At 66.2% G+C, this 56,518-nt stretch carries 53 protein-coding genes and 1 tRNA gene (1 of these 54 cut by a window edge); 29 read left to right on the top strand and 25 right to left on the bottom strand.

The window, feature by feature from the left end; all coding sequences use genetic code 11:
* The 3 genes in view from DWA33_RS04405 to chrA are tightly spaced (at most 31 nt apart) and all read left to right on the top strand, a layout consistent with a single transcriptional unit that may run on beyond the window.
* Positions 1-1,101, top strand: the 3' portion of a protein-coding gene (locus DWA33_RS04405; protein ID WP_114356887.1) for an amino acid permease. It extends 381 nt beyond the left edge of the window; the window shows 1,101 of its 1,482 coding nt (coding positions 382-1,482); its start codon lies off the left edge, out of view; the stop codon is at positions 1,099-1,101.
* A 31-nt stretch (positions 1,102-1,132) separates the two neighbouring features.
* Positions 1,133-2,023: an SDR family oxidoreductase gene (locus DWA33_RS04400; RefSeq protein WP_114356886.1), complete on the top strand. Its 891-nt coding sequence runs from the start codon at positions 1,133-1,135 to the stop codon at positions 2,021-2,023.
* Positions 2,020-3,240 (top strand): chromate efflux transporter, encoded by a 1,221-nt coding sequence (gene chrA, locus DWA33_RS04395; RefSeq protein WP_114356885.1) that lies wholly within the window; start codon positions 2,020-2,022, stop codon positions 3,238-3,240. Before DWA33_RS04400 ends, chrA begins: the two co-directional genes overlap by 4 nt.
* 30 nt (positions 3,241-3,270) lie before the next feature.
* Here chrA and DWA33_RS04390 read toward each other — a convergent pair whose 3' ends face one another.
* From DWA33_RS04390 to DWA33_RS04375, 4 genes are all read right to left on the bottom strand, one after another.
* Positions 3,271-5,265 carry a BCCT family transporter gene (locus DWA33_RS04390; RefSeq protein WP_114356884.1) on the bottom strand — a complete coding sequence of 665 codons (1,995 nt, stop codon included), beginning with the start codon at positions 5,263-5,265 and terminating at the stop codon, positions 3,271-3,273.
* Between the two features lie 225 nt (positions 5,266-5,490).
* Positions 5,491-7,824: a Tex family protein gene (locus DWA33_RS04385; protein WP_114356883.1), complete on the bottom strand. Its 2,334-nt coding sequence runs from the start codon at positions 7,822-7,824 to the stop codon at positions 5,491-5,493.
* Positions 7,825-8,017: 193 nt separating this feature from the next.
* Complete coding sequence (locus DWA33_RS04380; RefSeq protein WP_114356882.1) at positions 8,018-10,753, bottom strand: ATP-binding protein; 2,736 nt, start codon at positions 10,751-10,753, stop codon at positions 8,018-8,020.
* Between the two features lie 95 nt (positions 10,754-10,848).
* Positions 10,849-11,277 carry a DUF1330 domain-containing protein gene (locus tag DWA33_RS04375; protein WP_114356881.1) on the bottom strand — a complete coding sequence of 143 codons (429 nt, stop codon included), beginning with the start codon at positions 11,275-11,277 and terminating at the stop codon, positions 10,849-10,851.
* Between the two features lie 91 nt (positions 11,278-11,368).
* Here DWA33_RS04375 and DWA33_RS04370 point away from each other — a divergent pair, with 91 nt between their 5' ends.
* From DWA33_RS04370 to DWA33_RS04360, 3 genes are all read left to right on the top strand, one after another.
* A complete protein-coding gene (locus DWA33_RS04370; protein WP_114356880.1) occupies positions 11,369-11,731 on the top strand; it encodes a DUF1304 domain-containing protein in 363 nt (120 codons plus the stop codon).
* A 142-nt stretch (positions 11,732-11,873) separates the two neighbouring features.
* Entirely contained in the window at positions 11,874-13,094 is a 1,221-nt protein-coding gene (locus DWA33_RS04365) for an ABC transporter substrate-binding protein (RefSeq protein ID WP_114356879.1), read from the top strand.
* A gap of 137 nt (positions 13,095-13,231) precedes the next feature.
* Positions 13,232-13,474, top strand: coding sequence for a hypothetical protein (locus DWA33_RS04360; protein WP_244601198.1), 243 nt, complete (start codon positions 13,232-13,234; stop codon positions 13,472-13,474).
* An 81-nt stretch (positions 13,475-13,555) separates the two neighbouring features.
* Here the strand turns inward: DWA33_RS04360 and DWA33_RS04355 are convergent, their stop codons facing one another.
* Positions 13,556-13,807 carry a hypothetical protein gene (locus tag DWA33_RS04355; RefSeq protein ID WP_114356878.1) on the bottom strand — a complete coding sequence of 84 codons (252 nt, stop codon included), beginning with the start codon at positions 13,805-13,807 and terminating at the stop codon, positions 13,556-13,558.
* Positions 13,808-13,988: 181 nt separating this feature from the next.
* On the opposite strand from DWA33_RS04355, the gene DWA33_RS04350 reads away from it, so the two are divergent.
* Positions 13,989-16,196, top strand: coding sequence for a transglycosylase domain-containing protein (locus tag DWA33_RS04350; protein ID WP_114357057.1), 2,208 nt, complete (start codon positions 13,989-13,991; stop codon positions 16,194-16,196).
* Between the two features lie 149 nt (positions 16,197-16,345).
* Here DWA33_RS04350 and DWA33_RS04345 read toward each other — a convergent pair whose 3' ends face one another.
* The 4 genes from DWA33_RS04345 to DWA33_RS04330 all read right to left on the bottom strand — a co-directional run bounded on the left by DWA33_RS04345 (position 16,346) and on the right by DWA33_RS04330 (position 20,523).
* A complete protein-coding gene (locus DWA33_RS04345) occupies positions 16,346-17,179 on the bottom strand; it encodes a M48 family metallopeptidase (RefSeq protein ID WP_114356877.1) in 834 nt (277 codons plus the stop codon).
* Positions 17,180-17,434: 255 nt separating this feature from the next.
* Entirely contained in the window at positions 17,435-18,763 is a 1,329-nt protein-coding gene (locus DWA33_RS04340; protein ID WP_114356876.1) for a polyhydroxyalkanoate depolymerase, read from the bottom strand.
* A 138-nt stretch (positions 18,764-18,901) separates the two neighbouring features.
* Positions 18,902-19,732: an ABC transporter permease gene (locus tag DWA33_RS04335; RefSeq protein ID WP_114356875.1), complete on the bottom strand. Its 831-nt coding sequence runs from the start codon at positions 19,730-19,732 to the stop codon at positions 18,902-18,904.
* On the bottom strand, positions 19,729-20,523 hold the full coding sequence (locus DWA33_RS04330; protein ID WP_114356874.1) for an ABC transporter ATP-binding protein: 795 nt from the start codon (positions 20,521-20,523) through the stop codon (positions 19,729-19,731). The genes DWA33_RS04335 and DWA33_RS04330 overlap by 4 nt, the downstream gene beginning before the upstream one ends.
* Before the next feature lie 109 nt (positions 20,524-20,632).
* Here DWA33_RS04330 and DWA33_RS04325 point away from each other — a divergent pair, with 109 nt between their 5' ends.
* Together DWA33_RS04325 and DWA33_RS04320 are read left to right on the top strand one after the other, a co-directional pair.
* Positions 20,633-21,955, top strand: a complete 1,323-nt coding sequence (locus DWA33_RS04325; protein WP_114356873.1) for an ActS/PrrB/RegB family redox-sensitive histidine kinase — start codon at positions 20,633-20,635, stop codon at positions 21,953-21,955.
* A 91-nt stretch (positions 21,956-22,046) separates the two neighbouring features.
* Positions 22,047-22,601, top strand: coding sequence for an ActR/PrrA/RegA family redox response regulator transcription factor (locus DWA33_RS04320; RefSeq protein WP_114356872.1), 555 nt, complete (start codon positions 22,047-22,049; stop codon positions 22,599-22,601).
* 135 nt (positions 22,602-22,736) lie between these two features.
* Here DWA33_RS04320 and DWA33_RS04315 read toward each other — a convergent pair whose 3' ends face one another.
* Positions 22,737-23,219, bottom strand: coding sequence for an MmcB family DNA repair protein (locus DWA33_RS04315; RefSeq protein ID WP_114356871.1), 483 nt, complete (start codon positions 23,217-23,219; stop codon positions 22,737-22,739).
* Positions 23,220-23,369: 150 nt separating this feature from the next.
* Here DWA33_RS04315 and DWA33_RS04310 point away from each other — a divergent pair, with 150 nt between their 5' ends.
* The 3 genes from DWA33_RS04310 (at position 23,370) to DWA33_RS04300 (ending at position 26,479) form a co-directional block, all read left to right on the top strand.
* Positions 23,370-24,488 (top strand): vWA domain-containing protein, encoded by a 1,119-nt coding sequence (locus tag DWA33_RS04310; RefSeq protein ID WP_114356870.1) that lies wholly within the window; start codon positions 23,370-23,372, stop codon positions 24,486-24,488.
* 127 nt (positions 24,489-24,615) lie between these two features.
* Entirely contained in the window at positions 24,616-25,281 is a 666-nt protein-coding gene (locus DWA33_RS04305; protein ID WP_114356869.1) for an MBL fold metallo-hydrolase, read from the top strand.
* 220 nt (positions 25,282-25,501) lie between these two features.
* On the top strand, positions 25,502-26,479 hold the full coding sequence (locus DWA33_RS04300; RefSeq protein WP_114356868.1) for an AraC family transcriptional regulator: 978 nt from the start codon (positions 25,502-25,504) through the stop codon (positions 26,477-26,479).
* Positions 26,480-26,542: 63 nt separating this feature from the next.
* Here the strand turns inward: DWA33_RS04300 and DWA33_RS04295 are convergent, their stop codons facing one another.
* From DWA33_RS04295 to DWA33_RS04285, 3 genes are all read right to left on the bottom strand, one after another.
* Positions 26,543-26,962, bottom strand: a complete 420-nt coding sequence (locus tag DWA33_RS04295; RefSeq protein WP_114356867.1) for a DUF1236 domain-containing protein — start codon at positions 26,960-26,962, stop codon at positions 26,543-26,545.
* Between the two features lie 133 nt (positions 26,963-27,095).
* On the bottom strand, positions 27,096-28,292 hold the full coding sequence (locus DWA33_RS04290; RefSeq protein WP_114356866.1) for an extracellular catalytic domain type 1 short-chain-length polyhydroxyalkanoate depolymerase: 1,197 nt from the start codon (positions 28,290-28,292) through the stop codon (positions 27,096-27,098).
* A 284-nt stretch (positions 28,293-28,576) separates the two neighbouring features.
* The gene (locus DWA33_RS04285; RefSeq protein WP_114356865.1) at positions 28,577-28,885 is read right to left on the bottom strand and encodes a YARHG domain-containing protein; all 309 of its coding nucleotides are present in this window, start codon (positions 28,883-28,885) and stop codon (positions 28,577-28,579) included.
* A 225-nt stretch (positions 28,886-29,110) separates the two neighbouring features.
* Here DWA33_RS04285 and DWA33_RS04280 point away from each other — a divergent pair, with 225 nt between their 5' ends.
* Positions 29,111-29,572 (top strand): DUF2269 family protein, encoded by a 462-nt coding sequence (locus DWA33_RS04280; RefSeq protein WP_114356864.1) that lies wholly within the window; start codon positions 29,111-29,113, stop codon positions 29,570-29,572.
* An 18-nt stretch (positions 29,573-29,590) separates the two neighbouring features.
* Here the strand turns inward: DWA33_RS04280 and DWA33_RS04275 are convergent, their stop codons facing one another.
* Positions 29,591-30,703 (bottom strand): FUSC family protein, encoded by a 1,113-nt coding sequence (locus DWA33_RS04275; RefSeq protein WP_114356863.1) that lies wholly within the window; start codon positions 30,701-30,703, stop codon positions 29,591-29,593.
* 170 nt (positions 30,704-30,873) lie between these two features.
* Between DWA33_RS04275 and DWA33_RS04270 the strand changes: the two genes are divergently transcribed.
* From DWA33_RS04270 to DWA33_RS04250, 5 genes are all read left to right on the top strand, one after another.
* The gene (locus tag DWA33_RS04270) at positions 30,874-32,238 is read left to right on the top strand and encodes an MmgE/PrpD family protein (RefSeq protein WP_114356862.1); all 1,365 of its coding nucleotides are present in this window, start codon (positions 30,874-30,876) and stop codon (positions 32,236-32,238) included.
* A gap of 79 nt (positions 32,239-32,317) precedes the next feature.
* Entirely contained in the window at positions 32,318-32,923 is a 606-nt protein-coding gene (locus DWA33_RS04265) for a PAS domain-containing protein (RefSeq protein WP_114356861.1), read from the top strand.
* Between the two features lie 174 nt (positions 32,924-33,097).
* Complete coding sequence (locus DWA33_RS04260) at positions 33,098-34,516, top strand: malonyl-CoA decarboxylase (protein WP_114356860.1); 1,419 nt, start codon at positions 33,098-33,100, stop codon at positions 34,514-34,516.
* Between the two features lie 150 nt (positions 34,517-34,666).
* Entirely contained in the window at positions 34,667-35,584 is a 918-nt protein-coding gene (locus DWA33_RS04255) for a pirin family protein (RefSeq protein WP_114356859.1), read from the top strand.
* Positions 35,585-35,654: 70 nt separating this feature from the next.
* Positions 35,655-36,572, top strand: a complete 918-nt coding sequence (locus DWA33_RS04250; protein WP_114356858.1) for a phosphoribosylaminoimidazolesuccinocarboxamide synthase — start codon at positions 35,655-35,657, stop codon at positions 36,570-36,572.
* Between the two features lie 69 nt (positions 36,573-36,641).
* On the opposite strand, the gene cysK is transcribed toward DWA33_RS04250, so the two are convergent.
* On the bottom strand, positions 36,642-37,640 hold the full coding sequence (gene cysK / locus DWA33_RS04245) for a cysteine synthase A (RefSeq protein WP_114356857.1): 999 nt from the start codon (positions 37,638-37,640) through the stop codon (positions 36,642-36,644).
* A 277-nt stretch (positions 37,641-37,917) separates the two neighbouring features.
* Here cysK and DWA33_RS04240 point away from each other — a divergent pair, with 277 nt between their 5' ends.
* Positions 37,918-38,475: an HNH endonuclease gene (locus DWA33_RS04240; protein ID WP_114357056.1), complete on the top strand. Its 558-nt coding sequence runs from the start codon at positions 37,918-37,920 to the stop codon at positions 38,473-38,475.
* 107 nt (positions 38,476-38,582) lie between these two features.
* Here the strand turns inward: DWA33_RS04240 and DWA33_RS04235 are convergent, their stop codons facing one another.
* From DWA33_RS04235 to DWA33_RS04225, 3 genes are read right to left on the bottom strand one after another with little or no spacing between them, the layout of a single operon-like run.
* A complete protein-coding gene (locus DWA33_RS04235; protein ID WP_114356856.1) occupies positions 38,583-39,095 on the bottom strand; it encodes an ureidoglycolate lyase in 513 nt (170 codons plus the stop codon).
* Entirely contained in the window at positions 39,092-39,931 is an 840-nt protein-coding gene (locus DWA33_RS04230) for a bifunctional allantoicase/(S)-ureidoglycine aminohydrolase (RefSeq protein WP_114356855.1), read from the bottom strand. The genes DWA33_RS04235 and DWA33_RS04230 overlap by 4 nt, the downstream gene beginning before the upstream one ends.
* Before the next feature lie 39 nt (positions 39,932-39,970).
* Complete coding sequence (locus tag DWA33_RS04225) at positions 39,971-41,278, bottom strand: dicarboxylate/amino acid:cation symporter (RefSeq protein ID WP_114356854.1); 1,308 nt, start codon at positions 41,276-41,278, stop codon at positions 39,971-39,973.
* Between the two features lie 104 nt (positions 41,279-41,382).
* Here DWA33_RS04225 and DWA33_RS04220 point away from each other — a divergent pair, with 104 nt between their 5' ends.
* From DWA33_RS04220 to DWA33_RS04205, 4 genes are all read left to right on the top strand, one after another.
* Positions 41,383-42,267: a LysR family transcriptional regulator gene (locus DWA33_RS04220; RefSeq protein WP_114356853.1), complete on the top strand. Its 885-nt coding sequence runs from the start codon at positions 41,383-41,385 to the stop codon at positions 42,265-42,267.
* On the top strand, positions 42,264-42,872 hold the full coding sequence (locus DWA33_RS04215; RefSeq protein ID WP_114356852.1) for a class I SAM-dependent methyltransferase: 609 nt from the start codon (positions 42,264-42,266) through the stop codon (positions 42,870-42,872). Before DWA33_RS04220 ends, DWA33_RS04215 begins: the two co-directional genes overlap by 4 nt.
* 593 nt (positions 42,873-43,465) lie before the next feature.
* Positions 43,466-44,053 carry a sigma-70 family RNA polymerase sigma factor gene (locus tag DWA33_RS04210; protein WP_114356851.1) on the top strand — a complete coding sequence of 196 codons (588 nt, stop codon included), beginning with the start codon at positions 43,466-43,468 and terminating at the stop codon, positions 44,051-44,053.
* Entirely contained in the window at positions 44,050-44,712 is a 663-nt protein-coding gene (locus DWA33_RS04205) for a ChrR family anti-sigma-E factor (RefSeq protein ID WP_114356850.1), read from the top strand. The genes DWA33_RS04210 and DWA33_RS04205 overlap by 4 nt, the downstream gene beginning before the upstream one ends.
* 1 nt (position 44,713) lies before the next feature.
* Here DWA33_RS04205 and DWA33_RS04200 read toward each other — a convergent pair whose 3' ends face one another.
* On the bottom strand, positions 44,714-45,850 hold the full coding sequence (locus DWA33_RS04200; RefSeq protein WP_114356849.1) for an AI-2E family transporter: 1,137 nt from the start codon (positions 45,848-45,850) through the stop codon (positions 44,714-44,716).
* A gap of 380 nt (positions 45,851-46,230) precedes the next feature.
* Here DWA33_RS04200 and DWA33_RS04195 point away from each other — a divergent pair, with 380 nt between their 5' ends.
* Together DWA33_RS04195 and DWA33_RS04190 are read left to right on the top strand one after the other, a co-directional pair.
* Positions 46,231-47,925 carry a methyl-accepting chemotaxis protein gene (locus DWA33_RS04195; RefSeq protein WP_114356848.1) on the top strand — a complete coding sequence of 565 codons (1,695 nt, stop codon included), beginning with the start codon at positions 46,231-46,233 and terminating at the stop codon, positions 47,923-47,925.
* 171 nt (positions 47,926-48,096) lie between these two features.
* Complete coding sequence (locus tag DWA33_RS04190) at positions 48,097-49,173, top strand: carboxylesterase family protein (protein ID WP_114356847.1); 1,077 nt, start codon at positions 48,097-48,099, stop codon at positions 49,171-49,173.
* A gap of 3 nt (positions 49,174-49,176) precedes the next feature.
* Here the strand turns inward: DWA33_RS04190 and DWA33_RS04185 are convergent, their stop codons facing one another.
* The 4 genes from DWA33_RS04185 to DWA33_RS04170 form a co-directional block, all read right to left on the bottom strand.
* Positions 49,177-49,650 (bottom strand): hypothetical protein, encoded by a 474-nt coding sequence (locus DWA33_RS04185; RefSeq protein WP_244601196.1) that lies wholly within the window; start codon positions 49,648-49,650, stop codon positions 49,177-49,179.
* A gap of 85 nt (positions 49,651-49,735) precedes the next feature.
* Positions 49,736-50,458: an LrgB family protein gene (locus DWA33_RS04180; RefSeq protein ID WP_011156113.1), complete on the bottom strand. Its 723-nt coding sequence runs from the start codon at positions 50,456-50,458 to the stop codon at positions 49,736-49,738.
* Complete coding sequence (locus tag DWA33_RS04175) at positions 50,455-50,838, bottom strand: CidA/LrgA family protein (protein WP_114356846.1); 384 nt, start codon at positions 50,836-50,838, stop codon at positions 50,455-50,457. Before DWA33_RS04175 ends, DWA33_RS04180 begins: the two co-directional genes overlap by 4 nt.
* 161 nt (positions 50,839-50,999) lie before the next feature.
* Entirely contained in the window at positions 51,000-51,533 is a 534-nt protein-coding gene (locus tag DWA33_RS04170; RefSeq protein WP_114356845.1) for a hypothetical protein, read from the bottom strand.
* Between the two features lie 162 nt (positions 51,534-51,695).
* On the opposite strand from DWA33_RS04170, the gene DWA33_RS04165 reads away from it, so the two are divergent.
* Positions 51,696-52,775, top strand: a complete 1,080-nt coding sequence (locus DWA33_RS04165; RefSeq protein WP_167443120.1) for an AbrB family transcriptional regulator — start codon at positions 51,696-51,698, stop codon at positions 52,773-52,775.
* A gap of 3 nt (positions 52,776-52,778) precedes the next feature.
* Here the strand turns inward: DWA33_RS04165 and DWA33_RS04160 are convergent, their stop codons facing one another.
* Positions 52,779-53,327, bottom strand: a complete 549-nt coding sequence (locus DWA33_RS04160) for a disulfide bond formation protein B (protein WP_114356844.1) — start codon at positions 53,325-53,327, stop codon at positions 52,779-52,781.
* A 164-nt stretch (positions 53,328-53,491) separates the two neighbouring features.
* Between DWA33_RS04160 and DWA33_RS04155 the strand changes: the two genes are divergently transcribed.
* Positions 53,492-53,576: transfer RNA gene (locus tag DWA33_RS04155), tRNA-Leu, on the top strand.
* A gap of 182 nt (positions 53,577-53,758) precedes the next feature.
* Positions 53,759-54,907: an alpha/beta hydrolase family protein gene (locus DWA33_RS04150; protein ID WP_244601195.1), complete on the top strand. Its 1,149-nt coding sequence runs from the start codon at positions 53,759-53,761 to the stop codon at positions 54,905-54,907.
* Here DWA33_RS04150 and DWA33_RS04145 read toward each other — a convergent pair.
* Complete coding sequence (locus DWA33_RS04145; RefSeq protein ID WP_244601194.1) at positions 54,902-55,441, bottom strand: MarR family winged helix-turn-helix transcriptional regulator; 540 nt, start codon at positions 55,439-55,441, stop codon at positions 54,902-54,904. The two genes, DWA33_RS04150 and DWA33_RS04145, sit on opposite strands and share 6 nt — an antisense overlap.
* 582 nt (positions 55,442-56,023) lie before the next feature.
* Here DWA33_RS04145 and DWA33_RS04140 point away from each other — a divergent pair.
* On the top strand, positions 56,024-56,518 hold a 495-nt coding region (locus DWA33_RS04140; protein ID WP_147270219.1), incomplete at its 3' end, for a porin.

Below are 56,518 nucleotides of genomic sequence, written 5' to 3'. Positions count from 1 at the left end.
ACCACGGTGGCGATCGGCTGGTCCGGCTACTTCGTCAGCCTGCTCGGCAATTTCGGCATTCATCTGCCGAGCCAGCTCGCCTCCGCCCCGCTCGCCTACGACGCCGCGACCCGGGCCTGGTCGACCACCGGGGCTTTTCTCAATCTGCCGGCGATGGCGATCATCGTGGCGATCTCGGCGCTGCTGGTGATCGGCATCCAGGAATCGGCGCGGTTCAACAATGTCATCGTCGCCGTGAAGCTGACGGTGATCGCGCTGTTTCTGATCTTCGCCGCCCCGATGGTGACGCCGGCCAATTGGGTGACGGCCGCCAATCCGGACGGCGCGTTCATTCCGCCGGCGCAGGAGACCGGCATCTTCGGCTGGTCGGGCGTGCTGCGCGGCGCCGCGGTTGTGTTCTTTGCCTTCATCGGCTTCGACGCGGTGTCGACGGCCGCGCAGGAGGCCAAGAACCCGCAGCGCGACATGCCGGTCGGCATCCTCGGCTCGCTGGCGATCTGCACCATTCTGTACGTCGCGGTGGCGTTCGTGCTGACCGGGATCGTGCCGTACGACCGGCTCAACGTGCCCGATCCGATCGCGGTCGGGATCGACGCCGCCGGGATCGGCTGGCTGTCCTCGATCGTCAAGATCGGCGTCGTCACCGGGCTGACCTCGGTGATCCTGGTGCTGATGCTCGGCCAGACCCGCGTGCTGCGCGCGATGGCGCATGACGGCCTGATGCCGAAAGGCGCCGCCGCCACCCATCCACGCTTCCGCACGCCGCACGTCGCCACCATCGGCACCGGCATCATCGTCGCCGGCCTCGCCGGGGTGCTGCCGATCGGGCTGGTCGGCGAACTGGTCAGCATCGGCACGCTGTTCGCATTCGCGGTGGTCTGCGTCGGCGTGCTGGCGCTGCGGATCAAGCATCCGGAGCAGCACCGGCCATTCCGGGCGCCGGCGATCTGGCTGGTGGCGCCGGCCGGCGCGATCGTGTCGTTCGTCCTGATGCTCGGCCTGCCGCTCGATACCTGGATCCGGCTGGCGGTGTGGCTGGCGATCGGCCTTGCGATCTATTTCCTGTATGGCCGTCATCACAGCAGGCCCGCGGGGCGCTAGACTGCGGCTACCACGGCCAGGAGCGCACCCGATGAGTACGAGCCCCGAGCACAAACGCACCGCGCTGGTCACCGGCGCCAATTCCGGCCTCGGCAAGGCGGTCGCACAGGCGCTGGCGGCGGACGGCCTGCGCATCGGCCTGGTGGCGCGCGACCGCGGCCGCGGCGAAGCGGCGCTGGCGGATATTCGTGCCGCCACCGGCAATGACGACCTGCATCTGTTCGTCGCCGACCTCGCCGATCAGGACTCGGTCCGCGCGCTGGCGCAGGCTGTGCGTGATCGCTTCGATCGTCTGCACCTGCTGATCAACAATGCCGGCACGGCATTCGCCGAACGCCGGCTGAGCCCGCAAGGCATCGAATGCGCGCTCGCGACCAATCACCTCGGCCCGTTCCTGCTCACCAACCTGCTGCTCGACCTGATCAAAGCCAGCGCGCCGGCGCGGATCGTCAATGTCGGCACCCGCATCGACGCGGCGATCGATTTCGACGACCTCAATTGGGAGCGGAGGCCCTACGGCATGATGAAGGGCTACGCCCAGTCCAAGCTCGGCAATCTGCACTTCACCTTCGAGCTGGCGCGCCGGCTGCAAGGCAGCGGCGTCACCGTCAACTGCGTGTTTCCCGGCGTGTTCAGATCCAATCTCGGCGGCACCGATGGCGCCCAGGGGCTGTTCTGGAAGCTGCTGGCCAGGCTCGGCGGCTGGGCGATCCCGAAGCCGGAGAGCGCCGCCCGGCGCGTGCTGTATCTCGCCAACGCGCCGGAGCTGGAAGGCGTCAGCGGCGAGTATTATGCCGATCGCAAGACGATTGCCGCTCCGGCGCAGGCGCGCGATACGGAAGCCAACAGGCGGCTGTGGGAGATCAGTGAGAGGATGACGGGGCTGGTTCTTCCGCACGCCGCCGACGACGGGGTCCGATGACCGCGCAATCCGACCTCTCGACCATCGAGCAACCGCACAGCGGCACGCCGGGCGAAGTCCTGCGGGTGTTTTTCAAGCTCGGGCTGACCTGCTTCGGCGGCCCGATCGCGCATCTCGGCTATTTCCGCGACGAGTTCGTGGTGCGGCGGCGCTGGACCGACGAACAGGCCTATGCGGATCTGGTCGGGCTGTGCCAGTTTCTGCCCGGCCCCGCCAGCAGCCAGGTCGGCTTCGCGATCGGCCTGATGCGTGCAGGCACGCTCGGCGCGCTCGCCGCCTGGGCCGGGTTCACGCTGCCGTCGGCGGCGGCCCTGGTGCTGTTCGCCTATGGGGCCGCAGCGCTGGACGGCCCGATCGGAACCGGCCTGCTGCACGGGCTGAAGCTGACCGCGGTGGCGATCGTCGCGCAGGCGGTGTGGGGGATGTCGCGGCAGCTCTGCCCGGATCGCGAGCGTACCACGATCGCGGTGGCGGCGGCGCTGATCGTGCTGCTCAGCGGGGTACCGGCTGCGCAGCTTGGTGCGATCGCAATCGGCGCGATCGCCGGCCTCGTGTGGTGCCGCAGCGGTGCGGCGCCGCGCTTCGGCGAGGTCGGCGCGCGGGTGTCGCGAACAGTCGGCATCGCTGCCCTGTTCGGCTTCGCAACGCTGCTGGTCGGCCTGCCGCTGCTCGCGCAACTGGCCGGGTCGCCGATCGTCGCGACGTTCGATGCGTTCTATCGCTCCGGCGCGCTGGTGTTCGGTGGCGGCCATGTGGTGCTGCCGCTGCTGCGCGACGCCTTTGTCGGGCCGGGATGGATCAGCGACGACGCGTTTCTCGCCGGCTATGGCGCCGCCCAGGCCGTGCCGGGACCGCTGTTCAGCTTCGCCGCTTACCTGGGAGCGATCGCTGCGCCCTCCCAGGGGCTGACAGGCGCAGTGATTGGGCTGGTCGGCATCTTCCTGCCGGGCTTCCTGATCCTGCTCGGCGTGCTGCCGTTCTGGCATGGGCTGCGACACTATCCGGCCGCGCAGGCGATGATGCGCGGCGTCAACGCCACCGTGGTCGGCCTGCTCGGCGCCGCGCTGTACGATCCGGTGTGGACCAGCACGATCCACGGCACGGCCGACGTCGCGATCGCGCTGACCGGCTTTGCGCTGCTGACGATCTGGCGCGCCCCGCCGCTGCTGATCGTCGCGTTCAGCGCGGCAGCCGGAATCGCCGCTGCATTGCTGTGACGGAGCTGGCGCCGGGCGTCTGACGCCCTGCTATCCAGACTGGGGCTTATGTTCCGGCGCGCCGACGGCGAGCGAGGCGGCCGGCGAGGTCACCAGCTGCAGATAGCGATCGAACTGCGCCAGCACGTCGGCGATCACCTGGTCACGCGTCATTCCCATCACGTCGTAGCCACGGCTGCCGTCGCTGAAGAAGGTGCGGGCCTCGTAGCGGAATCCCGAATGGGTCGCCTCGGCCGGCGAGAATGCCGGCAGGCGATATGCGACCGGACGCACCCCGTAGACGAAATCGCGCACGCCCTCGGCCGGCACGTTCAGCGACACCGAATGATCCGTTTCTGAGCGGGTCACGATCGAGCGGCGGCCCTGATGCTCGAGCTCGCGGCGGACCTCGTCGAGCGCCGGCGTGACCACCACTTTGATGTGCTCGCCGACTTCGGCCTCGGTCGGCGCGTTCAGGATCAGGCCGAGCCGGCGCTGCCACGACAGGCCGGCGGCCGGATAGGCCTGCGGCGCCGCCGCCCCCTGCCGCACGCGGCGCTGGGCGACGTCGGCGGCCATGCCTTTGAACAACGCCCACACCAGCACCAGCATGATCAGCGAGAACGGCAGCGCGGTGGCGATGGTGGCCGATTGCAGCGCCGCGAGGCCGCCGGTCAGCAGCAGCACGGCGGCGATCAGCCCTTCCAGGGCGCACCAGAACACGCGCTGGGCTGTGGTGGTGTCGGTGGCACCGCCCGCCGCCAGCGTGTCGACCACCAGCGATCCGGAATCGGCGGAGGTGACGAAGAACACCGCCACCAGCATCACCGCGATGCTCGATGTCAGCATCGGAAACGGCAGATATTGAAAGAAATGGAACAGCGCGGTCGACAGGTCGCTGGCGACCGCCCGATGCAGCGCGCCCTGCGCCACCGTGGTGTCGATCCACAGCGCGGTGTTGCCGAACACCGTCATCCAGAAGAACGTGAAGCCGGCCGGCACGAACAGCACCGCGATCACGAATTCGCGCACGGTGCGCCCGCGAGAGATCCGGGCGATGAACATCCCGACGAACGGCGACCATGAGATCCACCACGCCCAGTAGAACAGCGTCCAGGCGTCGATCCAGGGCCGTGGTTCGTAGGCGTAGATGTTGAACGTGCGCAGCACGATGGTGTCGAGATAGAAGCCGATGTTCTGCACGAAGTCGCGCAGCAACTGCGCGGTCGGGCCGACCGCCAGCACGAAGCTCATCAGCAGAACCGCGAGCGCGAGGTTGAGCTCGCTGAGCCGGCGCACGCCGTTGTCGAGACCGGTGACCACCGAGACGGTGGCGACCGCGGTGATCGCCGCGATCAGCCCGATCTGCACCGCTGCGTCGTTGGGCACGCCGAGCAGATAGGTCAATCCGGCATTGATCTGCAGCACGCCGAGGCCGAGCGAGGTCGCGATTCCGAACAGCGTGCCGCAGATCGCGAAGATGTCGACGGCGTGGCCGATCGGTCCGTCGATCCGGCTGCCGAGCAGCGGATACAGGCCGGAGCGAACGGTGAGCGGCAGATTGTAGCGATAGCCGAAATACGCCAGCGACAACCCGACAACCGCATAGATCGCCCAGGCGTGTAGTCCCCAATGGAAGAAGGTGATGCTCATCGCCTGGCGCTGCGCCGCGATGCTGAGCGGCGCGGCCTCGGGCGGCGCGGCGAAGTGCTTCATCGGCTCGCCGACCGCGAAGTACATCAGCCCGATGCCCATGCCGGCGGCGAACAGCATCGCCACCCACGACAGATAGCGGAAGTCCGGCGTCGAATCGTCGGGCCCGAGCTTGAGGTCTCCGAACCGGCTCGCCGCGAACAGCACCACCGAGGCGATGAAGATGCCGACCGCCAGCAGATACAGCCAACCGAACGTTTCCAGGATCCAGCTCTGCACCGCCGCGAAGATCGCCTCGGCCTGGTTCGGAAACACGACGCCGATTGCCAGGAACAGCGCCGTGATGGCGACCGATCCGAAGAACACCGGGGGATTGATGACGAAGCGCGGCATCGTGTCTCCTCAACCTCCCGGGCCATCGGACCGGTTCTCGCCGGCAGGAGCTCAGGTTGCGGAGAAAGCCAGCCGGATGCAATCGCCGGCTGACCCGCCGGTTCCATGCTTGGACAGCCGTGGGAGGCCTGATCCGCCGAGACGCCCAGTTATGATTGTCTACGCGATACGCGGAGTCAGCGCCTTCGAGATCGATCCGCTCGCTTCATCGATCGATCAAGCACGCTACCGCCCCTTGCTGCGACCCTTCTCGGCCGCCTTGGCCAGCGCCGCCGCGAACGCGCCGCCGCCGCTCGGGGCTTCCTGCTTCGGCTTGTAGCGGTCGACCAGCTTGGCGCTGGCACCGCCGCCACCGCCGCTGCGGCGTTCGCCGGGAGCTGGGATCGGATCGGACATCCGCAGCGTCAGGCCGATGCGGTTGCGCGGCACGTCGACCTCGAGCACCTTGACCTTCACCACCTGGCCCGGCTTGACCACTTCGCGCGGATCGTTGATGCGCCGCTCCGACATCGCCGAGATGTGGATCAGGCCGTCCTGATGCACGCCGATGTCGGCGAAGGCGCCGAACGCCGCCACGTTGGTGATCGTCGCTTCCAGGATCATGCCGGGCTTGAGGTCGGTGATCTTCTCGACGCCCTCCTGGAAAGTCGCGGTCTTGAACTCGGGACGCGGGTCGCGGCCGGGCTTTTCCAGCTCCTTCAGGATGTCGCTGACGGTCGGAATACCGAACTTCTCGTCCGCGAAGGCCTGCGGCTTCAGCCCCTGCAGCACCTTGGTCTGGCCGATCAGCGCCTTGATGTCGCTCTTGGTCGCGGCCAGGATCTTCTTGACGATCGGATAGGACTCCGGATGCACGCCGGAGGCGTCGAGCGGATTTTCGCCGTCGCGGATTCGCAAGAACCCGGCGCATTGTTCGAACGCCTTCGGCCCCAGCCGCGGCACTTCCTTGAGCTTGTCGCGGCTCGGGAACGGGCCGTTGGCGTCGCGGTGCGCCACGATGTTGGTCGCCAGCGTCTCGCCGATACCCGACACCCGAGCCAGCAGCGGCGCCGAGGCGGTGTTGAGATCGACGCCGACCGCGTTCACGCAGTCTTCGACCGTGGCATCCAGCGCACGCGCCAGCGCGTGCTGATTGAGATCGTGCTGATACTGGCCGACGCCGATCGACTGCGGCGGCACCTTGACCAGTTCGCCGAGCGGATCCTGCAGACGCCGCGCAATCGACACCGCGCCGCGAATCGAGACGTCGAGATCGGGGAATTCCTTGGAGGCGAATTCCGAGGCCGAATACACCGACGCGCCGGCTTCCGACACGATCGCCTTGGTCAGCTTCAGATCGGGCTTGGCCTTCATCAGATCAGCCACCAGCTTCTCGGTCTCACGCGACGCAGTGCCGTTGCCGATCGCCACCAGCTCGATGCGATGCTTCACGCACAGCTGCGCCAGCGTCAGCATGCTCTCGTTCCATTTGCGCGCCGGCTCGTGCGGATAGATCGTGGCGTGGTCGACCAGCTTGCCGGTGCGGTCGATCACCGCGACCTTGACACCGGTGCGGAAGCCGGGATCGAGCCCCAGCGTGGCGCGGCCGCCCGCCGGCGCGGCGAGCAACAGATCGCGTAAGTTCGCCGCGAACACCCGCACCGCCTCGGTCTCGGCCTGCTGCCACAGCCGCATCCGCATATCGAGCGCCAGCGCGGTCTTGATTCGCGTCCGCCATGCCCAGCGCACGGCGTCGGACAGGAAGCCGTCCGCGGGGCGGCCTTTGCGGGAGATCCCGAAGGTGGCGGCGATACGGTTTTCGTACTGCGTCGGCTCCTTCGACTCCGGATCTTCGCCGTCGCCGAAATCGAGGCTGAGCACCTCTTCCTTCTCGCCACGCAGCAGCGCCAGGATGCGGTGCGACGGCAGCTTCTGGTAGGGCTCGGAGAAGTCGAAGTAATCGGCGAATTTGGCGCCCGCGGCATTCTTGCCCTCGCGCACGCTCGCCTTCAGAGCGCCGCGACTCCACATCGCTTCACGAAGCGAGCCGGTGAGATCGGCGTGTTCGGAGAAGCGCTCGACCAGGATGGCGCGGGCACCTTCGAGTGCGGCCTTGATGTCGGCTACCGGGTGCTCGCCCTCGGCCTTCACATAGGCGGCCGCCTCGGCCTGCGGATCCTTGTCGGGGTTCTGCAGCAGCAGGTCGGCGAGCGGCTCCAGGCCCGCCTCGCGCGCGATCTGCGCCTTGGTGCGGCGCTTCTCCTTGAACGGCAGATAGATGTCTTCGAGACGCGCCTTGCTGTCGGCCTTCAGCAGCGCCGCTTCCAGCTCCGGCGTCAGCTTGCCCTGCTGCTTGATGCTGTCGATGATCGCGGTGCGCCGCGCCTCCATTTCGCGCAAGTAGCGCAACCGCTCTTCGAGCGTGCGAAGCTGCGCGTCGTCGAGCATGCCGGTCGCCTCCTTGCGGTAGCGGGCGATGAACGGCACGGTCGATCCGCCGTCGAGCAGGTCGATGGCGGCCTGGACCTGCTGTTCACGGACGGCGAGTTCGGATGCGATGACGGACGCGATGTTCGGCACTGGGAGTCTCTTTGGCAGATTCGGTCAGGCGGGGGACTCGGCCACGGCGGCGCGGCGAATCGAAGGCAACCTACGCGATCTTGCAGCCGAGATGCAGGGCGTGTGACCGGCCGGTGCACGACGTGTGCATAACCCGAATCGGGCTGCAGCCGGCGAAATCGATTTGCCGTGTTCCCTGTTGAAAACGCCCGGCCTATTTGGCCGGGACGCCGGCTTCGGTGTCGAGCACCAGGCGCAGCATCCGCGCCAGATCAGCCCGGCGATACGGCTTTGGGAGCAACTGCACCTCGGCATCGATCCGGCCGTGGCGCAGCATCGCGGTCTCGGTGTAGCCGGAGGTGAACAGCACCTTCAGGTCCGGCTTGTACTTGCGAAGCTCCTCTGCGAGCTGCGGACCGTTCATGCCGCCGGGCAGCATCACGTCGGTGAACAGCAGATCGAACCTGACGCCGTCGTACACCATCGACATCGCCTCACCCGCCGAAGCCGCGGAATGCGCCCGATAGCCCAGCGCCTTCAGATGCGTCATCACGTAGCTGCGCACCAGCGCGTCGTCCTCCACCACCAGCACCGATTCGCGCCCGCCTTTCGCCAGTGGCGGCGCGGCCGGCTCCAGCGTGCCGTCACCGACCGCGGCGCAGGGCAAGTACAGCCGGATCGTGGTGCCGTGGCCCTCCTCGCTGTACAGCTCGATGTGGCCGCCCGACTGCTTGATGAATCCGTACACCATGCTGAGGCCGAGGCCGGTGCCTTCGCCGACCGCCTTGGTGGTGAAGAACGGCTCGAACACCCGGTCGCGGATCGACGCCGGGATGCCGCAGCCGTTGTCGCTCACCGCCAGCATCACGTAGCGCCCGGCCGCGACCTCATCGTGCTGTTCGGCATAGGCCTGATCGAGATCGACATTGCCGGTTTCCAGCAACAATTTGCCGTTGCCGCGCATCGCGTCGCGCGCATTGACCGCAAGGTTGATCAACGCGCTGCCGAGCTGCGACGGATCGGCCAGCGCCGGCCGTAGATCGGGTGAGGGCTCGACCTCGATTTCGATCCCGGCTCCGAGCGTCGGCCGCAACAGCTTCACGGTGTCGAGCAACAGGGCGTTGACGTCGATGCTGCGCGGCTGCAACGGCTGCTTCCGCGAGAACGACAGCAGCCCGTGCGTGAGATCGGACGCGCGGGTCACCGCCTGATCGATCATCGCGGCGACGTCCTTCAACTCCGGGCGGTCCACAACGCCGTCCGCGATGATTTCAATGCCTCCGGTGATCACCGTGAGGATATTGTTGAGGTCGTGGGCGACGCCGCCGGTGAGCTGGCCGATCGCCTGCATCTTCTGCGCCTGGCGGAGCTGGCGCTCGGATTCCTTGAAAGCGGTGACGTTGCGGTACACGATCACGGCGCCGCCGAACGAACCATCGGGGTTCTCGATCCGTCGTGAACTGGCGGCGAGTTGCACCACCGGATCGTCGCCGTGGCGGATGCCGAGTTCGACGTTGTCGAAGCTCTCGCCGCGGCGGGCGCGCGCCGCCGGGCTGTCGTAGTCCGGCATCGGCGTCACGCCGTCGGCGAGAAAGCGCTTGTACTTCTTCTTCCATCGCTCCGAGCCGATCTCCTCGGCGGTGCCGAACAGCGCGACGCAGGTCGGGTTGGCGAACACCCGCTTGCCGGCCGCGTCGAGCACCGCGACCGCGTCCGCCATGCTGGCGATGGTCTTGTCGAGCAGTTCCGACTTGCTGCGCAGCGCCGCGTTGGCCGCGTCGATTCTGGCGACGGTCTCGGCGAAGGCGCCGGCGAGGATACGGCTCTCGCCCTGCAGCCCGGGCGGCACCACCAGCCGGCCGGTGCGAGAGAACGCCGTCACCGCCCGGGTGAGCAGCGCGATCGGCTTGGCCAGCGAGCGCGACAGCAGCGCCGCCAGCAGCACCGCGCCGAGCAGCGCGGCGAGGCCGACGATCAGGCCGGGCGTTCGCAGCGCCCGCGCCGGCGCCATGATCCGTTCCAGCGGTTCGGTTTCAATCACGCCGGTGCGCACGCCGCTCGACAGCGGCGCCATCACGATCGCGGCAGCCAGACGTCGGCCGTCGCGGCCCGGTATGACCGTCGCGGTGCCCGGCTTGTCGCCGATCTCTGCGGCCAGACCGGGAAAATCATCCTGCCAGCGCCGTTCAGGCTCCGCCGGCACGATCCTGCCCGCCATGTAGGTCATCAGATAGCCGCCGTCGGCCTCGACGAAATACACGTCGGTGTCGTTGTCCAGCACGTCGCGGATGCGTTCGAACACCGGCCGCAGGTCCAGTTCGATAGAAAGTACCGCGAACACGGCGCCGTCGGCGTCGCGGATCGGCGCCGCGGCCGAAATCTGCGGGTAGGACACGCCGCCGTCGCGGTCGTCGCCCTGCACGATGCGTAGCTGGGAGAAGTGAACAGCGTCCCCGGTCAGGTCGACCACCTCACGAAACGCGTCGCTATCGATGCGCTGCGGAAGTTCGGCGTCGGCAACGACACGAATCGCGCCGTTCGCGCCCCGCCGGTCGACCTCGATCAGCACCCGGCCGCCGTCCGCAATGCGCGTCAGGCGATAGCCCAGAATACCAGGCTTGATCTGCATGTTGCCCGCATAAGCCTCGGCCAGATGCTGCCGCCACTGCGCATCGGTCAGCCCGAGTTCGGGATCGACACCGCCATTGCGCTGGGCGCGGATGATGCCGCTGTGGGCCGGCAACAACCGCGCGGACAGCACTTCGTTGCGGACGATGCGCAGCACCGATTCGTAGGCGCCGAGCCGCGCCTTGGCTTGGTAGGCCAGCCGGGTCAGCTCGGACGGCACCACCGCGCGGCCGATATTGTAGTAGGCGAGCAGCCCGATCGCCGCCACCGTGCACGACACCAGGGCGGTCATCGCCAGGGTCAGGCGCACCGACAGACGCATCGATCGATTCTCCGGGAGGGTGGCGCGGGCTGATCGAACCTATATGAAGGTCCGATGTCGCGCCACCGCAGCCGACACGTCGGACGGGGCCGTGATCAGGCGGGGATCTCGCCGAACCCCTTACCCGGCTTCAGCGGCTTCAGGCGGATCAGGCGGGAATCCTCGACCGCGGCCTGCCGGTGCTTGACCGCCTCGCGATACACCGGATCGCGAATCATCTCCACGAATGCCGCCACGCTTGGGTACTCGGCGATGAACACATGGTCCCAGTGTTCGTCCTGCGAGCCGATCAGCATCAGCTCGAACTGACCTTGCCATACGACCTTGCCGCCGAGCCGTTCGAACACCGGGCCGGATTCGCGGCCATACGCCGCATAGGCTTCGGCCCCGGTGGAATCGCGGCCGTCCGGGTAGGCGGCACGCGGCTTGAGCCGCACCAGGTTGAGCATGTGGATCGGCCCCTCGCGATCATTTGTACGAAACTGCGCGAAGACTTCCTTGGTGGGGTCGATGTGCCCGGACATGTCGTGCTCTCCCTGTTACTCTTTGTTGTGGCCGAAGTGCTATCACGCGGCCGACGCCATTGTCAGTACTCGGAACGGACCCGGAGGGCTCATGAAGGCCGTCGCCGTTATGCTGGTCGCGCTGGTCGCGGCGCTCCACATCTTCTTTCTCGTGCTGGAGATGTTTCTCTGGACCCGCCCGCTCGGGATGAAGGTGTTCCGCAATACGCCCGACAAGGCCGCCGCCTCCGCGGTGCTGGCGGCCAATCAGGGCCTGTACAACGGCTTTCTCGCCGCCGGCCTGATCTGGAGCGTGGTCCATCCCGACCTCGCCGTGGCGCGGCAGCTCGCCACGTTCTTCCTCGGCTGCGTCGTGGTCGCCGGCCTGTACGGCGCCTGGAGCGTCAGCATGCGTATCCTGTATGTCCAGGCCGCCCCTGCGGCGCTGGCGCTGATCGCGGTGTGGCTGGCTTAGGCCTGGTTGCACTGCACGCGACCGGAGAGCGGCGGCCGGACTACTCGTCGCCATTGCCACCGTCGCGGTGCTGATCCACACTCCCGGGCAACGGCGGCTCAGCGAAGACCGCCGGTCACGAGCCAAAGGGAGTCAACGACCGATGAAGAGCCTGATTCAGGCCGCTACGGCGGCTGCTGCTGCGATCGTGTTGGCCGCCGCCCCGGCGGCGGCGCAGAAGAAATACGACACCGGCGCCTCCGATACCGAGATCAAGATCGGCCAGACCGTGCCGTTCTCCGGCCCCGCCTCGGCCTATGCGGGTATCGGCAAGACTCAGGCCGCTTACATGCGGATGATCAACGATCAAGGCGGCATCAACGGCCGCAAGATCAATTTGATCCAGTACGACGACGCCTATTCGCCACCGAAGGCGGTCGAGCAGGTCCGCAAGCTGGTCGAAAGCGACGAGGTGCTGCTGACCTTCCAGATCATCGGCACACCGTCGAACGCCGCGGTCCAGAAATATCTCAACGCCAAGAAGGTGCCCCAGCTCCTCGCGGCGACCGGTGCGACTCGCTTCACCGACCCGAAGAACTTCCCCTGGACGATGGGGTACAACCCGAACTACCAGACCGAAGGGCGGATCTACGCGCGCTACATCCTGAAGAACCATCCCGACGCCAAGATCGGCATCCTGTTCCAGAACGACGATCTCGGCCGCGACTACGTCACCGGTCTGCGCGCCGGTCTCGGCGACAAGGCCGACAAGATGATCGTGGCGGAAGCGTCCTACGAACTCACCGATCCGACCGTCGACTCGCAGATCGTCAAACTGAAATCAGCCGGCGCCACCCTGCTGTACGACGCCTCGACGCCGCGCTTCGCCGCCCAGGCGATCAAGAAGGTCGCCGACCTCGGCTGGAATCCGGTGCACATTCTCGACATCAACGCCAGCCCGGTTTCGGCGACGCTGAAGCCGGCCGGACTCGACATCTCCAAGGGGATTATCAGCGTCAACTACGGCAAGGATCCGGCCGACCCGCAATGGGCAGACGATGCCGGCGTGAAGAAGTACTTCGCCTTCATGGATAAGTATTATCCGGAAGGCGACAAGATGAATACGGTCAACTCCTACGGCTACTCCACCGCGGAGCTGCTGGTTCAGATCCTGAAGCAATGCGGCGACGACCTGACCCGCGACAACATCATGAAGCAGGCCGCCAGCCTGAAGAACGTCGTGCTCGACCTGTCGCTGCCGGGAATGTCGATCACGACCTCGCCGACCGATTACCGCGTCAACAAGCAGTTGCGGATGATGAAGTTCAACGGCGAGCGCTGGGAACTGTTCGGCCCAATCCTCGAGGACGACGCCGCGATGTGACATCCGCGGTCGGTCGAAGCGGTCGCCGCCGCCGCGGCGGCCGCACCCCCGTAGGGCGCCGGGGATCGACCAATTCTGCACAGACAGTGCGGCCGAATCGGAATCGAATGCCGGCAAGACGGGGAGGAAGCCGTTGAATGGAGGCGCTGCTGCGGCGGCGGACCATGATGAGAGCAGACAGCAACAGCAACCGGTATTTCACCGTCGAACAGCTCGAGGAGCTCGCGGTGGCGAAATACATCGAAGCGGCGCTGACGCCGGCGGGCCTGGAGCGCGACGAATTGCTGGAGGAAGCCAAGCGGTTCGCCAGCCGGGCCAAGATGAAGAGCTGGCTGATGGGCGAAATCGGCGCGATGCCGCGCCGCCGCAACTATCATTGAAGGCCCGTCGTCCTGCCGGGCGGCCGAGGCGGCGGACCGATGGGCGGTCGCTCCGAAGGAGCCATCACTCCGAAGGAGCCGTCACTCCCACGGAATGGCGCTGACCTCGCGCTGCAGCCGGCCCATCGCGGTCATCACCGCCGCGCCCGCGAATTCGCGGCTGGCCTGACCGGGATCGACCGACGCCACCTTCCAGTTGGCGCCGTTGGTGTCGTCGCAGGGTTGGCAGGACCGGATCCGGATCGCTTCGACCTTGTCGCAGTGGCGCTGGCCGCGCACGTCCTGCAGCAGCAGCGCCTCGATCTCTTTCGCGGTCCTCAACACCCTGGTCATTGCTGTCCCTCTCGCACGTCGGCGGCCGCCGCTTCGATCGCAGAGCTGTAAACCAAGGTGTTGAGATGGCTCAAGTCTGCGGCGTTTTCGGCGAATCGGGAACCGGCTTTTAACCCTCGCTTTACCGGGCCTTAAACCGGCTCCGTTAGCGTCCGCCGCAACAGTCGGCGTGGACGATGCGATGGCGTGGGGCAGGAAAAAAGCCGGCGAGAGGCGTGAGCCGACATTCGGGCCCGGCGAGTCGCTCGCGGACATGCGCCTGACGCCGCAGGATCGGGTGAACGTGGCCGACGACAAGCCGAAGAAGAAGCCCGCGGGCAAGGCCGGCGGCGGAGCGCGCGGCAAGCGCAAGCCGCGCAAGGGCGTGATCGCGTCGGTCCGCCGCGCGATCGGCCGCACGATGTATTGGAGCGCGGTCGCCGGCATCTGGGCGGTGCTGGCCGTCGTCGGCGTCATGGTCTGGGTGGGCGCGCATCTGCCGCCGATCCAATCGCTGGAAATCCCGAAGCGACCGCCGACCATCACCATCGTCGCCGACGACGGCTCGACGCTGGCGGTTCGCGGCGAGCAGGCCGGCACCAATGTGGCGCTGAAGGACCTGCCGCCGTATCTGCCGAAAGCGTTCATCGCGATCGAGGACCGCCGGTTCTATTCGCATTTCGGCGTCGATCCGCTCGGCATCGCCCGCGCCGCGGTCGCCAACGTGCTGCACCGGGGCGTGGCCCAGGGCGGCTCGACTCTGACTCAGCAACTCGCCAAGAACCTGTTCCTGACCCAGGACCGCACCCTGACGCGCAAGCTGCAGGAGGTCGAACTGGCGCTGTGGCTGGAGCGCAAGCATTCCAAGGCCGAGATCCTCGAACTGTATCTCAACCGGGTGTATTTCGGCTCCGGCGCCTATGGGGTCGAGGCCGCGGCGCAGAAGTACTTCGGCAAATCGGCCAAGGAGGTGACGCTGGTCGAGGCGGCGATGCTCGCCGGGCTGGTCAAGTCGCCGTCGCGTCTGGCGCCGAATCGCAATCCCGAAGGCGCCGAGAAGCGCGCCCAGATCGTGCTCGGGGCGATGGCCGAAGCCGGCTTCGTCACCGTCAAGCAGGCCCAGGCCGCGATCGCCAACCCCGTTTACACAGTCAAGCCGACCGGCGCCGGCACCATCAACTACGTGGCCGACTGGATCACCGAGGTGCTCGACGATCTGGTCGGACAGATCGACCAGTCGATCATCGTCGAAACCTCGATCGATCCGAAGCTGCAGTCGGTCGCCGAGGCCGCGATCATCGACGAGCTCGCCGCCAAGAGCGTCAAATACAAAGTGACGCAAGGCGCGCTGGTGGCGATGACGCCGGACGGCACGGTGCGGGCGATGATCGGCGGGCGCAACTACGCCGACAGCCAGTTCAACCGCGCCGTCACCGCCAAGCGGCAGCCCGGCTCGGCGTTCAAGCCGTTCGTATATCTGACCGCGGTCGAAGCCGGGTTGACGCCCGACACCATCCGCCAGGACGCGCCGCTCGAACTCAAAGGCTGGAAGCCGGAGAACTACACCCACGAATATTTCGGCGCGGTGACGCTGACCCAGGCGCTGGCGATGTCGCTGAACACGGTGGCGGTGCGGCTCGGTCTCGAAGTCGGGCCGAAGAACGTGGTGCGCACCGCGCACCGGCTCGGCATCGCCTCCAAGCTCGACGCCAACCCGTCGATCGCGCTCGGCACCTCGGAGGTGTCGGTGACCGAGCTGGTCGGCGCCTACGCCACCTTCGCCAATGGCGGGCTGTTGGTGTCGCCGCACGTGGTGAAGCGGATCCGCACCGCGCAGGGCAACAAGGTGCTGTACGCGCGCACTGGCGAGCCCGCGACCCGGGTGGTCGATCCGCGCGCAGTGGCGATGATGAACACCATGATGCAGGAGACGCTGCGCTCGGGCACCGCCCACAGGGCGGATCTGCCGGGCTGGGTGGCGGCCGGCAAGACCGGCACCAGCCAGGATTTCCGCGACGCCTGGTTCATCGGCTACACGTCGACCCTGGTGACCGGGGTGTGGCTCGGCAACGACGACAATTCGCCGACCCGCAAGGCGACCGGCGGGGGCCTGCCGGTCGAGGTGTGGACGCGGTTCATGCGCGAAGCCCTCAAGGGCGAGGCCCCGCAGCCGCTGCCCGGCGGCTGGAGCGGGGGTCCGATCGCCGGACCGTCGTCATCGGGTTTCGGCAGCTCGGGCGGCGCCACCATCGCAGGCGGTACCATCGCGCAGGTCGGTCCCCGCGGCGAAACCCAGGTCATCAACGCTCCGCCCGGCGCCCGGATGCCCCCGCCGACCCGCGCCAACGTCCGCCCGGAAGCCGCAGCAGGCCTCGATGGTTGGCTGATGGACCGGCTGTTCGGGCGGTGATGCTTCGTGCACGGTCATCCTCCGCGAAAGCGGAGGATCCAGTATCCCAGAGGGTTGAGGTCGCTCGTGCGCCGCAATGAGCGCTCTGCGAAACTGGGTCGCCCGCCTGCGCGGGCGATGACGACTACGCCAACAGCCGCGCCGACCGGTTAGTCCGAGATGCCGTAGCGGTGCAGGTCGTTGCCGCAGGAGTCGAGCCAGGTCTTGGCACGCTCCATCTGCGGGCAGACCTTGCCGACCACGCGCCAGAACCGCGCCGAGTGGTTCATCTCGACGAGATGCGCGACCTCGTGGGCGGCCAGATAGTCCAGCACGTAGGGCGGCGCCAGGATCAGCCGCCATGAGAACGACAGCGAGCCGGCCGAGGTGCACGACCCCCAGCGGCTCGACTGGTCTCGGATCGACAGCCGGGTGACCTTGACGCCGAGCTCGGGCGCATAGCGGTCGCAGGCCTTCTGCAGGTCGCGGCGCGCCTCGCGCTTGAGGAAATCCATCACCCGGCGCTCGATGTGCTCGGCCTCGCCGGCGACGCACAGGATCTTCTCGCCGGATTCGCGCACCTCGGTCCACACCGTGCCGCGGCCGGCGCGGTGCACGATCTTATGGTCCTGGCCGCGCAGCGGCACCAATGTGCCGGGCAGGAACGGCGCGGCCTTCGGCAGCCGGCCGAGACGCGCGGCGATCCACGCGCCGTGGCGCTGGGCGAATTCCTTGGCGTCGGCCAGCGTGCCACGGGGCGGCATCGTCAGGATCGCCTCGCGATCGCTCGGATGAATCCGCAAGGTGTAACGTCGCGCGCGACGGTGGCGGCGAATACGGACGGCGAAGTACTGCGAGCCGTGCCGAACGGGGATGGTCGACGGCTCCGTCGGGCGCCGATAGAGAAGTGCGCGGGCCATGTCTGCAGGTCCAGGAAACAGAAGGTCCCCTGGAATCTGCCATAACCGCCGCCATGGGAAGCGCTCGGCGCAAAAACAAATCATTTGCCCAATATACAGGGCGAGGCCGATGTCGCACCCCTAAGTGATGGGGTCGGGAACCTGAAATTTAGCCGAATTTTGATTCAAAATGATGCCCTGAGAGGTGACTCACTCCTCACTACTTGCGGAACCCGTGAATCTGGATTCCCCCAGGCCGCATCCACCACTGCTCAGCCGGCTTGCACTTGATTCATCAGTGCAAACTCATCCCGATCAACGCATCGTCCACAGCAGACGCCGATCGACGACGCGTACTAATCACTCCGCCGCGCGCGCCGGCACATCGCTGGCCGACGACGCGTGGAAATCACAGATCCGCGGCACGATTTCCGAGCGGAAACGCGAGCCGTTGAACACGCCGTAATGACCGACGCCCTTCTGCACGTAGTGAACGCGACGATTGTCCGGGATCGACGTGCACAGATCGTGCGTCGCTTCGGTCTGACCGAGACCGGAGATGTCATCGTTCTCGCCCTCTACCGTCATCAGCGCCACGCGGGTGATCTTCGACGGTTCGACCAGCTTGCCGCGGTGAGTCATCTCGCCCTTCGGCAGCGCATGCTTGACGAACACCAGGTCGACGGTCTGCAGATAGAACTCCGCCGTCAGGTCCATCACCGCCAGATACTCGTCGTAGAACTCGCGATGCTTGTCGGCGAGATCGCCGTCGCCCTGGACCAGATGGTTGAACAGGTTCTTGTGGGCGTCGACGTGGCGGTCGAGGTTCATGCTGATGAAGCCGTTGAGCTGCAGGAACCCGGGATAGACGTCGCGCATGAAGCCGGGATGCGGGAACGGCACCTTGGTGATGACGTGGTTGCGGAACCAGTCGATGCCCTTCTCGGCCGCGAGATTGTTGACCGCGGTCGGGTTGCGGCGGGTGTCGATCGGGCCGCCCATCAGCGTCATCGACAGCGGCACGAACGGATCGCCGTTGGCTTCCATCACCGACACCGCGGTCAGCACCGGCACCGACGGCTGACACACCGCCATGACATGGACGTTGCCGCCCAGCGTCTGCAGCATTTCGATGACGTAGTCGACATAGTCGTCGAGGTCGAACCGGCCGGCCGCGACCGGCACCATCCGGGCATCGGACCAGTCGGTGATATAGACCTCGTGGGTCGGCAGGAAAGCTTCGACCGTGCCGCGCAGCAGCGTCGCGTAATGGCCCGACATCGGCGCCACGATCAGCAGCCGCGGCTGCGGATGGCGCAGCGGCCGCTCCAGCTTGCGCTCGAAATACAGTAGCCGGCAGAACGGCTTTTCCCACACATTGTGGATCTCGACCGGAACCCGCATGCCGTTGACGTCGGTGTCGTCGAGGCCCCACTCCGGCTTGCCGTAGCGGCGGGTGGTACGCTCGAACACTTCGCAGGCGGCCGCGATCGACTTGCCGATCTCGGTGTGGCTCCACGGGTTGAGCGGGTTCTTGAACGCCAGCTTGGTCGCATCCGACATCGCCCGCGCCGGATTCAGCGAGGCGTGAGCCATCTCGTAGAACCAGTACATCGGCGTGGTTAGCGCCGGACTGACTTCCGCAGGCATCTCCGGCGGTCGACCAAATTCACCAATAACGACCGGCATCGCGTTGTGTCCCTCGTACCCTGTGCGGCGCAACATACTGGCGGCTGGGTAGTGGCGCGTCAATCACAAGATCGAAATATGCGCTTTGCCGCGCAAAATGTAAGCACGGACAGTCCACAGGCGTGTCCGGGAAATGGCCTACTCGCCGCTCTGGATCAGCGACCCGTGGCGCCGAGCGCTGTTCAGCATCGCCAGGAAGCTGACGAACGCGCCCACGAACAGCACCACGTTGATGCCGAGCGCCCACACCATCAGATCGCCTCGGAACTGATGATCGATCAGCAGCGCGCGCATCCCCTCGAACACGTAGGTCGGCGGCAGCGTCCAGGCGACGACCTGCAGCCAATCCGGCAGCACAGAAACCGGATAGTAGACACAGGCGAGCGGCATCACCCCGAACATCAGGCTCCAGACGATGCTCTCGGCGCCGAGTCCGTGGCGAAGCACCAGGCCGGAAACGAAGATGCCCAGTGCCCACGAGGTGAAGATCAGGTTACAGAAGAACGCGCCGAGCGGCAGTCCGAACCCGAACAGGTTGAAGTCGAACACCACCATCGCCAGCAGCACCATCGGCACCACGCCGATCGCGAGCCGGATCAGGCTCATGATCATCAGCGCGATCAGGAACTCGATCGGCTTCAGCGGGCTCATCATCAGGTTGCCGAGATTGCGCGCCCACATCTCTTCCAGGAACGAGATCGAGAACCCGAGCTGGCCGCGAAACAGGATGTCCCACAGGATCACCGCGCCGATCAGCGTGCCGCCGGCGCGGGCGAAGAAGCCGGCGTTCTGCGCCACGTAGCTCTGCAGGAAGCCCCAGGTGATCACCTGCAGCACCGGCCAGTACACCAGCTCGAACAGCCGCGGCCACGACGACAACAGCAGGTACCAGTAGCGCATCACCATCGCGCTGATCCGGTGCCAGGCAAGGCCGTGACCGAGTTCGAGGCTTGCGATCAGACTTCTCATGATTCAGCGTCCCGTGCCCGACCACGGGCGACGTCGAGGAATACGTCCTCCAGCGTCGCACGGTTGTAGCGTGCCATGATGGCGGACGGGGTGTCGTCGTCCTCGATCCGGCCGCGCTTCATGATCACGACCCGGTCGCACATTCGCTCGACCTCGAGCATGTTGTGCGAGGCGAGCAGGATGCTGGCGCCGCGTTGTTTGCGATAGCTTTCCAGATGCGACCTGATCCAGTCGGCGGTGTCGGGGTCGAGCGACGCAGTCGGCTCGTCGAGCAGCAACAGCTCGGGCCGGTTGATCAGCGCCTTGGCCAGCGCCACGCGGGTCTTCTGCCCGGCCGACAGTTTGCCGGAGGCGCGGTCGAGAAACTCGGTCAGGTCGAGATCGGCCGCGAGTTCGGCGATTCGGCCGGCCAGATCCGGCACCGCATACAGCTTGCCGAACACCGTGAGGTTCTGCCGGACCGTCAGCCGCGACGGCATGTCGACATAGGGACTTTCGAAATTGATCCGGCCGAGCACATCGGCACGCTGCTCCGGCATCCCGCAGCCGAGCACCCGGATCCGGCCTGCGCTCGGCAGCACCAGTCCCATGATCATCGCGATCGTGGTGGTCTTACCGGCGCCGTTGCCGCCGAGCAATCCGGTGACGCTACCGCGAGGCACCGTAAAGGAGATGCCGTCGACCGCGCGGGCGGTCTTGTAGACCTTGGATAGATGCGCGACCTCGATCGCCGCGGCAGCCGCCGCTCGCAATGCCGCCGTCTGCGGCTGGTTGTGACTGTCGATTGCCATGACGCCGCCTGTTTGACGATTGTGAGGCCCAAGCGCAAGCCGCCGGCCGGGCGATCCGCCGCGCCGACTTCAATTGTGGTCCTCAACGCCCAAGGCTACTGTCCGGCGTATGTCCGATGATCTGATCTCAGCCGATTTCCGCCATCCCCGCCGTCACGTCCGCCTCGACACCATCCTGCGGCTGCGCTGGCTGGCGGCGCTCGGCCAGCTCGCGGCGATCTTCGTGGTCTCGGAAGGGCTGGAATTCGACTTCGCGGTGATGCCGTGCATCGTGATCATCGCGATCTCGGGACTGGTCAACCTCGCACTGCAGATCGCCTTCAATCCGATGCAGCGGATGGAGCCGATCTATGCGGCGCTGCTGCTCGCCCTCAACATCTCCGAACTGGCGGGGCTGCTGTATTTCACCGGCGGCCTGCAGAATCCGTTCGCATTCCTGTTCCTCGGCCCGGTGCTGATCAGCGCCACGGCGCTGCCGACCCGGATGACGATCTCGCTCGGCATCTTCGCTGCCGGCTGCGCCGCTTTTCTCGGCTACAGCCACTTGCCGCTGCCCTGGGCGGGCGACGAACCGGTGGCGCTGCCGCAGATCTATCTGGTCGGCGTCTGGCTTTCGATCCTGCTCGCGATCGGCGTCACCAGCCTGTACACGTTCCAGGTCACCGAAGAGGCCCGCAAGCTCGCCGACGCGCTGTCCGCCGCCGAACTGGTGCTGGAGCGCGAGCAGCATCTGACCCAGCTCGACGGCCTGGCCGCCGCCGCGGCGCACGAGCTCGGCACTCCACTGTCGACGATCTTCCTGATTTCGCGCGAACTGGAAAAGAGCGCGCCGCCGGAGATGGCCGCGGATCTGCGGACGCTGCGCGAGCAGGCGAAGCGCTGCCGCGAGATCCTCGGCAAGATCGCGCAGTTGTCGTCGGCCGGAGCGCCGTTCGACCGGATGCCGCTGTCGACGCTGATCGAGGAGGCGGTGGCGCCGCACCGCGACTTCGGCATCGCGATCAAGATCCGGCTGGCGCAGGCGGGCGAGACCGAACCCGTGGTGATGCGCAACCCGGCGATCCTGTACGGTATCGGCAACATTCTGGAGAACGCCGTCGACTTTGCCCGCACCTCCGTCGAGGTCAATGCCTGGTGGAATGCCGACACCGTGCAGATCGTGATTTCCGACGACGGCCCGGGGATCAAGCCCGACGTCCTGCGCCGGATCGGCGAACCCTATCTGTCGCGCCGCCGCAGTTCGGACGACCCCAACCGCGAGCGTTCGGGGCTCGGTCTCGGCGTGTTCATCGCCCGCACGCTGCTGGAGCGAACCGGGGCCAAGGTTGAATTTCGCAACAAAACCTTCCCCGATCATGGCGCGATCGTGCAACTGAGCTGGCCGAAGGCCCGTTTCGAGATGGTCGAAAATACTGAGAGCGCAGACGCTTAGCCTAGGGCGCGCGCTCCGGTCGCAGGTTCCGGGCCTTGGCAGGGCGGCTCCGCGTCACCATATTTTGAGGACTCGCCGAGGAGCCACGCTAGTGAACGCCATTCCCGAACTGAACGATTACACCGACCGATCGCTGCTGATCGTCGAGGACGACAAGCCGTTCCTTGATCGGCTGGCACGGGCGATGGAAACACGCGGCTTCGCCGTCACGGCCTGCGACAGTGTCTCCAGCGGCCTTGCCCAGATCGGCCGGTCGGCACCGGCGTTCGCGGTGGTCGATTTGCGGCTCGGCGACGGCAATGGGCTGGACGTGGTCTCGGCGCTGAAGCGCGAGCGCCCCGATGCCCGCGCGATCGTGCTGACCGGCTACGGTAACATCGCCACCGCAGTGACCGCGGTGAAGATGGGCGCGGTGGACTATCTGTCGAAGCCGGCGGACGCCGACGACGTGGTCGCTGCGCTGCTCTCCACCGACACCGAAAAATCCGAGCCGCCGCCGAATCCGATGTCGGCCGATCGCGTTCGCTGGGAGCATATCCAGCGGATCTACGAGATGTGCAACCGCAACGTCTCCGAGACGGCGCGCCGCCTCAACATGCACCGCCGCACCCTGCAGCGCATCCTCGCCAAGCGCGCGCCGCGGTAAGCACAGCTCTCTTCTGACTATCAGCCTAGTCATCCGGCGCGAACGAAGTTCACGATCCCGGAATCTGACACGCGAAAATCCGTCGAGAGTCCGGGTTCACCGCTGCGCGGCGCCCCGGAATGACGGCACTCAAGGCTACGCCCCCTCCGCAAACCCCTGCGGGTCGCTGAGCCGGCCGAGACGCTGCGCGGCGGCGAGCGCGAAGCGCAGCATCATCACCTTGCGGGTCGCGGCCGGCAGTCTGTGCTCCGGCGCCTCGCACTGCAGGTGGGCGCCGTAGCCGTCCGCGACGATCAGTCCGGTGTCGCCCGGGAAGATCTCGCACGGCAGGTCCTGGGTGAAGGCGAAGAACAGCCGGTCACAATGCGCGCGATACTCCGGCCATTTGTGGTCGGCCCGCAGATCCTCGACCGAGGACTTGATCTCCACGATCCAGATCTCGCCGCGCTCGTTCAGCGCCACCAGATCGGCGCGTCGGCCGGACGGCAGCGGCAGTTCGCCGACACAGGCGAAGCCGAGCGATCGCAGCAAGCGCTGCGTTCCGCGCGCGACGTTCAGCGCGGTTTCGGATTGCCGCAAGTCCCGCGGCAGAATCATTTGAACGGCATTCGATTCCATCGCGTCCAAGTCTAGCCGAACTCGGAGCAGGGGCCCAAGCGGTCACGTGGTTCCGAACTCGGCCGCAGAACCGTTGCGGCTGCACCTTTGTCGGGTGCCGCAAGGCGGAGCATTGAGCGTGGGCTTGGCGGGGCGCAGGAGATCATCACGATGAAACGTATCACCATCACAACCGCGCTGGCTGTCGCCGCGCTGGCGCTGCCGCTGCCGCTCGCCTCGGCCGCGCAGGCGCGGCCGACCGTCGACGTCGCCTTCGTGCTCGACACCACCGGATCGATGAGCGGCCTGATCGAGGGCGCCAAGCGCAAGATCTGGTCGATCGCGACCGCGATTCCCGACGACAACCCCGACGCCGAGATCCGGATGGGCCTGGTCGCCTATCGCGACATCGGCGACGACTATGTGGTCCGCAGCGTCGACCTCACCACCGATATCCAGGATCTGTACGGTCAGCTGCTGCAACTGCAGGCGCGCGGCGGCGGCGACTGGCCCGAGAGCGTCAACGAGGCGCTCGATACCGCGATCAACAAGCTGCATTGGCGGCAGGGCGGCGACAGCCGCCGCATCGTGTTCCTGGTCGGCGACGCGCCGCCGCACATGGATTATGCGCAGGACACCAAATACTCCGAGACCCTGGCGGTGGCGCGGCAGAAGGACATCCTGGTCAACGCCGTACAGGCCGGTGGTGCCCGCGACACCGCGCGGGTGTGGCAGGAGATCGCCGACGGCGGTCGCGGCCGCTATATCCCGATCCCGCAGGACGGCGGACAGGTGGTGGTGATCGAAACGCCCTACGACGACGACATCATCATCCTTCAGAAGCAGATCAACGGCACGGTGATCCCGTACGGACCGGCACCGCTGCAGCGCCGCACCGAGGAGAAGACCGGGCAGCTCGCCAAGGTCGCGGCGGCTGCGCCAGCCGCAGCATCCGACATGGCGAGCTACATCAACAAGCGCGCCCGCAATACGTCCGAGGCGGTGACCGGCGGCGGCGATCTGGTCAGCGACGTGCTGGCCGGCCGGCAGAAGCTCGACCAGGTCAAGGACGACGACCTGCCGCCCGAGCTGCGCGCATTGCCGGCCGAACAGCGCGCCACCAAGCTGGAAGCGCAGATGACCGCGCGCAAGGCGCTCAACGACAAGCTCGCGGCCCTGGTCAAGCAGCGCGACGCCTATCTGGTCGCGCAACGCGCCCGACAGCCGAAGCCGGCCTCGTCGTTCGACCGCGAGGTCGAGGCGACGTTGAAAGCGCAGTTGAAGCGTTAGCCGGGACCGCCGGCCCGGTTCCTGAGCTTCCGGCCACGGCACCGCAGGGTGAGTCCGTCTGCGACTCGCCCTTTCTTTGACTCACCCTTGCTTTGACTCACCCCTGGCGACGCGGCATTGTCCCGCCATGACCGAGACCCAGACCAAGGCGAAAGCCGGCGCCGCGATCATTCCCGTCACGCCGTTCCAGCAGAACTGCACGTTGCTGTGGTGCGACACCACCCGCAAGGCGGTGGTGATCGATCCCGGCGGCGACGTGCCGGAGATCCTGGCCGCGATCGAGAAGACCAACGTCGCCGTCGAAGCGATCTGGCTGACTCACGGTCATATCGATCACGTCGGCGGAGCCGCCGATCTGCGCGACGCCCTCGAGGTCGAGATCATCGGGCCGCATCGCGACGACCAGTTCCTGCTCGACAATGTCGTCAATTCCGGCCGCAGCTTCGGCATCGGCGGGGTGCGCGACGTCACCCCGGATCGCTGGCTCGACGATGGCGACACCGTTGGTATCGGCGAACTCAGCTTCCAGATCCTGCATTGTCCGGGCCATTCGCCGGGCAGCGTGGTGTTCTTCAGCGAGGCGATGCGGTTCGCGCTGGTCGGCGACGTGCTGTTCGCCGGCTCGGTCGGACGGACCGACCTGCCCGGTGGCAGCCACGCCACGCTGATCGACTCGATCACCCGGAAGCTGCTGCCGCTCGGCGACGATGTCGGCTTCATCTGCGGGCACGGCCCCGGCTCCAGCTTCGGCCAGGAGCGGCTCACCAACCCGTTCCTGACCGGCCAAGCCTAGCCGCGCCTCCCCTCTCCACCCGCGACCACAGACCGTGCGCGGCTCTCGGCGCACGCCGGCTACCGACGCGCGACGGTGTCCTGATCATTGCTTTGAACCGTTTGCGTTCTGCCGAGTCCAATTTTCCGCAAATACCTGGGAATTCTACGAGTGACATCCGGTTCCCTCGTTCTGTTACCAGGATCGGCCGTGGAATGTGGGACCGGAGGCGTTATCAGTGATGACTGTCGAGCTTCTCAACGAGCCGCTCTCCCGCTACCGCGCTTTCGATACCACTGATCCCGAGGAGCTCCGGCAGGCGCTTCAGTCCGTGTACGGCGCCAGGCTGGTGGAAGCTCCGGTCGGCCCGGACTTCGAGGTTCGCAGCAACTTCGTCCAGCTCGAAGACATCGCGCTCGGCTTCGGCGTCGGCATCGGCGCAATCACGGTTGAATTCCCGGAGGCCGAGTGCGCCCGGCTGCAGATCGCCCTGGCCGGCCAGTTCCTCACCCGCAGCGGCGGATCGACCACCTCGATCAACGCCAGACAGTGCGGCATCATCTCGCCGCGCCGCAGTGCACGAACCGAATACGGACCGACCTACCAGTTCAGCCTGCTGCGCGTCCACAGTGCCGCACTCGAGCGTAAGCTGGCCTCGCTGCTCGGCTGCAAGCCGAAAGCCGCGCTGGAATTCGAGCCGGCCGCGGACAACGAGGCGCCGCAGGTCGTGAATTTGCGACGCCTGCTGTGTTTCTTGGCCAATCAACTGAATTGCAGTCCGCTGCCCGCGGTGGTGCTGGCCGAGCTCCAGGAGGCCATCACCCTGCTGTTCCTGAGCGCCTTCCGGCATAACTACAGCCGGCAGATCGAGCGCGAGGCCAACGGCGTGGCGCCGAAGCACGTCCGGCAGGTCGAGGAATACATCGAAGCCAATTGGATGCGGCCGATCACGATCGAGAAGCTGGCGGCGCTGACAGGGATCAGTTCGCGCGGCATCTTCAAAGCGTTTCAGCGCAGCCGCGGCTACTCGCCGATGGCCTTTGCCAAGCGGGTGCGGCTGCAGCAAGCCCATCATCTGCTGTCGGACGGGGAGACGCCGACCACCGTCACGGCTGCCGCGCTGGCCTGCGGCTTCTCGAATTTGGGCCATTTTGCCCGGGACTATCGCGACATGTTCGGCGAGAAACCGTCCGAAACGCTGCACCGCTCGCGGTCCTGAACGCAACGGCGAACGGGCCGCCCTGTGGCTGGGGCGGCCCGCCGTTCGAACGCGACCGTTCGATTACTCGATGATTTCCACCACCTTCCGGGTGCGCGGATCGACCAGCACGGTCCGATCGTTGACGATGGTGTAGCGATACTCGCTGGCGCGGCCGAAGCGGTCCGGCACCTCGTAATAGGTCACGCCGTCGGACGGCAGCACGACGCCGACGCGAACCTCGTCGCGATAGCGGTACGAAGGGTGCCGCTGCTCGACCACGTAGTGGCGGAATTGCGGGCGATCGTCGACGCCCAGAATGCCGGCGACGCCGCCGACCACACCCCCGATCGTGCCGCCGACCACCGCGCCCACCGGCCCCGCAGCGCGCTCACCTTCGCGGGCGCCGCGTTCGATCCCACCCGGCACCCCCTGGGCGTTGGCGACGGCAGGTGCCGCGAGAGCGAGCACGACGATGGCAGTTCCGGCGAAGCGATTGATCATGGTCAGACTCCCGAGTGATGAAAGGTGGTCTGACAAGTCACTACATCGCGATCTGTTCCGTACGTCACTGCACCGAACACCCGCTGATCGTGCTCATATTTCGGCCAGCAGCCGAGCTGGGACTTGCAGGGTACTATTTCATTAGCCCCGCCGCGGTCAGCGCCCGGGTGATGACTGCACCCACGTCGAAACCACGCCTGCCTTCGGACTGCGTCGACGACGCCTCGGCATGCTGAGCACCCGGAGAGCGGTCGCGGTCGCCGCCGCGGACTGCAGCTTCGGTTGCCGGATCGCGGCTGCCGGTCGGTGCGGGCCGGAGCCGAACCGCCTTGTCGGCAGGCCGCGATTGATGGATCCGCCCCGTCAGGCCGAAGAACTGAGCGATGTGGTAGGACGACGAGATACCGACATCGAGCAGATACGCGCCGGCCATCCCGTAGCTTTGCTCTCCGGCCCCGACACCGAGCGGCGTGCCGTGCGCCATGCCGGTGACGGTGTAGGATTCCACCACCGTTTCACCGCCTGGATTGCGCCACAGCCTGCGTGGATAGCCGTCAACCTTGTTCTGGGCCGTGGGCGCGTCGGGCAGGCCATGCAGGTCGAGCCATTGCCGAACCAGGGCGTCCGCATTGGCCGGATCGACGGTGCGATCGGCATCACCGTGCCACACCGCAAGCTTCGGCCAAGGGCCTCGATGCGGAGTGGCACCGCGGACCAGGTCTCCGAGCTGGCGATTGGTGCGAGCCGACGCCTGTCGCATCTCTTTCAACGCCTGCCTCACGTTGAGCGCGACCCCATAGGGCAGGCCGGCGATCACGGCACCGCCGGCGAAGACGTCCGGATAGGTCGCGAGCAGCGCCGCAGTCATCGCACCGCCGGCCGACAGCCCGGTGGCGAAGATCCGGGCGCGGTCGATGTTGTGGGTTCGCGCCATGTGCTCCACCATCTGCCGGATCGAGCCGACTTCGCCGCTGTCGCGGCGGATGTCGTCGGGCGCGAACCAGTTGAAGCAGGTGTTGGGATTATTGGCGCGGGTCTGCTCGGGGAGCAGCAGCGCGAAGCCATAGCGCTGCGCCAGCGTACACCAGCCGGCTCCGACCTCGTATCCGGCGGCGTTCTGGGTGCAGCCGTGCAGCACCACCACGAGCGGAAGTTTCTGCGCGGGTCCGTCCGGCACAAAGGAGAACATGCGCAAGCCGCCCGGGTTGACGCCGAACGCCGTCGTCTCGGTCAGGCGGCTGTCCGTGGCTGCTTCGCCGCTGCCGAAGCCGTTGACGGACTGCATTTTCCGGAGCTGCCCGAGGAAGTCGATGTGATGTTTCAGTGACACGGTCGCTCCTGGTCTGGGCCCCTGCCCTGCCCCCGGATATAATTGCTGCGTTGCAATATGGTAGATCTGGACCGCCGGGCCAGACAAAGAGACCCGCAGCATCAGGCTGCGGGCCATAGTCTGGGAGGATACCTGAAAGAGTGCTCGACGGTCGCCGCGACCTGCGATCACCTCGCAACCACGTCGCCACTGCCGTCGGCAGGCCAACAGCAAAGGTATCTGAATGTTCCTGAGGCAGTTTCAGGACCGCGGCGAAATTCACCACCCCGGCCGGGACCGGACCATCAATCGCAGCCGAACCGTCGCTCCAGCGCACGGATCTGGTTGATGCGGGCGCGGATGCCGCGCGGCAACGGAACCTCGCCCTCGAATTCGTAGACGCAGCCGCGATTGCCGAAATAGGAGATCGCACGCGACGTCTTGAAGCAGTGGCCGGCATCTTTGTAGTAGCCGTTGCGCTCGACCCACAGCTCATGACAGCTCTGAGCGCTTGCAGGCACGCTCGCGATGCCGGACAGCGCGATCAGACTCGCGCCGATCGACAGATTGATCAGATGCGTCGGAATTCTATTGCGGACTCTGTTGCGGACCATGGCAATCGTCCTTTCCGGCCGGTGTTGCAGCAAGGCACTGAGCCGCCCTCAGCATCGTCGATGGCGGACGGAAAATCCATGATTGGGAACAATGCGAGCGCCTGGAGCGGCGCAGCGACGAAGGTCGATTTGACAATCGCGACAAAACCATGAGCACAAGTCCGACGATCGAGCGGTGGCGCGGCGGTGTGCTGGTCACGACGGCACTGGCGCGGAACAGACCCGATGTATGATGTGTTCAAGTTTCTCCACGTCGTCGGCGTGGTCGTGCTGGTCGGCAACGTCACCATCACCGCCTTCTGGAAGGCGTTCTCCGACATGACGCGGGATCCGAAGATCGTGGCGCACGCGCAGCGCGGTGTCACGGTGTCGGATTTCATCTTCACGCTGGCCGGCATCGCGCTGATCATCATCGGCGGCTACGGCGCGGCGTTGGTCAAGGACATTCCGCTGTTCGATTCGTTCTGGCTGGTATCGGGGCAGATCCTGTTCGTGATCTCCGGGCTGATGTGGCTCGGCATCCTGATCCCGCTCCAGATCCGCCAGGCGCGCCTTGCCCGCAGCTTCGCCCAGGGCGGTGACATTCCGCCGCAATATTGGCGCGACGCCAAGACCTGGCTGATCTGGGGCATCATCGCCACGGTGCCGCTGGTCGCTGCCGTGTTCGTGATGGTTTATAAGATCTGACCGCGCAACTGGCGTCGGCTACACCGTCCGGGTTTCCGGCTTGCCGGGCTGGCCCCATTCGGTGACCCGCATTTCGAGGTCGCGGAAGTTCTGGTGCAACTGCTCCATCGCAAAGCCGAGCGCGAAGAACCGTTCGGCCTGATCACCGGGTAGCGCCCGGATCAAACCGTCTCGCCGCACCGCCGCGACTTCGGCCGTATAGACGGCCAGCGCCTGTTCCATCGGCGCCAGCGGCGGCGGCGCATGCCGACCTCGCAGCGCCTCGGCGCAGGCGAACAGATGCGAAGTCGCCGCCGTCCGCAGGTTGTCGATCGCGGCGCCGAGCCGTTCCTGCAACGGCGGCGGCAACGGCGTGGTGACAGCGCGACCGACCATCACCAGATCATGGCGCAGGCGCAGCAGGGTGCGCACCAACGGCGCAGCGTCGGGCCCGCGCGATAGGCCGGCATTGCGCTCGCGCTGCGCCTCGGCGCCGATTTCCGCCAGCGTCACCAGCGAAGCACCAATGCCGTCCTGCAGCCGGTGCAGCGCATCGTTGTCGAGCCCTTTTGTGAGCCCGGCGAGCAGCGCTCCGAGCGCGTCGGCCATCAGGTCCAGCGAACGCGCCGCTGCGGCCAGAGCCTGCCCCTGCGCTCGCGACGGCAGCACAACGAACGAGACCGCGAGCCCGACCGCGGCGCCGACGGCGACCTCGAGGACGCGATCGATCGCCGAAGCCAGAGGTTCGACCTTGGTAATGGTCGGTACCAGCAGCACGATGATGGCCGTGACGGTCGCGACGTTCAGGCTGGGCTTGATCGCGGCGAGCAGCGCCAGCGGCGCCACCGCCAGCGCCAGCGCACCGAGCAGCGCAAGCTCGCTGTGATGCGGCACGAAGATGGTGATCGCGCCGCCATAGACCGCGCCGCCGATGGTCCCGACGAAATAGTCGCCCGCCGTTTTCAGCGACCGCCCGACGCTGGTCTGGGTCACGATGATCGCGGTCAGCACCGCCCACAGCGGCAGATGCAAATGCAGGCTCTGCGCCAGACCGAGCGCGAGCAGCGCGGCGAGAGTGATCCGGAGCGCCAGCCCCCATTGTGGCCGGCGCGGCTTCCATTGCGAGAGCAGACGTGTCCTGTTGGCTGTCATCGGCGGCGGCAATCGTTGCGGTTGCACCGTCTGGCGCGGAATCACGCACGGTACAGAGCACGGCGTCGCAGGCCGCGCAAATGCGGCCAAACGAGGATGGGGCCTGCGGCTGGACGGCTTGAACCACATGCGCGACCCGCCTAACGTGGCGCACAAAAGAGGGAGCCCGAATGGCCAACGAAACCGCCACGCTCGCAGGCTACGTCGCCGCGCTGCAATTCACCGACATTCCGCAGGACGTCCTGGCGCGCGCCAAGCTGCTGACGCTCGACTTCCTCGGCAGCGCGATCCGCGCCCGGCGCGAAGCCGAATCGACGCCGTCGATCCTGCAGATGCTGCAGGCGCTGTCGCTCGACGCTGCCGGCGAATCCACGGTGTTCGGCGACGACAAGCGCTGGACCCCGGCGGTGGCGGCGCTGCTCAACGGCGCGCTCGGCCACTCGCTCGATTTCGACGACACCCACGCCGATTCGTCGCTGCATCCCTCGGCACCGGTGGTGCCGGCCGCCTTCGCGGTCGGCGAACTGGTCGGCGCCTCGGGCCGGGACGTGCTGACCGCGATCGTCGCCGGCTATGAAGTGTGCTGCAGGCTCGGCAACGCGCTCGATCCGACCTCGCACTACGCGCGCGGCTTCCATCCCACCGCAACCGCCGGCACCTACGGCGCCGCAGCAGCCGCCGCCAAGCTGTTCGGCCTGTCGCAGGACCAGATCGTCGCGGCGTTCGGCGTCTCCGGCAGCCAGGCCGCAGGCTCGCTGCAATTCCTGGTCAACGGTGCGTGGAATAAGCGCTATCAGGTCGGCGCCGCCGCGATGAACGGCGTCATCGCTGCGACGCTGGCCAAGAACGGATTCATCGGCTCGACCGAGTCGGTCGAAGGCATCCATGGCCTGTTGGTCGGCTACACCGACACGCCGCATCACGACAAAGCGGTGGCCGACCTCGGCAAGGTCTACGAGACCATGAAGATCGGCGTGAAGCCGTATCCGAGCTGCCGCTACACGCACGCCGCAATCGACGCGCTGATCGCCATGCGCCGCGAGCACAATCTCACTCCGGCGCAAATCACGCGCGTCGAAGTCGGGCTGCACAAGAACGGCATCACGCTGACAGGCGACGCGCCGACCAAGCGGCATCCGCGCTCGATCGTCGGCGGCCAGTTCTCGATGTTCTTCACCGGCGCGCTGGCGCTGGAGCAGGGCAGCTTCGGCTGGGACGATTACACCCGGCTCGGCGACCCGGCGATCGATGCGCTCGCCGACAAGTTCGACGTGGTGCGCGACGATCGGCTGGAGGGCAAAACCCATCCGTTCGGCGCCCGCGTTTCGATCACCACCGAGGACGGCGTGCACGAGCGGATCTACGTCGATCCGTCCGGCGAGCCCAACTCGTTCCCCAGCGACCAGGCGATGACACAGAAATTTCTGCAACTCGCCCGTCCGGTGCTGGACGGCCGAGCGCAGAGCTTTGCCGATGCGGTGTTGACGCTGGAGCGGTTTGCCAAGGTGAGCGAGGCAACGGCATCGGGTCGCTAGGGAACTTTCGGCGGTATTGACATACTCGCAATCTGGCGTAGCAGAAGAGCCGGCATTCCCGCACCACGGAGAGCGGTCGATGCAACGCTTTGTCTGTGAACAGAATATCGCTCACTTCCAAAGACTGCTCGAGACGGCAGAGGACGAGAAGCTGCGGCGGACGCTGCTCGGCCTGCTGTCGTCCGCCAAGCGCGAACTCGCTCTGCTGCATTCGCAGATCTCCGGCGCCGATCTGTCGCCGCTGGCGTGTCGGAATAAGGCAGGCGACCTCAACTCGGTGCTGGCGCAAATCCGCGCCAGCTTCGATACGTCCGATCATCCCTACATGCTGATCGATGCCGGTCCCGGCTTGAAGATCATCGACATCAACGACGCCTATTCGCGCGCCACCTTCACCACGCGCGACACCATCGTCGGCAAGCCTCTGTTCGAGGTCTTTCCGGACAATCCTGCGCTCGAAACCGCGGATGGAGTGAGCAACGTCTATAATTCGCTTCGCACCGTGGTCGAAACCGGCCAGCCGCACGCGCTCGCCGTGCAGCGCTACGACGTCCGCAACGCCGACGGCGTGTTCGTCGAGCGCTACTGGCAGTCGATCAACACACCGGTACAGGACGCCGCTGGCCGGTTGATCTGTCTGCTGCACAACATCGAAAATGTCACAGCTGAAGTGCTGGCGAACTAGCAGGCTAGCGATCCACGCATCGAGCCCGAAAACCCTCTCGGGCCGGTCACAAAGCCGTGGCGAAACAATCCGTCCGCTCATGCGTCTGGAAGGCGTCGCCCGGAACGTCTATGGTTCCAAAATACCGCCCATCTAAGCGCGGCGACGGACCTGCAACGTCTGGGGATCAAGCTCATGCCGACAGCCACCGTGGACCGCGCTTCGGAATTTCTCGGCGGCCTGTTCAACAGCCTGGCCGAGCGCGGCCGCAGCCTGTTCGGGCTGACCAGCGCTCAGCCGATGTCCGGGGACCAACTGATCGCGCTCGGCGAGACGCTGCTGTCCCGGCGCGGCGAAGCGTCGGGTGTGGCGCTGGCGGCATCACTGCTCGCCGGCTACGAGGCAGCGGACGAAGCCGACAAGCTGGCGTTTCTCGATGCGCTGGCCGAACAGTTCGGTCCCGACCTCGCCCAACTCAATGCCGCGATCGAAGCGTTTCGCGCCCACGCCTCCACCGAGGCGACCGGCGAATTGCTGCGCGCCGCCGAGCCGCGCCGGCAGGAGCTGATTCGCCGGCTCAACCACGCGCCGGGCGGCACCGCTGCGCTGGTGAGGATGCGCGAGGCGGTGCTCGCCCGTCTCGCCTCGCATCCACAGCTCCGCCATGTCGACGACGATTTCGTGCATCTTTTCACGTCGTGGTTCAATCGGGGATTCCTCGTGCTGCAGCGGATCGACTGGACGACACCGGCGAACATTCTGGAAAAGATCATTCGCTACGAGCAGGTTCACACCATCCACGACTGGGACGATCTGCGTGCTCGGCTGGCGCCGCCGGACCGGCGTTGCTATGGCTTCTTCCACCCGCGCCTGGTCGACGAGCCGTTGATCTTCGTCGAGGTCGCGCTCACCGAGGACAGCCCGGCCGCGATCGCGCCGCTGCTCGACCTCGAGCGCGAGCCGATCGCCGCCGAGGAAGCCACCACCGCGGTGTTCTATTCGATCTCCAACACTCAGCAGGGTCTGGCCGGCATTTCGTTCGGCAACTTCCTGATCAAGCAGGTGGTGGAAGAGATCAAGCGCGAGCTGCCGAACGTGCAGACCTTCGTGACGCTGTCGCCGGTGCCGGGCTTCGCAAAATGGCTGAAGCATGAACGCGACAATCCCGACTCGACGCTGCTCGATGCCTCCGCGCGCACCGCGCTCGAAGCGCTGGACCTGCCGAACTGGTTCGACGATGCCGACACCGCGGACCGGCTGAAGCCGGTCGTGCTGCAGCTCGCCGCCGCTTACTTTCTGCAGGCCAAGTCCAAGAACGGACGTCCGCTGGATGCGGTAGCGCGCTTCCATCTCGGCAACGGCGCGCGGCTCGACCGGATCAACTTCCTCGGCGACCGCTCGCCCAACGGCATACGGCAGTCGCACGGGCTGATGGTCAACTATCTCTATGCGCTCGGTGACATCGAAGCCAACCACGAGGCGCTGTTCGAACGCGGCCAGATCGCCGCCGCTTCCGCGGTGCGCAAGCTGGTGCCAACCAAGCCGGTGACCAGCGAGCCGCGCAAGAGCAACGGCAAGGCTGGAACCCCAGCGCTGACCGCGCCGACGGCGTGACAAACGACGGCATGCCTGCCGAATCTTACACTGGCCTCACTGCGTCAATGCGAGGAGCGAAGCGACGAAGCCATCCAGCTGGGTACACGAGGCTCCTGGGTTGCTTCGCTGCGTTCCTCGCAATGACGATGACAACCCGGGAGTGATCAGATGAGCTGGATGCCTTCGAACGATCCGGTGCTCGGCGATCCGACCACCTGCGATGCGCTGGACCTGATCATCGTGCCGCGGACCCGCGATCTCGGCGATGGCTTCGCGGTGCGCCGCGCGCTGCCGCACGGCAAGCGGCAGATGGTCGGTCCGTTCATCTTCTTCGATCATTTCGGGCCGATGCAGTTCATCGCCGGCAAAGGCATGGACGTGCGGCCGCATCCGCATATCGGGCTGGCCACCGTCACCTATCTGTTCGACGGCAGGATCATGCACCGCGACAGCGAGGGTAACATTCAGGAGATCGCGCCCGGCGCGATGAACCTGATGACCGCCGGCCGCGGCATCGCGCATTCCGAGCGCACGCCCGACGTCGAACGCCGGGACGGCCAATCGATGCTCGGCCTGCAGAGCTGGATCGCGCTGCCGGCCGGCTCGGAAGAGATCTCGCCCAGTTTCCAGCATTTCGCCGCCGCGACGCTGCCGATGATCCAGGACACCGGCTTCACCGCGCGGGTGATCGCCGGCTCGGCGTTCGGCAGAGCTTCGCCGGTGACGATGGTGTCGCCGTGGTTCTATGTCGAGGTCAACGCCAAGGCCGGCACCGCGGTGCCGCTCGATCCCGACCACGAGGAGCGCGCGATCTACGTCGTCGACGGCGAGGTCGAGATCGCCGGCGAGCGTCACGTCGGGCCGACCCTGCTGATTTTCCGTCCCGGCGACCGCATCACTGTCCGGGCGAAGACGGACACTCGGATGATGTTTCTCGGCGGCGACGCGCTGGAGGGGCCGCGCCACATCTGGTGGAATTTCGTCTCGTCGAGCAAAGAGCGCATCGAGCAGGCCAAACAGGACTGGAAAACCGGTCGTTTTTCCGCAGTCCCGAACGAGAGCGAGTTCATTCCGCTGCCGGAATGATAGACTGCGGGCTCAAATCGACCTGTGCCGCCGGCTTTGCCGGCGTCCGCCTGTGCCTGGAACACCGCCCATGACCACGATGCTCTCGAGCGACCTGCCGCTGACCAAGATCGGCCGCGGCAAGGTCCGCGACATCTACGCGGTCGACGACGACCGTCTGCTGCTCGTCACCACCGACCGGATCAGCGCCTTCGACGTGGTGATGGGCGAGACCATCCCGATGAAGGGCGCGGTGCTGACCCAGGTGAGTGCGTGGTGGTTCGATCAGCTCGGCGGCGTGGTGCCGCATCACATGATCAGCGCCGACATCGACGAGATCATCGACGCAGTGCCGACCCTGCAGGGTCACCGCGCCGCGCTCGCCGGCCGCACCATGCTGTGCAAGCGCACCACCGTATTTCCGATCGAATGCGTGATCCGCGGCTACATCACCGGCTCGGCGTGGAAGGAATACGCCGCCTCCGGCACGCTGGCGGGCGAAAAGCTTGCGGAAGGATTGCAGGAAAGCGAGCGGCTGGTGCCGCCGATCTTCTCGCCGGCCACCAAGGCCGAGACCGGCCACGACGAGAACATCACGATCGCGCGGATGCGCGAAATCATCGGCGACGAGGACGCCTACACGCTCGAGAGCATGACCCGCGCGGTCTATACCCAGGGCGAAGAGATCGCCCGCGAGCAGGGCATCATCATCGCCGACACGAAGTTCGAATTCGGCCGCGACAAGGACGGCCGCATCATCCTGATCGACGAGGTGATGACGCCGGATTCGTCGCGGTTCTGGGCGGCCGATGTGTATCAGCCGGGCCGGTCGCAGCCGTCATTCGACAAGCAGCCGCTGCGCGACTATCTCGACGCCGAACGCCGCGCCGGCCGCTGGAACGGCGAAGCGCCGCCGCCGAAGCTGCCGGCCGAGATCGTCGAGGCGACCTCGAAGCGCTATCTCGACGCCTACCGCCGGCTCACCGGCACTGATCTGGTGGTGACTTAAGGTCACTCCGTGCTGAGCCGGATCGCGGGAATACCCCGCCATCCGGCATCAGCTTCTACACTCTTTCGATCAGACGCCTTCGAACAGCACCGTCGACAAATAGCGCTCCGAGAACGACGGCACGATCACCACGATGGTCTTGCCGGCGTTTTCCGGACGCTTGCCGAGTTCGATCGCGGCGGCGATCGCCGCACCCGACGAGATGCCGCCCGGGATACCCTCGTGCCGCGCCAGCGCCCGCGAGGTTTCGATCGCGGTGGCGCTCGGGATCTTCACGACTTCGTCGATCACCGAGCGATCCAGGATGTCCGGCACGAAGCCGGCACCGATGCCCTGGATCTTGTGCGGGCCGGGCTGGCCGCCCGACAGCACCGGGCTTTCCTCCGGCTCGACCGCCACCACCTGCAGCGACGCCTTGCGCGGCTTCAGCACCTGACCGACGCCGGTGACCGTGCCGCCGGTGCCGACGCCGGCGACGAAGATATCGACCGCGCCGTCGGTGTCGTTCCAGATCTCCTCCGCGGTGGTGCGGCGGTGCACCGCCGGGTTGGCGAGGTTCTTGAACTGCTGCGGCATCACCGCATTCGGCGTAGCCGCGACCAGCTCCTCGGCCTTGGCGACCGCGCCCTTCATGCCCTTGGCGGCTTCGGTCAGCACCAGTTCGGCGCCGAGGAAGGCGAGCATCTTGCGACGCTCGACCGACATCGATTCCGGCATCACCAGCTTCAGCCGGTAGCCCTTGGCGGCTGCCACGAACGCCAGCGCGATGCCGGTGTTGCCGGAGGTCGGCTCGATCAGCACGGTGTCGGGCTTGATGATCCCTTCCTGCTCCAGCGCCGCGATCATCGCCGCGCCGATCCGATCCTTCACGCTGCCCGCCGGATTGAAGTATTCCAGCTTGGCATAGATCGTCGCGTTGACGCCGTGCTGCTGCGGCAACCGGTTCAAACGCACCAGCGGCGTATCGCCGTAAGCGTCGGCGATCGACTCGTACACCCGGCCCCGGCCGGGGCGGTGGGCGGGCGCTTCTGCGGCGGATTTGATCGATGCGGTTGCTGCGCTGGACATGACGCCTCCTCGTTTGGATTGGCGGTTGTTGGATGGTCGCGGACAATCTGCTGGTCAGCCGCGGCGCCGTCAACGCGGCCGGTAAATATGGAACATTCGCCTCCCGCGCCCGATCCTGGGAACACAGATTTCTCCCAGGCTCGCTTGGTTTGGGCGGAAATCTCGCACCGCACCGCCGACATTTCTGGATCGCCCTTCACAAGCTCGTCACGCTGGCTGTAGTATGCGTTCCGCATGCTGCTTCGCAGCGTCGATCGACGGGGGTCAGGAGCGTTTCTTGAACGCGCATGTCTCGCATGGCGGTTGGCCGGTGCTGGTGCTCAACGCGGATTTCCGGCCGCTCAGCTACTATCCGTTGTCGCTTTGGTCGTGGCAGGACGCGGTCAAGGCGGTGTTTCTCGATCGCGTCAACATCGTGGCGCATTACGATCGCGCGGTCCACAGCCCGAACCTCGACTTCCAGCTCCCCAGCGTCGTCTCGCTGAAATCCTTCGTCAAGCCGACGACGCATCCGGCGTTCACCCGGTTCAACGTGTTCCTGCGTGATCGGTTCGTCTGCCAGTATTGCGGCGCCGCGGACGACCTCACCTTCGATCACATCATCCCGCGCTCGAAGGGTGGCCAGACCACCTGGGAGAACGTCGTCGCGGCCTGTTCGCCATGCAATCTGCGTAAGGGCAATCTGACGCCCGAGCAGGCCAGGATGTTCCCGCGCCAGACCGCCTTCGCCCCGACGGTGCACCAGCTCCACCGCAACGGCCGGCTGTTCCCGCCGAACTATCTGCACGAGAGCTGGCTCGATTACTTGTACTGGGACACCGAACTGGATCCGTAGCGCGCCCGCGCGCAGCACTTGGCGCTCGGCGAGATCGGACGGAAGCGACATCTCCTTCTGCCATGCCGGAGCGTGGCGGACCTCTGTCGCTCCCGGATGCGGCGTCGTCAGCGGCTCACCGGCAGATGCACGATCCACGGTTCGTCGAACACGTGCTCTTCCAGATTCGCCCCGGGCCCGCCGCGATCGATCACCACGAAATCCTGCGCGGCGCCGAACGGCGTCAGCACCCCGTGCCAGGTGTTGCGGGCGTAGCAGATGCCCTGATGCGGCGCGGTGACGAAGGCTTGCGGCGCGCCGGGCTTGCCGCCCTCATCCGGGCAGACCACCACCAGAAACGGCGCGGCATTCAGCGGCACGAACGCCTGGGCGCCGAGCGGATGGCGCTCGACCAGGTTGAGCCACAGCGGCACCGCGTAAGGCTGCGCCTCGACCAGGCCGACCACGACGCGCGCGCCCTCGCCGATCACCTCGATCTCGGCGAGATCGTGGAAGCGCCGTGCCATGCCGGCATTCATCGGTCGCGAGGCGACCTCTGCGGTGTCGATCACCCGGCCGAACGGCGCGAACGCCGCCGCGGTCAGCGGCTGCGCGACGATTGTTCGCGCGGCGTCCGTCATCGTCCGAGCCCGCGGCGGCCGAGCGCCGGATGGCGGTTGACGTCCTTGTACAGCAGATAGCGGAAGCGGCCGGGGCCGCCGGCGTAGCAGGCCTGCGGACAGAACGCGCGCAGCCACATGAAGTCGCCGGCCTCGACCTCGACCCAGTCGCGGTTGAGCCGGTACACCGCCTTTCCTTCGAGCACGAACAGCCCGTGCTCCATCACATGGGTTTCCTCGAACGGAATCGAGGCGCCGGCCTGCAACGTGACGATGTTGACGTGCATGTCGTGGCGCAGATCCTCTGGGGAAACGAACCGCGTCGTCGCCCAGGTGCCGCCGGTGCCGGTCATCCCGGCGGGCTCGATCTCCGACTCGTGGGTGACGAAGGCCTCCGGCGCATCGAGACCCGGGGCGGGTTCATAGGCCTTGCGAATCCAGTGGAAGCGCGCCGGCTCGGAGCCAGCGTTATGCAGCCGCCAGCCGCAGCCGGGCGGCAGATAGGCGTAGCTGCCGGGGCGCAGCGCATGGGTGTTGCCGCCAAGCTCGAGGCTCGGGGCGCCGCCGACCACGAAGACGACGCCTTCGCCTTGCGGATCCGGCTCCGGATGCTCGCTGCCGCCGCCGGACGCGACCTCCACCAGATATTGCGCGAAGGTCTCGGCGAAGCCGGACAGTGGCCGTGCCAGAATCCAGACCCGGGTCTTGGTCCAGCCCGGCAGCAGGCTGGTAACGATGTCGCTCATCACGCCGTGGGGAATCACCGCATAGGCCTCGGTAAACACCGCGCGGCCGGTATGCAGCGCGGTCTGAGGCGGCAGGCCGCCGCAGACCGGATTGTAGGTTGGGGCGTCCATCGGGCCTCTCCCATGGTTTCTTGTCGGCAAGCCCCGCCGTCAGGCGGAGGCTTCCGCGACCGGCGCATCCAGGATCGCCGCAGTGTCGGTGGTGACCTCGCCGTTCAGCACGCGCTTGGCTTGGGCGCGGTCGATATCGCCTTCCCATGCGGCGATCACCACGGTCGCCACGCAGTTGCCGACCAGATTGCCGAGCGCACGGGCGATGCCGACGAACCAGTCGACCGACAGCACCAGCACCAGGCCGATCAGCGGGATATCCGGCACCGCCGACAGCGTCGCGGCCAGCACCACGATTGCCGAGCCGGGGACGCCGTGGGCGCCTTTCGAGGTCAGCAGCGCGATGCCGAGGATCACCAGCAGATGGCCGAACGACAGCGGCGTGTTGGTGGCCTGGGCGATGAACACCGTCGCCAGCGTCAGATACAGCGAGAACGCGTCGAGATTGAACGAATAACCGGTCGGGATCACCAGCCCGACGGTGGAGTCCTTGATGCCGAGCCGCTCCAGCTTGCGCATCACCTGCGGCAGCACGCTGTCCGAGGACGCGGTGCCGGCCACCACCGTCAGTTCTTCGCGCAAGTAGGCCAGCAGCTTGAACAGGCTGAAGCCCGCGAGCCGCATGATGCCGCCGAGGATGACGAATACGAACAGCGCGACGCCGGCATAGAACAGCCCGACCAGCAGGCCGAGCTGCTTGAGCGAGCCGATGCCGTATTTGGCGACCGTGAACGACACCGCGCCGAGCACGCCGAGCGGCGCCAGCTTGACGATGATGCCGATGATCTTGAACAGCACTTCGGTGATGCGCTCGATGCTGTCGGCCAGCGGCTTGCCGCGCTCGCCGAGCAGCGACAGGCCGGCGCCGAACAGGATCGCGATGATCAGCACCTGCAGCACATCACCCTTGGCGAAGGCGTCGACGAAGGTGGTCGGCACCAGCCGCATGATGAAGTCGGTGAAGCCGGTGACTTCCTTGACGTGGCTGCTGTAGCCGGCGAGCGCCGAACCATCGAGCGTCGCCGTATCGACATTCATGCCGGCCCCGGGCTGGAACACATAGGCCAGCACGATGCCGAGCGCGAGCGCGAGCGTCGTCACCGCTTCGAAGTAGATCAGCGATTTCAGCCCGACCCGTCCCACCTTCCTCAGGTCGCCGGCGCCGACGATGCCGTTGACCACGACGCCGAACACCAGCGGGGCGATCGCGAACTTGATCAGCTTGATGAACAGGTCGCCGAGCGGCTTCAGCGCGACCCCGACCTCAGGCCACAGCACTCCGACGACCACACCAAGCACGAGGGCGGTGACCACCTGCCCAAACAGCGACGCGAAAAACCGCTTCATCGGAATGTTCCCGGATCTGGAGCCTGCGAAACAATCACTGCTGAGTTTCTAGACGTCAAATATTTCATCTGTCTCGATTGAGACGTTTGACATATTATTTGGCCATGGAAATCCGCCATCTTCGCTATTTCGCCGCCGTGGCGCGGCACCTGAATTTCACCGCGGCTGCCGACAGCCTCGGCGTCGCCCAGCCGCCGCTCAGCCAGCAGATCAGGGATCTGGAGGCCGAGATCGGCACCCCGCTGTTCGAGCGGACCACGCGCCGCGTCGCGCTGACCCGCGCCGGCGAGGATTTTCTGAAGCAGGCGCTCGCGATTCTGGAGCGGGCCGAAACCGCCGTGCAGCGCGCCCGCTCGATCGGTGCCGGCACCGCCGGCATTCTCAATGTCGGACTGACCGGATCAGTGCTCACCGGCCCGCTGGGACGGGCGATCCAGCAGTTTGCGCTCAACTACCCGAACGTCGATCTCCGCATCCACGAGATGTCGCCCGACCGGCAGGTCACGGCGTTGAAATCCGGCCAGACCGATGTGAGCTTCCTGCGCTGTCCGCCGCAGGATGCGGAGATCACCAGCGAACTGGCGTGGCGGGAATCGGTCCGGCTGGTGCTGCCGAAGGGCCACGCCCTATCGGCCAGGAAGGTGACGCTGGCGGATCTCCGGGACGAGAGCTTCGTGTTCCTGCGGCTCGAGGACTCGCTGTTTGCAAAATATCTGTGGCAGTGCTGCTTCGAAGCGGGCTACGCGCCGCGCGTCACCCATCAGGCGATCGAGTCGGCGTCATTGACGAGCCTGGTTGCCGCAGGTCTCGGCATCGCCATCATCCCGGAATTCGTCAGCAGGCTGGCGCATCCCGACGTCGCGTATCGGCCAATCGCCGGCCCGCCGATTTCAGCCGATGTCCACGCGCTGACGACCGGCGACAACAACCCGTTGGCGCGTCAGTTCATCGCGCTGGTCCAGACACTCGCCGGCAAGGAGGGCAGATGACCGATCACTGGCAGACCGTTTATGCCACCAAGAACGAGCAGGACGTATCCTGGTTTCAGGATACGCCGACGATCTCGCTGGAGCTGATCGCAGATCTGGAACTGGCGCCGGAGGCGGCGATCATCGATGTCGGCGGCGGCGCGTCACGGCTGGTCGATCACCTGTTCGACCGCGGCCACCGCGACCTGACGGTGCTCGACCTGTCGGCGGCAGCGCTCACGGCGACCCGGAAACGTCTCGGCGAACGCGCCGCGGCAGTCGATTGGATCGTGGCGGACATTACCGAGTGGCAGCCGAAACGATCTTACGCGCTGTGGCACGACCGCGCCGCATTTCATTTTCTCACCGCTGATTCGGATCGCGTGTCATACCGCGAGCGACTGACGCGTGCGGTGGCACGGGGTGGCTATGCGATCATCGGCACCTTCGCGTCCGATGGTCCGGAGCGTTGCAGCGGCCTGAAGGTGATGCGCTACGATGCCGACGGCCTGCAACGTGAGTTCGGCCCGGAATTCGAACTGATCGACAGTCGCCGCGAGATTCATGCAACGCCGTGGGGCGCCGAGCAGCGCTTTCAATTTGTGACGTTTCGGCGCGGACACTGATTGCCGAGAACGATCCGCGCGAGGTGGGCCTGCGGGCATCGCCGGCAGGCCCACCAACAAAGGCCGGGTTCGCTCGAACTGTCAGCTTGCTTCGCCGAAGATCAGCCGAGCAGCGCGTAGGGCACCAGCGGCGCCAGCGTCATCAGCAGCACACCGCCAACCACCGCGGCTTCCATCCCGTTCATTTTCCGAAACATCGACATGACCAAACCTCCCGTTGGCTGTTAGCACGCTGTTTACGAAACGGCGGCGCCGACGGATCACTGTCTCGCCCTCACAGCCACGTGAGCCCCGGCGCGGCCGATGCGCTCGGTTGCCGCATGCGATTTTTTGTCGGATGCGGTGATCCAAACGAACGTCTGGTTCGTATCAGAGCAAATGCAATCGATCCGATCGCGCTCTCGCTGCACATGATTCTCCGCACACCAGAGTCGCCCGTCGCGTGCGACTACCTGATTACTACTCGCGAGCATGTGAGCGCGACACATGGCGCGCTCCGTATCGCCGCGTCCCGCGTTAGGCTGCAGCGTTCAGAGCGTGCACCTCACGGCGGTGTTGCGGATCGGTGCGCGCCCGGCAACGGAGCGGTCGTCATGGATCAATTGCGCGACGGTCCACGCCCGTCATCGGCGGAGATGGCGGACTGTATCGTCCGCATCGCGGCCGTGCAGGACCGTGCCGCGTTCGAGACGCTGTTTCGCCACTTCGCGCCGCGCCTGAAATCGTACTTCGCGCGGCGCGGCGGCGATCCGGCACTGGCCGAAGAGATCACCCAGGAGACGCTGGTGGCGGTCTGGCGCAGCGCCGCGCAATTCGATCCGGCGCGAGCGTCGGCCTCGACCTGGATCTTCACCATCGCGCGCAACCTCAGCATCGACCGGCTGCGGCAGGCCAAGCGGCCGAGCTTCGACCCCAACGATCCGGCGTTCGTACCCGACGACGAGGAGCCGCCCGACCGCCGGCTGGAGCGCACCGAGACCGAGCAGCGCGTGCGCGACGTGATGGAAACGCTGTCGTTCAACGAGAAGAGTGTGTTGATGCTGTCGTTCTACGAAGACCAATCGCACAGCGCGATCGCCGAGCAGCTCGGTCTGCCGGTCGGCACCGTGAAGTCGCGGATCCGGCTCGCCTTCGGCAAGCTGCGGGCAGCGCTGAACCTGCCGGCGGGAGACCTGCGATGACGGTCCGCCATCACATCAGCGACGATCTGCTGCTGAGCTACGCCGCCGGCACGCTGGACGAAGCCTCGAGCCTGCTGGTCGCCACCCATCTGGCGCTGTGCCCGCACTGCCGCACCCGCGCCGCCGCCGCCGATGCGCTCGGCGGCGAAATGCTCGATGCGCTGCCGGCGGCGGAGGTGACGCCGGACCTGTGGCAGAGCGTGCTGGCGCGGACCCAGGGCGGACCGGCGACGCCATCGGCGCCACCCGCAACGGCGCTGCGGCCACGCTCCGATATGGCGATCCCCGAACCGCTGCGCAGCTATCTGGGCACTGATCTCTCCGGCCTGCGCTGGAGCCGGCTGGCACCGCGGGTGCAACAGATCGTCATCGACATTCCAGGATGCCGGCCGCGCGCCCGGATGCTGCGGTTCGAGGCCGGGACGCAGGTGCCGGAGCACGGCCATTCCGGGCGCGAGCTGACCTTGGTGCTGCACGGATCGCTGCACGACCGCCATCTGTCGATGACACGGGGCGACGTCGCCGAGACCGACGAGGACACCGAACACCAGCCCCGCGCCGGCCTGGACGGTGACTGCATCTGCCTCGCCGTCACAGACGCGCCGTTGCGGTTCAAGGGCCGGTTCGCCAGGCTGCTGCAGCCCTGGTTCGGGATCTAGACTAGGCGACCGGCGTCGCGCCGCGATCGCTGCGAACCGGGGGCGCCGCCGACTCTGCCTCCGCTGCGCCGGAGCCGATCGTCGGGGTGTCCCCCGCATCCTGGCGCGCCGCCGAATAGATGTCCCAGGTGGCGATGAACATCGCGGCGATCACCGGGCCGATCACGAAGCCGTTCAGCCCGAACACTTCCAGGCCGCCCAGGGTGGAGATCAGCACCACATAGTCCGGCATCCGGGTATCCTTGCCGACCAGGATCGGGCGCAGGAAATTGTCGACCATGCCGATCACCAGCGCACCCCAGACGATCAGCCCGACGCCTTGCCAGATCGAGCCGGTGGCGATCAGATACAGGGCCATCGGCAGCCAGACGATGCCGGCACCGACCGCCGGCAGCAGCGACAGGAACGCCATCACCACCGCCCACATCAGCGCGCCGCTGATCCCGAGCACATAAAAGGCGAGGCCGCCCAGCGATCCCTGGATCAGGGCGATCAGCATGTTGCCCTTCACGGTGGCGCGGATCACCACGGTGAACTTGTCGAGCAATTGGGTCTGGTGATCGACTCCAAGCGGCGTGGCGCGGCGGATGCGCCCGGCCAACAGGTCTCCGTCCCGCAGCAGGAAGAACAGCAGATACACCATCACGAACAGATTGACGGTGAAGTCGAAAGTGCTCTGGCCGAAGTCCAGCGCCTGTCCGGCCAGATACTGGCTGCCGCGCAGCAGCACCGCCGACAGCCGCTGCTGCAGATCCGCCAGGCTGCCGACGCCGAACCGGCTCAGCAGATCGCCGATCCAGTCCGGCCGGGCCGCAAGCAAGTCGCGGAGCGTGTTCAGCAGATCGAGATTCCCGGATTCGATCTTGGTGTAGGTCGCGGCCGCTTCCCGCGCCAATGCCGCGCCGAGCAGCGACAGCGGCAGCAGCACCATCAGCACGATGATGGTCACCGAGGTCAGCGCCGCCAGGTTGCGGCGGAAGCCGAAGGCGCGGTTGAGGCCACGGTTCAGCGGCGCGAACAGGATCGCGATCACCATGCCCCACAGCACCGCGCTGTACAGCGGCCACAGGATCCACCCGAACAGGACGGTCGCCCCGATCAGCAGCAGAATAAAGAAGCTGTTCTCAGAGGCGCGCATTCCCCGCGTTCCCTTCACGACGTCGTTTCGCATAACGGTCGAGACTGCTTTGGCTCTGGCTGACTTACACAACTGGCGCAGCCAGTAAAAGTACCGGTTCGTGCGATCTGCGCCTCCGGCTCACGTCCATGAGCGCCGACCCGGCCTTTGTCACATCCACGGTCGGCCTTGGGACTGTTCGGTGGTGGAAGCGTCCGCCGCAATCATGCCCCGTATTGATACGGAGTTCCGAATTAACGTTGCAACAAGCAGACCCATCCAAAGCTTCTTCGCACGCGACGACATCGGTCGACGCCACAGCCGTCAATATTGTTTGCCGGCCGGGGGCAGCCGCTTGCGTCCAAAGATCGTCAAGCCTTCGGGCAATTGGAAATCAGGCCATGCTGTCAAAAATCTCGATCCGAACCAAAATCACGTCGCTCGTCGCGATGCTTCTGATCGCGTTGTCGGGGCTCGGCGCGGTCAGCCTGCTCAGGTTGAGTTCGATCAACGCCAATACCACGGAGATCACCACCAACTGGCTGCCGACGGTGACGCTTCTGGGCGAAATGCGGACGGATGTTCTCTACTACCGGATGAGACTTCGCGATCACTTGCTGGAGACCAACAACGACGCGATGGCCAAGCTGGAGAAGCAGATCGCGACCATCGAGGAAAAGATCAAGACCGAGCAGAAGGCCTATGAGGCGCTGATTTCGTCGCCGGAGGAACGACAAATCTATCAGGATTGGGTCGAGCTCTGGGACAAATACAAAGCCGCTGCGCCAAAATTGCTCGATGTTTCACGCAAGAGCCACGATGGCCAGATCTCGATCGAGGGCGTGAACCTGCTGTCGGGCACTCTGAATCCGCTCGCAAATCAGATGGATGCTGTGATGCAGAAGGACATCGCGCTGAACAACAAAGGCGCGAGCGATGCCAGTGCCACGGCCGCCGCGACCTACAGCTCGGCGTTCTTCATCGTGATGACGATCCTCGGCCTGGCGATCACAGTCGGTGTCATCGCCAGCGTGATGGTGATCCGCGATATCAGCTCCGGCATCGGCTCGATCATCAAGCCGATGCAGGCGCTGGGACAGGGCGATCTCTCGGCCGACGTGCCCTATCGCGGTGTCAGCACCGAAATCGGCGCCATGGCGGATTCGCTGCAGGTCTTCAAGGAAGCCCTGATCGCCAAGAAGGCCGCCGACGAAGCCGCGGCGCACGAGGCCGAAGCCAAGATCGCGCGCGGACAGCGCGTCGACGCTGCGACCCGTCAGTTCGAAGCCGCGATCGGCCAGATCGTCGAGACGGTGTCGTCGGCGTCGACCGAACTCGAAGCATCCGCCGGAACGCTGACCGCCACTGCCGGACACGCCGAGGAATTGACGACCGCGGTGGCGGCGGCATCCGAACAAGCCTCGGCCAACGTTCAATCGGTGGCGTCGGCGACGGAGGAAATGTCGTCCTCGATCTCCGAGATCAGCCGGCAGGTGCAGGAGTCGGCCAGGATTGCGAACGATGCAGTCGATCAGGCCCGCAAGACCAACGACAGCGTCGGGATGCTGTCGACCGCCGCAGCTCGAATCGGCGACGTGGTGGAGCTGATCAACACCATCGCCGGGCAGACCAATCTGCTGGCACTCAACGCCACCATCGAGGCCGCCCGTGCCGGTGAAGCCGGCCGCGGCTTCGCGGTCGTGGCCAGCGAAGTGAAGGCGCTCGCCGAGCAGACCGCGAAAGCCACCGGCGAGATCGGACAGCAGATCGCCGGCATTCAGGCCGCGACCGATCAGTCGGTGTCGGCCATCAAGGAGATCGGTCAGACCATCGGCCGGATGTCGGAGATCGCCTCCACCATCGCGTCTGCGGTCGAGGAACAGGGCGCCGCCACCCAGGAGATCTCGCGCAACGTGCAGCAGGCGGCGCACGGAACCCAGCAGGTGTCCTCCAACATCACCGATGTCCAGCGCGGCGCGACCGAGACCGGCACGGCTTCGGGCCAGGTTCTGTCGGCGGCGAAATCGCTGTCGCAGGACAGCAACAAGCTCAGGGACGAGGTCGCTCGGTTCCTCGAAACGGTACGAGCGGCCTGAGCCGAACCAGTCGCCGAACTGATCTGCGCCGCGCGACCCCGGTCGCGCGGCGTTGTTGTTGGCCCCGACGATTTGCGGTTGCATCGCCGCTGTCGACTGCCACTCTCGGCGCCTTGCGGCTGCGCCGATTTCGATCGTCGTACCCCGCTGGTCTGCAATCGGGAGGTCACGATGAGCGAAACCGTGGTGGACGACATCGTGGCTCTGCTGCCGCCGCTGCTGCAGACCCTCGAATCGCTCGGTTTCGTCGCGCGCTATCTGCATCCGCCGGAATTCAGCGATCTGATGCAGCTCGCCGGCACGCCGGAGGACGCGTTGCGCGCCGGGCTGCCACGGCTCGCCGGCTGGCCGGAGACGTTCGCCCATCTGCGCAGCCCGCTCCAGATCGCCGGCGAGCAGGCGCTCATGGCGTTTGCGGGCCTGCGCGCGGTGGATGCAGGCCAGGGCGATTTGGCAGACGTGTTCCGCGCGCTGCGACATCTGCCGCAGGCGCTGGAAGCGCTGTATCCGCTCGCGGCCAATCTGCCGCCGGTGTCGAGCTTCTTCCTCGATCCGGCCAGCCAGCAGAACGAGGCACTGCTGGCGCGGCTGACACAGCCGAAGCATCCGGACAGCGGGGTGTTTCACCGGTTCAACGAACCCGGCAGCCGCGGCGGCTATTCGCTCTACGTGCCGGAATATTACGACCCGGACCGGGAGTGGCCGCTGGTGATGGCGCTGCACGGCGGCAGCGGTCACGGCCGGCTGTTCCTGTGGAGCTGGCTGCGGGACGCCCGCAGCCGCGGCGCGATCGTGGTGGCGCCGACCGCGATGGGGCGGACCTGGGCGCTGATGGGCGACGATGTCGATTCGCCGAATCTGGCCCGCATCCTCGACGAGGTGCGAGGGCATTGGCGGGTCGATCCGTCGCGGCTGCTGCTGACCGGCCTCAGCGACGGCGGCACGTTCTGCTACGTCTCGGGCCTCGTCAGCGACTCGCCGTTCACCCATCTGGCGCCGATCGCTGCCAGCTTCCATCCGCTGCTCGCCGGCGCCGCGGACGTCGCGCGGCTGCGCGGGCTGCCGATCCAGATCGTGCACGGCCGCCACGACTGGATGTTTCCGGTCGAGGTGGCCCGACAGGCCCACGAATCGCTGGTCTCGGCCGGCGCCGAGGTCAGCTACCGCGAGATCGCCGATCTCAGTCACAGCTACCCGCGCGAGGCCAACGTGGCGCTGCTCGATTGGCTCGAGGGGCCGGCGGCGTAGCGCTCAGACCGTCCGCCGAGCCAGCAGTTTGCGCCGGACCAATTCCGAGGTCTGGCCGCGGTCGGCAAACAAAGCGAGCAGCAGCAGCGCCAAGCCGCCATGAAACAGCCCGGCGCCGAGCGCGGTCGGGGCGATCTGCCAGATCAGCAGCGGCGCCGCAAGCATTAGGGCGGGCGCGAGCACGTAGGCTGCACTCGTCACGGGCGACGCGGGATAGCCGAGCCGCCATACCACCGCGCCGAGCGCAGCCAGCGCCAGCAATGCCTTCACGCCGGCCATGAACCGCAGCAGCAATACCAGTTCGGCATCGCTCTGGGCGCGCGCCGCGGTGGCCGCATCGGGCGAGGCCAGGATCGCGGCGGTTACCGCGATCAGCGCGGCCACAATCGCCACGACAGGACGCGGCACCGACCAGCGCAGCGGCGGGGCCGCCACGTACGAGGCAGGCCCCACTGAAACATCGGACATCGGCGACATCCTCAGGGGGATGATTGACGCGCAAAGCGTAACGCGGCGGTTGCGACGGCGGCAAATCACGCTGCGGCGAGGGCGCGCGCCGAACTCAGCGCACCAGCAGCGTGACCAGGACCGGCACCAGCAGCGCGGTGATCAGCGCGTTCAGGCTCATCGCGATGCCGGCGAACACGCCCGCGATGGCGTCGACCTGGAATGCCCGCGCGGTGCCGATGCCATGCGAGGCGAGGCCGACCGCGAAGCCGCGCGCGCGGTAATCGCGAATGCCGAGCCGGTTCATCAGCGGTGAGACGACGATCGCGCCGAGAATGCCGGTCAGGATTACCGCCACCGCGGTCAGCGACGGATCGGCATGCAGCGACTCGCTGATCCCCATCGCGACGCCCGCGGTGACCGATTTCGGCGCCAGCGACAGCACCACGGTCTCCGGCAGCCCGGCAAGCTGCGCCAACCACACCACCGAGACGATCGCGGTGACGCAGCCGACCACCAGCGCCAGCGCCATCGGCAGGATCGCGGCCAGCACCAGCTTGCGGTTCTCATACAGCGGTACCGCCAGCGCCACGGTCGCCGGGCCGAGCAGGAAGTGCACGAACTGGGCGCCGCTGAAATAGGTGGTGTAGGAGGTTCCGGTCGCCCACAGGAACACGCCGATGATCCACATGGCGTGCAGAACGGGATTGACCAGCGGATTGCGCCCGGTGGCCTGCGATACCGCATCGGTCGCGGCGTAGACCAGCAGCGTCACGGTCAGCCACAGCAGCGGGGTCTGCGACAGATACACCCACAGCGAGAACGGGTTGGCGTTCATCGCGGCACCCACATCGACAGCAGCCGCGCCACCACCACGAACGTCACCACCGTGACCACCAGGGTGATCAGCACCGACCCGGCCAGCACCAGCATGATCGCAATACCGTGGGCGGTGATCATGTCGAGCTGCTGGATCACGCCCACGCCCGCCGGAACGAACAGCAGCGACAAATGCGCCAGCATCCCCTTGGACGCCTCCTCGACGCCGCCGTCACCGAGCGGTCCGCGTGCCAACGGCGTGACGTAGTCGCGCGCCACCAGCAGGCCGAACAGCAACATCAAGCCCAGCACCGGGCTCGGCAGCGGCCAGCCGAGCCCGCGCGCGATCACTTCGCCTGCGAGCTGGCACAGCAGGATCAGGCCGATACTGGCGATCATCGGTTTCCCTCATCCAGAAAGACGCCCGCAGCGATGCGGGCTCCGCGGGAACCTGTCAATCGCAAGAGCAGGACGGCTGCTATGCGGCCGATGTCAGCCAGCGCCTCCGCATGGGCACAGGCCGGACCACGGGATCCTCGCTCGCGTCCGCGGCTGACGGATCATCCCTTCAGCCGCTTGTTGCACTCGCTCCAGTAACCGCCGCCCTTCTGAATCCAGCGCAATCCGCCCGTGGTGTTGGCGGCCTTGTTGGCCCTCCACTGCTGCGCGCAGGTGTGCAGTCGGGCGAGCGTGGGCTTTTCCTTGGCGAACTTGGCGTCGATGGCGGTCGGATACACCGCGGGTCCCTGGGACACGGCCGGCGCGGCCGCGCTCTTCTTCTTGGCTTTGCTCTCGGCCTTGGCTGGCGCTCCGCCCGTGTCAGGCTTTGCGTCAGGCTTGGCCTCCGGCTTGGCATCTGCCGGTTTGGTCTCGGCCGTTTTGCTGTCGCCTGCGCTCGGAGACGCTGCGGCCTCGGCACCACAATGCTGCTTGCGGAAGTCGTTCCAGCTCTGGTCGTTCAGCGAGCCATCGGCCTTGGCCGCCTGATATTTGGCGCTGCACTCCTGCGCGGTCAGCGCTTGCGCCGGCGTGGTCGTCAGCAACGCCGCCACCGTCAGCAGCACCCCGGTTGTCGCGTGACTTTCAAGCTTCATCGTCAGGTCTCCTCGCTACCCATCCCGATGATATTCTATCTGACGATATGCAACTGACAATTGCGACCCGATTACCAATGCTCGCTTTCGGCGGCGACCGCCGGCATGGCACCGCGCGCGGGACGCAATTGTCGAAGGTATTCTGATTTGCAATAAGGTCGCGTGCCTCCAGATTCCGCGCTGACCGCCATAAGTTGGCGGTCCAGGACCCTTCAAGTTCTTGAAACCATCGCGATCGGCATTGCCGGCGGTGCACTGTTCTATTGGGCGCAGTTTCCGGGCGGATTGATCACCGGCGCGATGATTGCGGTCGGTGCCGCCGGGCTCGCGGGACGAAAGATGGGGCTGCCGCCGCCGCTGTCGCACATCGTGCTGATGGCACTCGGCGTCTCGCTGGGAGCGGTAGTGTCGCCGGCCATGGTGCACAACCTCGCCTCCTACCCGGTGACGATCGGCCTGCTTGCGGTGGCGACGTTCTGTGCCACCTTTGGCAGCAGCATCTATCTGCAGCGCGTCCACGGCTGGGACCGCACCTCGGCATTGCTCGCCGGCAGCCCGGGCGCGCTGTCGCAGATCATCATGCTGGCCACCGAGCGAAAGGCCGATGTGCCGGGGATCGCCGTCGTCCAAGTCATGAGGGTGATCATTCTCACCAGCGCGGTGCCGATGCTGCTGGCGCTGATCGGCATGACCGGCCACGGCGCTCTCCCCTCGCGAGGCCCGGAAGCGACGCCGCTGGTTCTGGCAATCCTGATTGCGGTCGCGGTCGGCGTCGCCCTGCTGCTACGGCTGGTGAACTTCCCGGCGAGCTGGATGTTCGGCGCGATGCTCGGATCGTCGGTGCTGCACGGCGCCGGTTGGGTCGAAGGCACGCTGCCGGAATGGGCGTATCTGGCGGCCCTGGTCGGGATCGGGACGCTGATCGGCGCGCGGTTCGGCGCGATCAAGCCGCGCACCATCGTCAGCTATATCGGGGCGGCGTTCGGATCGTTCGCAGTGGCAATCGGAATTTCAGCGATGTTCGTGGTGGCGATCATGCTGATCTCGCCGGTCAGGCTCAACGATCTGGTGGTGGCGTTCGCGCCCGGCGCAATGGATGCGATGATGGCGTTGGCGCTGACACTGCACATCGACCCGGTGTTCGTCGGCGCGCACCACTTGTCCCGTTTCATCTACGTGTCGATCGTCACGCCCGGGATCGTGCATCTCTTCGGGAAAAGCCCGGACGATCTCGACGATTGAGACTCAGCGCTGCCGCAGCCGGGCAAGACCCCAGCCGCAGAGAGCCGCAAGCGCCAGCGACATCAACACATTATAGCCGGCGAAGGACAGTCCCAGAAACCGCCACTGCACCTCGTCGCAGCGCACCACTTTCACCTTGTCGAGCTGTGCGAGCAGCCCCCCGGCCTTGCTCAGATCGAGCAGGGGACCGCTGCAATCAGACGGCCCCGCCCAGAGCTGCCATTCGACACCGGCATGGTAGGCGGCCAGACCAGCGTTGCCGAGAGCCATCAGACCCAGCACCGCCAGCCCGGCGCCGAGCAGCCAGACCGGCGCACGGCGCCAGGCCGCCAAAGCGATCAGCAGCCCGATGGGAACGTCGAGATAATAGGCGTAGCGCTGCTCCAGACAGAGCTTGCACGGCGCCATCTCCAGCACGAGCTGAGAGAACCAAGCCAAACCGAGCGCCGCCACGGCGACGGCCGCCACCGTTAGCGCCACGCCCGCGGCGATCCTGGCCGCGTCGGCGGGCTCGGCGGCAATTCCGGGAGGGGCGGAAAGGTCAGCGGTCATGGCGGGCTCCACGCTGCGCCGGGTCGTAACGCGGTGCCGTTCCGCTGTCGAGACTGCGTTGGATCAAACGGTGGTGTCTCGCGAGCGCTGCTTGGCGTCGGGTTGACCCCGACTTCCGGCCCGCTATAGTCCGCCCGCTTCGTGGCCGGAACTCGGCTGCGCAGGCCCCTGTGGCGGAACTGGTAGACGCGCTCGACTCAAAATCGAGTTCCGCAAGGAGTGCTGGTTCGATCCCGGCCAGGGGCACCATTATTCCTGACCGGCCTTCGCGAGAGGCGCGGTATTCATCCCCTCATTGGCAATCACGCCGACGCGCATCCGCGCGTGCGCTGCAGCGACGACTCAAGGGTTCGGCGGTTCGTTCGCCGGTGACAGCGGCTCACAACTCGTTTATTGATTCAGCTTAGTAATTTAACGAAGCCGGTTAGGAGATGCGGGAGGGGCTTGCGGCCTTGCAACTGGACCACCGCATTCGGGATCATCGCGACGTGCGAGGACTGCTCGACCACGACGAGTACAGCGCGGAATTCCGCCGCCTGCTGTGCGTGGCGCAGACCGATGGCGCGACTTATTCGGAGTGCGTCACCGCGGCTGGTCTGATCCGCGCCAGCAACGGGCCGGGCTGGCGCCGTACCTGGGAAGAATTGGGCAGCTTGCATCGGCGGCGCGCCGACGAAGCCACTCGGTCCTGCAACTACGTCGCAGCGCAGAGAAGCTGGCTGCACGCGGCCAATTACTTCATGGCCGCGGCGATCGAGCAGTGCCCCGACGGCAAAGACCAACGGCTCGGCTCGCTGGCGCGACAATGCCTGCGGCAATTTCTGACCAACTTATATCCGCAGGGACAAACAGTTACGATACCCTGGCTCGAGGGGCGGTCGCTTGATTGTTTTCACTTGCCGATCGCCACGCGGGGGGCCGGCACGGCGCCGATCGTGGTGTGTGTGGCCGAGTGCCGGCGGACCAAGGAAGAGATTCTGTCGCTGGTGTTGCGATCAGCGCGTCAGCACGGGATGGCGCTATTGTGCGTCGATCTTCCGCCCCAAGAAGATCTGTCCGCTCCCTTCAGAACCGGCCCGGAGACGGCGATCGTGGCAATCGTCGACTATATCGTCGACACCCTCCGGATCGACCCGGACCGCATTGCGGTGATCTCGGACGGCAGTCCATCATCGATGGTCGCGCGAGGTGTCGCGCTCGATGGCCGCGTCGCTGCCGCGGTCTGCGATGGCGGGCTCTGGGAGCTGTGGACCGAGCGCCAGACCAATGCGTGCGGTGGAGCGCCCGGGCTGATGCTTGGCTCGCCTCGTGCACCCGCGGTTCGCTGCCCGATGCTGGTGCCGTTGCGCGCGAGCGACGGCATCGACCCGTCGCATGCCCGCCGCCTGCTCGCCGAGCGCCATCCGCACAGCCGCGATCTTCTGATCGAGGTGTTCGGCGATGGCCACGGCGAGCCTTGGAATCTGGCGGGCTACGATCCAATCCTGCTTGCCGACTTCGTGTTTGATTGGTTAGGCCAGCATCTGGATCCCGGGCCAACCGACAACGGCAGCATCAGCCATTCTTCGCCGCCCCTATAGGCCGCTGGCGAGCTTGAGGCTCGCCTTTTCGAACCGGACCTGCAGGTCGGCCAACTGCGAGACCAGCCGTTCGAGGCTATCGCTGCTGGTGTCTTCGAACACGAAGCTGTTCAAGGCGCGTTCCTCCGCGGCCAAGCCGGCAATCTGCTTATAGGCCTTGTCGGAGAGCGAGAGCTTCACCACCCGGGCGTCGGCGGCGTCCACCTGTCGCCTCAGCAGGCCCTTCTTCTCCAGCAGCTTCGATTGCGTGGTGATGAACGAGGGATCGACCAGGACGGCCTTGGCGACATGACGCACCGAGACGCCATCCCCCTGTTCCAGATCCATCACCGCCATCAGCAGCGCGAATTGCGGGCCGCTGATACCCATGGCCTTGGCCCTGAAGTGGCGAATCTCGTCGAGATACACGGCGACGCTCGCCACCGTGGTTGCGAATCGCCGGGCAACGTCAGGGTCGATGGTCGAATCGCGCGCAGCGCGGTGTTCGACTTTGCTCTTCGTCTGCATTGTTGGGCACGCATCCCGCACGACCACGACTGCTCGTGCATAGCTTGTTCACGCAAATAGGTTGACAGTGTACACAGATTTTCGATTGCTCGCGCGCATCGCTGCGAGGTTTCAACTGTCAGACGACACTGCGGCGCCAATTGGACTTCATTACCTCAACTGACGCGAATCCCCACCCTCCGTCGCGACGGCGCTTCACAGCAAATATTGCATGACTCAGCGACCGCTTGAAGTCGGAAGTGCACGCCGGCGCACCATCATCCCGGGTCGACCGGTCGCTGCGGATGCAGAGCTCGCCAGGCAGGCGTCCGAGCAGCGACGACCGTATCTGGCCGTCCTGCAACACCCACGCTTGCCGTTTTGTGCAATGCGACGCGTTTGTTGCACAAATGCAACGTGACGCGCCAAACATATTGCTGAGTAGATAAATGAATTTGCTAACGTGATGAAATCAACCATGATCCGCAACAGACGGGGTGGGGCAAACACAAGTCGTCCCGTTGAGAGGTCTGTCGCGCCGAGGCGCTGGCGAACTTCGCGTCACAGGGCCACCTCGGGCGACGCCCGCAGGAACCGGCTCCATCCACTTGTTGACCTTGGAGGGTTGCAATGAACTTCATCAAGCAACTGGCGCTGGGAACAGCCGCGGCGGTGATCGCCGTCGGCAGCGCCCAGGCCGCTGATCTTCCGTTGAAGGCGAAGGCCGTCGAATACGTGAAGGTCTGCTCGATCTACGGCGCCGGCTTCTACTACATCCCGGGCACCGACACCTGCATCAAGCTCGGCGGCTATCTGCGCGCCGACGTGACGATGTTCGGCGGCGCCGCCTACGACATGCCGGCCTGGAACGGCAACGCCGGCCAGAAGAACCGCCTCGCCAACAGCTACATCTTCCGGTCCCGTCAGGATCTGAACATCGATACCCGCACCGCGACCGAGTACGGCGTGGTTCGCACCTACTTCGATGCGACCTTCAACTGGACCACGGGTGACGGCATCGCCGCCGGTACGCTCGGCGTGTACTACGCCTTCATCCAGTTCGCCGGCTTCACCTTCGGTAAGGCGGTGTCGCAGTTCGATACGCCCTGGACCGGCTATCCGGGC

The organism is Rhodopseudomonas pentothenatexigens, from assembly GCF_900218015.1.
In the GTDB taxonomy this organism is placed as follows: Bacteria; Pseudomonadota; Alphaproteobacteria; order Rhizobiales; family Xanthobacteraceae; genus Rhodopseudomonas; species Rhodopseudomonas pentothenatexigens.
The sequence above is the reverse complement of the archived record's forward strand: the minus strand, read 5'-3'. Positions and strand labels throughout refer to the sequence as shown.

Excerpts from the sequence above, each read along its gene's own strand:
- DWA33_RS04400 (WP_114356886.1), top strand. The coding sequence starts at position 1,133 with ATGAGTACGAGCCCCGAGCACAAACGCACCGCGCTGGTCACCGGCGCC.
- chrA (WP_114356885.1), top strand. The coding sequence starts at position 2,020 with ATGACCGCGCAATCCGACCTCTCGACCATCGAGCAACCGCACAGCGGC.
- DWA33_RS04390 (WP_114356884.1), bottom strand. The coding sequence starts at position 5,265 with ATGCCGCGCTTCGTCATCAATCCCCCGGTGTTCTTCGGATCGGTCGCC.
- DWA33_RS04380 (WP_114356882.1), bottom strand. The coding sequence starts at position 10,753 with ATGCGTCTGTCGGTGCGCCTGACCCTGGCGATGACCGCCCTGGTGTCG.
- DWA33_RS04375 (WP_114356881.1), bottom strand. The coding sequence starts at position 11,277 with ATGTCCGGGCACATCGACCCCACCAAGGAAGTCTTCGCGCAGTTTCGT.
- DWA33_RS04370 (WP_114356880.1), top strand. The coding sequence starts at position 11,369 with ATGAAGGCCGTCGCCGTTATGCTGGTCGCGCTGGTCGCGGCGCTCCAC.
- DWA33_RS04365 (WP_114356879.1), top strand. The coding sequence starts at position 11,874 with ATGAAGAGCCTGATTCAGGCCGCTACGGCGGCTGCTGCTGCGATCGTG.
- DWA33_RS04360 (WP_244601198.1), top strand. The coding sequence starts at position 13,232 with ATGGAGGCGCTGCTGCGGCGGCGGACCATGATGAGAGCAGACAGCAAC.
- DWA33_RS04355 (WP_114356878.1), bottom strand. The coding sequence starts at position 13,807 with ATGACCAGGGTGTTGAGGACCGCGAAAGAGATCGAGGCGCTGCTGCTG.
- DWA33_RS04350 (WP_114357057.1), top strand. The coding sequence starts at position 13,989 with ATGGCGTGGGGCAGGAAAAAAGCCGGCGAGAGGCGTGAGCCGACATTC.
- DWA33_RS04345 (WP_114356877.1), bottom strand. The coding sequence starts at position 17,179 with ATGATTTGTTTTTGCGCCGAGCGCTTCCCATGGCGGCGGTTATGGCAG.
- DWA33_RS04340 (WP_114356876.1), bottom strand. The coding sequence starts at position 18,763 with ATGCCGGTCGTTATTGGTGAATTTGGTCGACCGCCGGAGATGCCTGCG.
- DWA33_RS04335 (WP_114356875.1), bottom strand. The coding sequence starts at position 19,732 with ATGAGAAGTCTGATCGCAAGCCTCGAACTCGGTCACGGCCTTGCCTGG.
- DWA33_RS04330 (WP_114356874.1), bottom strand. The coding sequence starts at position 20,523 with ATGGCAATCGACAGTCACAACCAGCCGCAGACGGCGGCATTGCGAGCG.
- DWA33_RS04325 (WP_114356873.1), top strand. The coding sequence starts at position 20,633 with ATGTCCGATGATCTGATCTCAGCCGATTTCCGCCATCCCCGCCGTCAC.
- DWA33_RS04315 (WP_114356871.1), bottom strand. The coding sequence starts at position 23,219 with ATGGAATCGAATGCCGTTCAAATGATTCTGCCGCGGGACTTGCGGCAA.
- DWA33_RS04310 (WP_114356870.1), top strand. The coding sequence starts at position 23,370 with ATGAAACGTATCACCATCACAACCGCGCTGGCTGTCGCCGCGCTGGCG.
- DWA33_RS04305 (WP_114356869.1), top strand. The coding sequence starts at position 24,616 with ATGACCGAGACCCAGACCAAGGCGAAAGCCGGCGCCGCGATCATTCCC.
- DWA33_RS04300 (WP_114356868.1), top strand. The coding sequence starts at position 25,502 with ATGACTGTCGAGCTTCTCAACGAGCCGCTCTCCCGCTACCGCGCTTTC.
- DWA33_RS04295 (WP_114356867.1), bottom strand. The coding sequence starts at position 26,962 with ATGATCAATCGCTTCGCCGGAACTGCCATCGTCGTGCTCGCTCTCGCG.
- DWA33_RS04285 (WP_114356865.1), bottom strand. The coding sequence starts at position 28,885 with ATGGTCCGCAACAGAGTCCGCAATAGAATTCCGACGCATCTGATCAAT.
- DWA33_RS04280 (WP_114356864.1), top strand. The coding sequence starts at position 29,111 with ATGTATGATGTGTTCAAGTTTCTCCACGTCGTCGGCGTGGTCGTGCTG.
- DWA33_RS04275 (WP_114356863.1), bottom strand. The coding sequence starts at position 30,703 with ATGACAGCCAACAGGACACGTCTGCTCTCGCAATGGAAGCCGCGCCGG.
- DWA33_RS04270 (WP_114356862.1), top strand. The coding sequence starts at position 30,874 with ATGGCCAACGAAACCGCCACGCTCGCAGGCTACGTCGCCGCGCTGCAA.
- DWA33_RS04265 (WP_114356861.1), top strand. The coding sequence starts at position 32,318 with ATGCAACGCTTTGTCTGTGAACAGAATATCGCTCACTTCCAAAGACTG.
- DWA33_RS04260 (WP_114356860.1), top strand. The coding sequence starts at position 33,098 with ATGCCGACAGCCACCGTGGACCGCGCTTCGGAATTTCTCGGCGGCCTG.
- DWA33_RS04255 (WP_114356859.1), top strand. The coding sequence starts at position 34,667 with ATGAGCTGGATGCCTTCGAACGATCCGGTGCTCGGCGATCCGACCACC.
- DWA33_RS04250 (WP_114356858.1), top strand. The coding sequence starts at position 35,655 with ATGACCACGATGCTCTCGAGCGACCTGCCGCTGACCAAGATCGGCCGC.
- cysK (WP_114356857.1), bottom strand. The coding sequence starts at position 37,640 with ATGTCCAGCGCAGCAACCGCATCGATCAAATCCGCCGCAGAAGCGCCC.
- DWA33_RS04235 (WP_114356856.1), bottom strand. The coding sequence starts at position 39,095 with ATGACGGACGCCGCGCGAACAATCGTCGCGCAGCCGCTGACCGCGGCG.
- DWA33_RS04230 (WP_114356855.1), bottom strand. The coding sequence starts at position 39,931 with ATGGACGCCCCAACCTACAATCCGGTCTGCGGCGGCCTGCCGCCTCAG.
- DWA33_RS04225 (WP_114356854.1), bottom strand. The coding sequence starts at position 41,278 with ATGAAGCGGTTTTTCGCGTCGCTGTTTGGGCAGGTGGTCACCGCCCTC.
- DWA33_RS04220 (WP_114356853.1), top strand. The coding sequence starts at position 41,383 with ATGGAAATCCGCCATCTTCGCTATTTCGCCGCCGTGGCGCGGCACCTG.
- DWA33_RS04215 (WP_114356852.1), top strand. The coding sequence starts at position 42,264 with ATGACCGATCACTGGCAGACCGTTTATGCCACCAAGAACGAGCAGGAC.
- DWA33_RS04210 (WP_114356851.1), top strand. The coding sequence starts at position 43,466 with ATGGATCAATTGCGCGACGGTCCACGCCCGTCATCGGCGGAGATGGCG.
- DWA33_RS04205 (WP_114356850.1), top strand. The coding sequence starts at position 44,050 with ATGACGGTCCGCCATCACATCAGCGACGATCTGCTGCTGAGCTACGCC.
- DWA33_RS04200 (WP_114356849.1), bottom strand. The coding sequence starts at position 45,850 with ATGCGCGCCTCTGAGAACAGCTTCTTTATTCTGCTGCTGATCGGGGCG.
- DWA33_RS04195 (WP_114356848.1), top strand. The coding sequence starts at position 46,231 with ATGCTGTCAAAAATCTCGATCCGAACCAAAATCACGTCGCTCGTCGCG.
- DWA33_RS04190 (WP_114356847.1), top strand. The coding sequence starts at position 48,097 with ATGAGCGAAACCGTGGTGGACGACATCGTGGCTCTGCTGCCGCCGCTG.
- DWA33_RS04185 (WP_244601196.1), bottom strand. The coding sequence starts at position 49,650 with ATGTCGCCGATGTCCGATGTTTCAGTGGGGCCTGCCTCGTACGTGGCG.
- DWA33_RS04180 (WP_011156113.1), bottom strand. The coding sequence starts at position 50,458 with ATGAACGCCAACCCGTTCTCGCTGTGGGTGTATCTGTCGCAGACCCCG.
- DWA33_RS04175 (WP_114356846.1), bottom strand. The coding sequence starts at position 50,838 with ATGATCGCCAGTATCGGCCTGATCCTGCTGTGCCAGCTCGCAGGCGAA.
- DWA33_RS04170 (WP_114356845.1), bottom strand. The coding sequence starts at position 51,533 with ATGAAGCTTGAAAGTCACGCGACAACCGGGGTGCTGCTGACGGTGGCG.
- DWA33_RS04160 (WP_114356844.1), bottom strand. The coding sequence starts at position 53,327 with ATGACCGCTGACCTTTCCGCCCCTCCCGGAATTGCCGCCGAGCCCGCC.
- DWA33_RS04150 (WP_244601195.1), top strand. The coding sequence starts at position 53,759 with ATGCGGGAGGGGCTTGCGGCCTTGCAACTGGACCACCGCATTCGGGAT.